This window comes from Bradyrhizobium sp. UFLA05-125 (genome assembly GCF_059803515.1).
This window is the reverse complement of record NZ_JBANBJ010000077.1, coordinates 1-42,231: the sequence shown is the minus strand read 5'-3', so window position 1 is coordinate 42,231 and position 42,231 is coordinate 1. Positions and strand designations below refer to the sequence as shown.

The window sequence follows — 42,231 nt, the reverse complement described above, 5'->3', positions numbered from 1 at the left end:
AATCCCGTTCCACTGACCGGCGAGGCGTGCGGAGTCGTCGCAGAAGGGCCATCACCGGCCTTATGCGGCGCTGCAAACCGCATCTCTATTCGATCACCTCGTCGGCGCGGGCGAGTAACGAGGGCGGCACGATGAGACCGAGCGCTTTGGCAGTCTTCATGTTGATCACCAGGTCGAACTTGGTCGGCTGCTCGACCGGCAGATCGGCAGGCTTGGTGCCTTTGAGAATTTTATCTACGTAGTCGCCTGCACGGCGGAGCAGATCGGTTACATCGGCGCCGTATGAAACCAAACCGCCATTGATGGTGAACAGTCGGAAGACGTAGAGCGCGGGCAGACGATGCTCCGCGGCCAGCGCGGTAACTCGTGTGACGTTGTTAACGGTCAATTGACTGGCAAGAGGAAGAATTGCATCGGCGTGCTGGGCCGCGGCGGAGGCAAAGGCAATGTCGAGTTCCTCCACCGTGGTCGCCTCCAGTACCGGGAAAGTCACGCCCAGCTTCCGAGCAGTTTCCGGCAACTCCTCGGCTACGAACAACCTATGACTTGCATTGCCCGGGTTGACCAGGACCGCAATTTTTGAGGCGGCAGGAACCATCTCCCGCAGGATTTGTATTCCTTTGCTCACGAAATTTCCGGATACGAAGGTTGCCAGGCCCGTTATGTTGCCACCGGGATGCGACAGGCTTTGGACGAGGCCAAGCCGCACGGGGTCGGCCACAGCCGCGAAAACAATCGGAATGCTGGCAGTTGCCGATTTCAGAGGTAGGGCTTCCTGCGGGCCCGGGCCAACGAGCACATCGGGCTTGAGCGCGACAAGCTCGTTCGCTAGAGGCACTAGGCGCTCGGCGTGCCCCTCGGCCGACCGGTAATCAACGATCAGGTTCTTCCCTTCGATCCAGCCATGATCGCGCATGCTGTCCTGCCACACCTTGTAGTTTGGCAAGTACAGGGGCGCGGTATCAAGATAGCCAACCCGGCGAGGCGGCCCCTGTGCCCACGAACGCCGTGGCGAAACGAGCAGTGCCGCAGTACCCGCTATGAAATCCCGCCGGTTCATTCGATCCTCATCAAGGTTTGAGGACGATGGAACAAACCTTATCACGTTTTTCGATGGGGCCTCGCAGTAGTGGGCATCGAATGGATCGTGCCCACGATCTCCGGGATCGCCTCTACGGCAGCCATGAAGCGCCGTCGCCGATCCACAGGACCCGCAACACGCCGGCGGCTGGCCGCGCACGCCTGCCGGGTGAGGCGGTGACGACGAGGTCCGCCGGCTCCCGCTGGTGGGCCTTAACTTAGCTGAATTACCTTTCAAAGCTTTCCGCCGATCATCGAGCCATGGCAGCAGACGATGACAAGCGGGAAGCACCGCGCCCCAATCCTTCGCGCACAGCAGAGGCCCTGGAGATCATTGAGGAGTACGCTGACGACCTGCGGGAGATCATCAGGAAGCTTCGTCGGAAGCTGAATTGAGGCCGCGCGTTCACCTCACGAGTCGATAGGCCTTCACCCGCTTGCTGTGCGGCGCGACCTCCGGGCTTGGCTTCCATCTGTTCTGCGCGCGCATGACACCGATCCTGGCGAACATGGTCGGCCCGCCTTTCTCGGCCACCAGGATCAACGCTTCCATCGCCGCTTGCCATTCCGGGCGATCGTGCACGGCCTTCGGCAGCTCAGCAATGTATTCGCCGGCATCGCGCAGCGTGGCCAGCTCTGTGTTCACAAGTGCACCGACCAGCGGGTTCGATTGCCCTAAAGGCCAATTTTACTTAACTCGCGGTGGTTCAATAATCATTGAATTGCAGACCATGGATTTCCATCGCGCTGAGCAAGCTCATTTTGGGCTGGCGAGCGCGAAATCTTTTGTTGGTTTGCCCATGCTGCAAAAGGATGGCTGGCGCGGACCTGTTTCGCCAGGGGCGATGCATGCTCGGCGAGCAAAGCCTTCAATGCAGCGAGTGCAATGCATCCAATGCGGTGACTTATTGGCGCTTTGAGGGGGTTGGGTCCGCTGCGGGCGCCCCCCTGATCTCTAGGCACTGAGATCACCCCCAATGAGGTTCTTTGTCGCTAAGAGCCGGACATCGCTCGTCGGGAAAAATAGGAACCGGGGCATCTCTAAGTATTTCTTGCGTTCTTGAAGCGTCCAGGAGTCGTTCATGCTTACAGCTACAGAATGCCAAGCACTTGCCGACGAATACAGATCCCGCGCTCGGCAGCCTGAAATCTCGAAAGAGTGTGCCGCCATGCTCACGAATATCGCGCGAAGTTTTGTCGGTCTCGGGACCCAGCTTGATCGGCTCTCCGCCTACTTGAGAGATGATTCAAACCGGAGACCACGTCAGTCGACTTCTGGTTTCAGCAACCGCACATAGGTCCCGCTCTCGTGCAGCTCGAGCCAGCCGCGCTCGACCGCATGCTTGATGCCGGCACCGAACTCCGGGTCGGTGGCCTTCAGTATGTAGAGGAATGGCGCGCTGATCTTCTCGATATGGATGCGGCCCGACAGGCTCAATGCCGCAGGCGATCTCGACGAGCTTGCGGGCTGCGGCTTCCGGGTTGGCGAAGGGACGTTCGGCGGTGAGCTTCATGCGGCGGTCGGTCAGTGTACGGCGAGAATGTGGGAATCGATGGTGCGGCTGGTGACTACCTCGCCACAGAAGCACCGAGCAATCCCTTCCGGCCGTTGTGCGGGCAGAGGAAGCGCCTGATCATGCATCTGGTCCTTCCAGGCCGTCCAGTCGCGCTGCCGGCGCCAAGCCTCGTGATCGGCCTCTGTGCGCGCGCTGCGCGAAGTGATGGACCGGAATCCCGTTGCAGGTGACCGTGAGCCAGCCGGGCGGATCTATGGCCGGCGCGGCAACGACTGGCAAAGATTCGATTGCGGTAACTGAAAAACAGGAAGAGACTTTGACGGTCGGACCCAACAAGCCCCTACGGCTATCACCGAAGGAGGAGGGAATGACCGCTTATAATTACGGATGGAAGCCGCCCACTGCCGCCCAACGTGAAGCGCAAAGGGTCTTCAAGGAAACCGATGCCCAAGTAGCGATGTCCGAGTATGAACGCATCCAAGCGGCGTTTCATGCAAATCGCGAGAGGTTAAAGGCTGAACGACTTGCTCGCGAGGCCGAAGCGGCGGCCCGGAGGCACAAAAACCTGATCGCGGCCCACTCTCCGAATGTGCATGGCGGTCTGCGGCACCGCTAATACCAGCATCCAAATTATCAATCTCTTGAGAGACTGGAACGCGCGATAGCTACGGGCGCGCCCATTCCGGCCGGTCGTGCTCTTTCTTCGGCAGCGCGGCGATGTACTCGCCGGCATCGCGCAGCGCGGGGCCGATAAGGCGCGCAAAGCAACGCCGTCCGCACGGAGGAGAGTTTTCATTAACGGCGCAGGCATCGGCAGAATATCAGGGAGGCTGCCGCCGGGCTTAGAGTGGGAGTTGAGCTGATGGGAGATCCGGGCCTATTGTACTGCGTTGCTGGGGACAGTGGCCCGATGGAGGGTGGTTCAGATGAAGATGCTTTTCACGTCTCTGGTCGGCGTTTCGCTCCTCGGATTCGCGGTGACCGCTCAGGCGGACACGATTTACCCGAGGAAGCGATGTCGTGTGTACGATGACACTTCATTCATTCAAATTCCCGGCCAGTGCGGAACCATTCTGCCATACTACCCCCGCAAACTATTTGTCCGTTCCTGGTGGAGGCAGCCTCGTGTTTGAGCGCTGGTATTGAGCACGACAACCCGGAAGGCCCGTGAATACCGGCGATGATCAGCCTATGAGGAAGTTGAAGCTGCATCACCTGGTCGAGCATTCTAGGATCTCTTCGACTTCAGCCCGATCTTGGATGAGCCGCTATTGTTTTGGTGCCTCGGAAGGTGCTTCTGGCGCCGGGGGCTCGGCGGCCGGTGTGGTGCCTCTGAGTTCTGACGGAGCCGCGCAATCGCCGGCCCAAATCTTGGTGCCTTTTACCGTGCCAACTAATTTGCAACCCATCGGTGCTTGCGGCTTAACCTGGGCTGCCGGTCTTTTGGCCACTTTCGGTGGAGCAGTCTGAGCAAACGCGCTAGTCGCAAAGAGCAACAGCGCGATGAGTCCGATTAGCGGCTTCATGGTCTTCCCCAATCAGTTCCTGTTCGCCTTCAGCCCGAGCGCCCGAGCGTGACCAGCCCATCGCGCCTATCTTCACACAGATCGCATAAACAATCACAAATGTATCGCGCACGCGACATGATTGAGTTGGCCCACAGGCTTGCACCGCGGTCTGTTTCGAGGGCGGGCGGAGGCATGGGACCGCATCTCATTGCTATGGGAGTTTCATTCGACGTCGGCATGGCAACTCGCGATTGCGCAGTCGATCTTTGACAGGGGAATCGAATGATCGCGAAATATTCAGCCCGACAGTGAGGCAGAGGAGGCCTCAACGGTAACCCATCGCAGACGACACCGGCTTGTTCCAGTTGAAGTCCGGCCGGACATCAGCACCGCTCCTGCCGCAGGCAGAACAGGTGAACCTCGGCTCGATGTCGGACGTGCACCTCATCCGGCCAGCGATCGGCATTCAGGGCTACGTTGTGGCTGCAACGATAGTCCGAGCAGTAGACCAGGACAGCGCGATCGCAGCCTGCATGCAGCGTCGCTTATCGACGGCGAGGGGCCGAGCAGGCCATGCAAGGGTTCCTTCACCTTGATCCAGGGATACATCCTAATGAGCTATAGCCGGAGATCGCTTCGTGCTGAAGAGTGAGACCGCCGCGGCTGGGGGCCAAACGGAGATGTCCGATGGATGTGGCAGGCAGGCGCTTCGCGCATGTGAAGAGAACCCTCCGCGTCCGGTCGACCCTTGTCGGCCTGCTGGAAGAGTTGCCGTTTATCTGCCCGGTGGTGGTCGCAATCGGCTCGCTGATCATGATCGGCATCACGCTCTGCAAGGATTGGCCGCAGTGAGTCATTCAACTGCGGCGGAAAGCAGGCAATCCTTGGACCGCCGCTTTGGGGCCACAACCGGAAGCTCGGACCAGCTATGGCTTGGGCGGCGGCGGTAAAGCTCCGGCCTGATGAAGCATCGCAAAGCGATCCGGCACTCCCCAATGCTCAACTAGCCTTCCGTTTTCAAATCGGCATATGTCGATGACGGTCATGCTAATTGGTTTGCCTGAGCGCCGGTGTGTTCCGGTCGCTGTGCTTCGGGCCCAGACCTTGTCGCCGCTCTCGACGAGGTCTTCAACCGTAAGCGTGAGCCCTTGTATGTTGCCGCGAGCTGTTTGGATCTGATCCTTCAAAATCTCTGGACCGAGAACATCGGTCTTGGCGAGGTATTCGTGCTCAGACAGGCTTGGAGCGCACACCTCATCAGCAATGGAGAGATCTCCCTGATTGAAGCCACGTTCGATGATGGCGATGAACAATCGAACATTCGTGGATTGGACGGCCCCTTGCGCCGTCGCCATTGTCGCTCCGGTCGCCGAGCCAATTGCTGCGCCCGTGATAGCCGTCACAAAGTCACGCCTCGTCGCGTTCGCAGTCATTGCGTTGCACTCCCTGTATCGCAGCGTCCTTTGCTCCGCCGCCACGTCGCCTTCAAGCATTTCAAGCTGCCAAACGCGCGTCAGAAGCACGAGACATGAGCTAGCTGAAAGTACCCAGCAGAGTGAGGAGAGCGAAAACGAACGCGACAATTCCCAGAATGGCAAGAACGCCCTTCCATCTTTGGTAGGCTTTCGTTTGCGAGGGGTCTCTCGGTTCGTTCGGCTCGAATAAGGACATTCCCCGCTCCTAAAGCAGGATCGCGCGCAAGACGTTTGACCAGCCGCCTCCGCCAATCTTGACCTAGATCAACGGCGACCCGCCTTGGCGCGTTTTCCGGCCTCGGTGCTACGATCTTCCCAAAGGCTTCGGCGGACGGGGACACTACGGTGGCGGCAAGGCCGTAGCGCGGCCCGCCCAAGCGTTTTCCCGGCCCGAGAATTCGGGCGCACAGCGGCCTCCCCAGAGGCTTCGGCGGATCGGGACACAACGGCGGACACTTTGGATCATGACCGTTGTATTTATTGGACTATTTCCGTCTCTCCGGTTCCCGCAAGGGGAGAAGGCGGCCTTAGTGTCAGGACTTCAGATCTGGGCGCCGGATGAGAAGAAACGGCGGAAACCGCCGGTGTGTGCGGCCGGCCGCCTAGGCAAGCGGAGGCTTGCATGAGCGGCCCCGCCACCAAGGCGGCGTGACGTCGCGCGCCGATTTGACTTCCGACGAGAGAAGATTCGTTTTTGGATCCAATGAAGCGGTTTAGGCCGTTTTGTCGGAAGTTCACCTGTAAAATTTAGAAAAGCGCCTGACTTCACGGCTGCCGTCGGCGCTGGATCTCACTTAGGGACAGGCTTTCCGATGCTACACCACGATGCAGGCTAAACACGACCTCGGCTGCAAAATCCCAAGTTCCTTCGCGTGATTTGGTTCCCTCTCCCCAGCTTCCGCTTGATCTAAAATGAGCGACGATGGGAGCACGTTAGACAGGAGAACAATATGACAATCTACATTTCGCAAGGGCGGTACACACCGGCGGCGATCCGCGCAATGACCGCGAAGCCGGAGAACCGTTCTGAGGCGATTGCTGAGATGCTCGCCGCCGCCGGCGGTCGTCTAATCAGTTGGTACCTCACCTTGGGTCGGTACGACTGGCTGATAGTAGCCGAAGCTCCCGACGAACGTACGCTGGTGTCGGCTGTGCTTGCGGCGGCTGCTGGCGGAAGCTTGTCCGACATAACCACGACTGTGGCACTCTCCGCCGACGATACAGTAAAGGCTTTCGGTCAGGCGGGTGAGCTTGCGAAGAAGTTCAGATCGGCCGGAGCCGACTACTATGGGGTGCCGGTCGAGTCGGCTCGCGAAATTGCAGCGGGCACAAAGTAGCCGAACCTCCACACGCCACGTCGATGGCCGAGACTATGCCCACGGGAGTTCGTAAAAGCGAGTGGCCAATCGCTTCCGGTCTTACCCGACGGGCGGACATTCCTGGTGTCCGTCGGCAGAAGGGCCAGAAGCGGCCATTCGATCGCCTCGGTCCTTACTGCGCGGTGACTATTCGGGCAGCCCCGCTTTCCGAAGACCCTCAATAAGCAGCCTTGAGTGTTTGAAGGCAATTAAGGCCGATAGCCAACCATCAAACAATCCGGACGAAGGTTTGCGCCGTCGCGATCTGCACACGACCGGTAACGCAGCAGTGCCTGCGGCCAGATGCAGGAATTGCCTGCCGGGAAGTTTTATGGCTGGCGTTTCTTCAAATTGTTTGCGCGATGGTTTTACCTTGGATCACCCGGGGTTCATGCCCCGCGAACGGATGATTGCAGCGGCCGTCGGCCCTTTCACAAATTCAATGAGTGCGTTGGCGGCGGCAGTATCTTTTGCATTCAACGCGACCGCCGCGGTGAAGACGACATTTTCTTGTACGGCGTCAGGGAACGGTCCGACAACATCCAAGCCCGGCGCACTGAGGACATTGATGAGGAATAGGCCGAGTTCCGCTTCTCCCTTGGCCACGACTGCGACAACCGCCGCAGGATTGGGCTGTGCTTTCATCTTTGCCTTCATCTGCTCCGCAATACCAAGTCGATCAAACACCCTTGCAATGGAATAGCCGGTTGCGCTTTCCGGAATTGAGGCAATTGATTGCGCCTTGAGCAGCGTCGTTTTGAGGGCATCGGCCGTTCCAATTTCTGGCTTCGAGGCGCCGGCGCGGATGGCTACGCCAAGACCAACCCGGGCAATATCAGTCGTCGGGCCAGCGACGAATTTGGCTCGAGCCGCCGCATCTTGCATGACTTCGGCAGGAACAACTCCAACGTCGAATGGCTTGCCCGAGGTGGCTTCCTTGATGAGGTCGGGTGTGGTGCCGAAGAAGATCTCGAGCTTATGTCCCGAGGCTTGCTCAAACTGCGGCTTAATCTCCGCCCAAACATTGCTCATCGCTCCTCCTGCCAGAAGCCTGAGTTCGGACGCATACAGGTTTCCAACTGGTGCAATCGACATTGCACAGCAGCACGCAAGCACTGCCGTGTTGAAGCGCGATCCATTCATGGTTTGCCCCACCATACCGACAAAGGAACCGACAAACGTACTTTGGCCCTTCGTCGCGGCAAACTGGGCACAACGACGCGGCAACTCCTCAAGCCGGCCCCGTATGTCTCAGAAGGGCCAGAAGCCGAGTTAGAAGCGACGACTTGAATTGTCTCCGTGTCCTCAGTCGCGGATCAGGGACGGAGGACTGAGCTACTGGACCTCGGTGAACTTCGGTCCAGATGACAGAATCTGCGCGTTAGTTGCCGAGGGCCGGTTCGACGGCGATGCCGGGTCCGGCGATCGTAAAGCGGCGTCGGGCGGAGCTCCCGGGGATGGTCGACGGGTAGCGGTTGCCGGAAGCACGATCACTTTCGATCCGACTTTCACCCGCTCATAAAGGTCCACGACGTCCTCATTGGTCAGCCGGATACAGCCGGAAGAAACCCGCTTCCCGATCGTATCGGGCTTGTTGGTGCCGTGAATTCTATATTCGGTCTCGCCTAGATACATCGCCCGAGCGCCGAGCGGGTTGCCGGGGCCGCCTGCCATAAACCGCGGCAGATAAGGCTGACGCACAAGCATCTCTGCAGGCGGACGCCAATCCGGCCATTCCGTCTTACGGGCCACAGTCTGTTCACCGGACCATGTGAAGCCTTCGCGGCCAACACCGATCCCGTAGCGCATAGCTTGCGTGTCGTTCAAAACGAAATAAAGGAATGTGTTTTTGATATCGATGATCACAGTGCCCGGCGTCTGGTGGCTCGCGTAGTCAACCACCTGCCGAATAAATGCTCCGGGAACGTCAGCGACTTTTGGTGTTTCAACCTGAGGTGCCGGGACCGAAATCGGAGCCGGAGCTGACGCTGATGCATGAACTGGAGTTGACACATAAACCGGAGTTGACGACGCCAGGGCTTGGTGGGCGGACGACTTTCGTATTGATTGCACGCTCGCCGGGTGAGACAGCAAACTGTACCCCAATGCGGCGACGGCCACAGCGCCAATCGCAATTCTCCCGACCATTGGTAGTGCGAGCGTCTCTGCCTTTCCACGTTTGGCCCGCTTACTCATATCTTTCCCCAGGTCACCATGCCTGGAAGAGGTAGCCAGCAAAATTTAAGAAACTTCGAAGCGATTTCGCTCAAACTGGAATCGTTAGCGGTGGTTAACGCCGAACTCTCGTTCGACATAAATTGGAAGTACCGCTTGATATTTAGCTTGCGACGTGGACACCGCGCTTTCATCGCGGAGCCAATCGACGTTTGAATAGCGCGGCGGAGCGGGCACGCTCCGCTCTTTCATTAACGGCGGCTTTGGGTCACGAACCGAACTGACGGAGAGGGTGGCTTTGGAATGCGGAGGGGACCTGTATGGCTGGTACACAGCAGTGGGAGTGAGCGGCGCCCGGGGCCAACGGTGGAGTGGGAATAGGGCAGGCGGCTGCGATCGCGCAGTTTTGCGTAGTCTGGTGAAGTTGTTCTCGCTTCCGATCGCATTGAGGACGCTGACCGAAGCGGTGAGCTTGGCTTGTCCCGGTCGAGGTCGGTAATCCACCGTGATTTCGCTAACGGAGTATTCCAGCACTTGATCGTAAAGAAGGGCGGGGCGCCCAAAGCTCAGCTCCGAGCGTCGGCGCAGGTTGGTCATGGCGACGTCGAGCCCAACAGACGATCACCAGCACTTCTGGTGCCGTTGTCGCGACACGTACATTCGTCATACGGGCAGTCTGTTCACTTCTGAACAGATCGTGGGCTGACCATCGGCGTACGGTAGGTCGGTGCGCCGTCATGGACAAAGATCGTTTGTTCATCGTGCTGCTGATACTGCTGGGCATGTTGCCTCCGGCATTACTCATTCTCGCGCTGTTCTTTCGCTGAGCCGTCCAGTTCACGGGGCAGACCGTAGGGAGGAGCCCTCGGCGGTAGACGCGTCCACCAAGCGAACGCCGCTTTAGATGTACGTTTTATGACGCGTTTGGCGTATGCGTGGTGTGCGCGTCGCGCTGATGATCATGTATCCATATTCCCACACTGCGACCGAAAAGCGCCTGTTTGTTGCTTATCGGGCAGACAGGCAAATCTGTTTTGTTTCAACGTTTGCTTGCCGGATACAGTCATTGGCTGGAGAGACAAAAGTGAATCGTTCCCTGATAACTGACATGCCGCGCGACAAATATGTCGGGCGCTGCAAGCAGCGAGCCTTCGATTATATCGACCGAGACGATCTTAAAAGCGCAGTCGGCTCGTTTGTCAGCGATATGAGCGCACGTCCCGATTGCGAATTGCCACGCCACCTGGTTGCTCTCGGCGTTTTGCTGCTGATGGGGAACGATGTGCTTGGGTGGAGGACGCTGATCGAAGGAGTAAGGTGATGTCACTCGCAGGAACAGTGGCTCGACATGGAAGCTTGCCAGGCTACGACTTGTGGGAAGCAGCGCGGGCGACAGGAACAACAACATACTGCCTTGCAATGGAAAAATTCACGCTAATAGTCGATAGCCTTGCGCTCGCCGCTTTCGTGTCGGCCCTCATCTTTGCAAAGCAAACACGCGGACGAAGGCACTAGCACCCGTGACGTTCCCTGCCGGCGAATGCGACTCCGGCAGCAGCCGCGGCGCCCTCGTGATGCCGCTAGTCAAATCGCACATGTGCAGCAAGCGCGGCGGTCTCAGATGCGAAACCTGTTGACAGGGATCGGCTTCATTTGTCCTTCCACTTGATCGAGCAGCCGATAGACGCCTTTTGGTCAGCCGGCGCCAGACCTGTGGTCGCAATTGCGCACATGGCCTCGACAAGCTCTCGGGGCGCCCCTGCGCGAGGCGGAGTTGTGCGCCCTTCGTCGAGTCGGCCGCGATACTTGAGCTTGCGGTCAGCATTGTAGCCGAAGAAGTCCGGCGTACAGACCGCCCCATACGCCCGAGCGACTCTCTGGGTCTCGTCGTGGAGATATGGAAACGGGAAATCATGAGCCTTCGCGAAACGCTTCATATTCTCAAATGAGTCTTCGGGATAGCTCGCCGCATCGTTCGAGCAAATCGCCGCAAAACCAATGCTCTCCGACATCAGCGCGCGGGCGTCCGAAACCATGCGGTCGATCACCGCTTTAACGTAGGGACAATGGTTGCAGATGAAGACGACGACAGTGCCTTTTGCGCCCGCAACGTCGTCCAGTGCGTAAGTCTTGCCGTCGGTGGCCGGAAGCTGGAACACCGCCGCCGGCGTATCAAAAACGACCTGGGTAGCTGCTGTTGCCATATCGCACCTCCTTGTGCCCAATATATGCTGACGACGGCCTGCTGGGGCACAGTTTCCAAAACCTTCGCTAGTCGCATCGTTTTGGCCATACGTCAGCCATTTCCGGTCGACTCTTAACACTGCCATTTGGACGAGCGCGGGATCGTCGGTGTGGGCCACGAACGGACGTTGGCACCTCCAATGCTCCGGCGCGTGGGGCGGCGACCAAGCCTATGTCGCAGAAGGGCCATCACCGGACTCATGCGCCGCAGCAAACCGCATCTTCATTCGATCACTTCGTCTGCAAGGGCGAGGAACGAGGGCGGTACGGTGAGGCCAAGCGCCTTTGCAGTCTTGAGGTTGATCACCAGTTCGAATTTGGTCGGCTGCTCAACCGGCAGATCGGCAGGCTTGGTGCCTTTGAGGATCTTATCGACGTAGTCGCCTGCACGGCGGAGGCTATAGGCTATATCGGGGCCGTATGAAACCAAACCGCCATTGGTGGCGAATAGTCGGAATAGGTAAATCGCGGGCAGACGATGCTTCGCCGCCAGCGCGGTAACGGGTGTGACGTTGTTAACCATCAAGGCATCGCCCATGACAACGATGGCATCGGGTTGCTGGGCTGCGGCCGAGGCAAAGGCGATGTCAAGTTCCTCGGCCGTGGTCGCCTCCACTATCGGCAGCGCGGCGCCTAGTTTCTGGACAAGTTGGGGTATGTCCTCGACTACGTGCAACCTGTGCATTGGATTGTCCGGATTGACCAAGATCGCAATTTTCGAGGCGGTGGGAACCATTTGCCGCAGCTTTTCGATCGTTTTGCCAACGATCTCTCCCGGGACGAAGGACGCAGGACCCGTTATGTTGCCGCCTGGATGCGACAGGCTTTGGACGAGGCCGAACCCCACGGGATCGGCAGCAATGAATACAATCGGAATGGAAGCCGTTGCCGCTTTCAGGGCTAAAGCATTTGGCATGCCCGGGCCAAAGAGCACATCGGGCTTGAGGGCGACAAGCTCGTTCGCTAGCGGCGCCAGGCGCTCGGCATGATTCTCGGCGGATCGATAATCAATGATCAGGTTCTTCCCTTCGATCCAGCCATGATCGCGCATGCTGTCCCGCCACACCTTGAAATTTGGCAAGTACAGGGGCGCGCTATCAAGATAGCCGCCCCGGCGAGGCGTCAACTGTGCCCACGAACGCCGTGGTGAAACGAGCAGTGCCGCAGAACCCGCTATGAAATCCCGCCGGTCCATTCGATGCTCATCGCAGGTCGAGGACGATGGAAAAAACCTTATCACGTTTTCGATGGTCCTCTCACTAAGTACAGGGTATCGAAAATCGCGTCTCGTTACGATGTCAGCAGTGGGTCAATCGCGTCGGTGCTCGTTAAGGCCGCACGGTCGTCAATGTCCGCTACGCCCCGATAGCGACCAACTTCCGCATCGCAACGAAATGTCGCGGTGGGCCAACAGCGATGGTCTTGACCGATGATCGTAGGTTCGGTTTACCTCTCATAGCTGACGAGCAAGCGAACTGAGTATTTCGTCGCTACGGGCCGCAATCGGACTTCAAGGGCCCCGGCTGCAGCGGCCGCTCCCGGACGGGTCGCTCCAGCTCGTCGTGCACGGCGTCAAGCTAGATCCGGGCGATCCGACGGTTTGACGCCCAAGGGAGCGCGTTCTCCTTCGGCATTCCAAGCGGATTGGCAGCCTCCCCAAGTGCCCGGAAGCCACCAATCTTTCAGGAAATCCGACTCGCCATCAGGAGCAAGGCAGCAAAGCAACCGATCGGTGCGAGATGGGAAAACTCCCGATGTCGCAGGACGGTCAAAGCTGCCGCCGCGAGAATGACGGCGCAGAGGGCCAAGCCTGCTGCACGGGTTGCCGGTATAGCGACCAGTATTGCGGCCGATATTTCCAATCCGCCAGTGACTCGGCACCACCACGCAGGATACTCCCATCGAACAAAGTTGTTCCGCGTCGTCGATGTAGCGATCGCATTGAACAGACCTGCACTGGCGAAGGCAGTGGCAAGCAGCCTAATGAATATTATGTGCATGGCTTAAGCGACCGCCAACGCATAAGCGCGCAACTCGTCGATGATCGATGCCCGCGAGGGATTCCAGCCGAGTTCGCGCTTCGCCTTCTCGCCCGAGATGATCTGATCGGAGGCGATCGCATCGGCGAAGCCCCGGAGAACCTTGCGCGCCTCGCCGAGCGGCCATGCCGCTACTCGGCCCCCGGCACCGCCTAACTCGCTCGCTGCGCGTGCGATCTCGACGAGCCGCGGCGCCGAACCGTGCGCGCCATTGAAGACGGATCCCGCCGGTGCCCGCTCGAGCGCGAGCGCATAGAGATCGGCCAGGTCGTCGGCATGCACGGTCGACCAGCGATTTTGACCGTCACCGACATGAAGCGCCGCACCATGTTCCTTGGCCGCTGCGACCATCATCATCGCGGCGCCGCCCCAGTTGCCATATACCCAGGCAGGACGGATAACGACCGGATGGACGCCCTCGGCTCCGGCCGCGAGGATCTCGCGTTCCAGCGCCTGGCGCCAGCGGACCATCTCGACCGGGTTCAGTGGAGTGTCCTCGGTCGCCGACGTGTCGCCCGTGGAGCCGTAGACCAAGCTGCCACTGGTATAGATGAAGCGCTTACCCGTTCCGCGCTGGGCTTCAAGGATTGCACGCGTCGCAATCTCGTCGAAAGACGCAGCGTTCTGGTCGTTGGGCGAAGCGGCATGGACGACGGCGTCCACGCCCCGCACCGCCGAGGCCAAGCTCACCGGGTCAGCAAGCTCACCTATCTCCGCCACGAAACCTCGGTCGAGCAGCTTGGCCGCGCTCGCTTCCGACCGGGCAAGCCCCACGATTTCATGACCTCCCTTTTTCAATCGATGCGCTACCGCACCGCCGATCAAGCCAGTCGCGCCTGTTACCAAAACTCGCATGTCGATCACCTTTCAATTTCGGTGAATCCAACAAAGCGGAACGGCAATGCGGATGGAAATCGCGAGTCCTGACGTGGCGCTATCGATTGCGCCGATGGCGTCAAGCCGAGGCGGCGATTTTGGTGACGATGCCGCGCAACCAGGCGATAGCCCCATGCGTATCCGCCCGCCGGTGCCACATCAAGTGGAGCGGCCAGGAGGGCAGTTCGAGCGGCGGATCATACATCGCTATGCCAACTCCGGTATCAGCGAACCTTCGCGCGACCCGGGAGGCCAGCGTCGCGACGAGGTCGGTTCCGGCGATCACGAAGGGTGCGGCCAGAAATTGCGGCAGGCTCAGCACGACGCGCCGTTCGAGGCCGAGATCAGCAAGCCTCAGGTCGACGATCCCGGAGTGGTCGCCTTCCGGAGAGACCAGAAGATGCGGGGCCGCTGCGAAAGCCTTGAGGCTTGGACCGCCTGCGAACGCCGGGTGTCCCTCCCGCACGACGCAAGCAAAACTCTCAAAAAACAGCGGGCTGCTGATAATGCGCGCCGACGTCTCGACGGGGAAACCGATCGCAAGGTTCGCCTCGCCACTGTCGAGTAGCGTGATAGCTTCGTCTCGACCGAACATCCCGCAGACGCGCACGTTGATGTACGGGGCATCGATGCTGAGGCGGGCCATGAGCGGCGGCAACAAGACGAACGCCGCATAGTCGGTCATCGCGAGCGTGACGGTATTGTCGGCCGTCGCGGGATCGAAGCTATCGGCCTGTAGCGCGCTCCGGAGAAGCCGGAGCGCATCCGAGACGGGACCAGCAAGGTCATGGGCGCGGGGCGTCGGCTGCATGCCTGAAGGCGTTCGCACGAAGAGCTCGTCCCCAAGAAGCTCTCGCAAGCGCGTGAGTGCTCCGCTCATCGCCGACTGGCTGAGGCCGATCCGCGATCCGGCGCGCGTCACGTGACGCTCCGCGTACAGCGCATCAAAGGCCTTCATCAAGTTGAGGTCGAAGCCAGCTATATCCATGTGGCCGATCATAAGGGGATGCGCTCAACGGGGATAGCGGCCATACGTCAAGCGCACACCCCTCGACGGCCCCGGGTGGGCTGGACCCGATCCGTCGAGGATGGCGTTCCGGCAAGTCATCCACCACCTGGCAGTCCGCACTTACCCAAACAAGCGGACGCCGCTTAAGAGGCCGCGACGTTTGCAAAGGGTCAAAATGCGATCTGGCGGGGAGGGCCGCTTCTGGCGCAAAGCGGACGCTCGCTGCGAGGCATACATCTCGGAAGCACCAAAAGTCGATCTCGGCAGGGCGGAGTATGGCTCCTTCCGTAGTGTTCCTCTGTTCAATCCTTGATGAGCTGGGCGCGGTCAATCTTCGCGCTGCGGGTCTTTTGCAGCGTGGCAATCGCGGCGTCGCGGGAATTGAAGAAGACCAGCCGCTGCGCGCGCTCGGCGTCTTGATCCTTGCCGGCGGCGATGGCAGCAGCCAGCGCTTGCCATTCACGAACGACCGACTGTTGCCGACTTGGCGTGAAGAAGTCGAGCGGGCGGTCGCGCCAGATGAAGCCCCACAGCGTGTAGTCCACCTGGTGTCGCAACAGCCTGGCGAGATACTGGTTGCCGCAGTTGGCGATCACCAGGCCGCCGATGCGGGCGGACGCCCGCGTGAAACGCTCGGCCGTACTCCGCGATTCGGCAAGTTCGCGCAGTTGGGCGATGCCTGCCTGCAAGTCCGTAAGTGGCTGCGCATCCCTGCGCCGCGCAAGGTCGCGTGCAGCGAGTCCCATCAGAACTGCACGGGTGTTGAACAGTTCGACAATAGTGTCGAGAGTGACGCCGACCACATAGGCGCCGCGTCGCGGAAAGAAGTTCACCAGGCCGCGTTGTTCCAACACGCGGATCGCTTCGCGCACCGGACCGCGGCTGACGTTATAAAGCGTTGCAAGTTCCTGCTCGCGAATGCGTTCGCCGTCCTGGTACTCGCCGTTGATGATCGCATTGCCAACGTGATCTGCGATCTGTTCGGGAATCGTACGGGTACGTTCGCCATGCCGTCGCGGCGTGGTCCTCTGCCGATCTGGCATGGCTTGCTCCATGTCTTCCCGGTCCAAGTCTGCGGAGTTCTTTCGCGCGGAGTCCTTTCGCCTTGAGTCTGTTCGCCTCAAGTCCTTTCGTTCCAAGTCTTTTCGCACCAAGTCACTCACATCAACCTCGCGTGCCACACCGCCCGGCAACCTGCGCCCGCTAATTCCAACGAACGGAACTTAGCGGGCGAATGTCGGATTGTCGACAATTGACATTCCTACGGGAAGGTGGTTTCGCTAGCCAGCCAGCGGGCTAAATCGCCGTGGCATCAAAACCGGTGCGGGCGGAATCGCGCCCGACAACAAAAAATGCATCCGGCGAGGGAGGAACAGGCGACGATGAAGCTCACGGGTATCTTGTTGGGGCTGGCAGTTGCGTTGTCTCCCGCACTTGCGTCGGCGCAGGCTTCGGGTGATCTGACCGTCGCGTTCGGTGCGGAGGGGACGACCCTCGATCCGACCAAATACTCGGCTGGCGTCGATCAATACTTCATCGGCCAGATGTTCGAGCAGCTGGTGCGTTTTGATCCCGACGAAAAGCCGGTGAATTGGCTCGCGGAGTCCTGGGAGCTACAGCAGCAGGACGGCAAGCCCGTGATCGACGTCAAGCTTCGTCCTGGCGTCAAGTTCCACAACGGCGATCCCCTGACATCAGCCGACTTCGAGTTCTCGTTCCAGCGGCTGCGCGATCCCAAGATCTCGCGCTGGTCGCACCTGCAGGCCAATGTCGAGCGGTTCGAGATCGTCGACGACCTGCATTTCCGCATCCACTTCAAGGAGCCGGACGGCAACTACATCGCCGACTCGCTGGAGTTGTGGGCGATCCCCAGGAAGTATTTCGAGCAGGTCGGCGAGGACGGTTTCGCCAAGGCGCCGGTCGGCACCGGCCCGTGGAAGTTCGTGTCGCGCTCGGTCAAGGAGGACCTCAAGCTCGAAGCCTTCGACGACTACTGGAACAAGGACGCGCGTCCGAAGGTCAAGAACCTCACCATCAAGATCATTCCCGAGGACTTGACGCGCGTCGCGGCGTTCAAGTCCGGCGCGGTCGACTGGATCGACAACGTGCCGCCGGCGATGGTCGCCGAGTTCAAGAAGATGCCGGGCGTAAAGACCTTCACCGCGATCTCCGGCAACAATCTCTACATCGATTTCCCGACCTACAAGCCGGAGTCGCCATTCAACAAGCTCAAGGTCCGCCAGGCGGTCGCGCAGGCGATCGACATGGATGCGATCATCAAGAGCGTGCTGTTCGGCCAGGGCGAGCGCTATGCCGAGGTCGGCAAGGGAAGCACCGGTTACGATCCGGATCTCAAGCCCTGGGCGTACAACCCGAAGGAAGCCAAGCGCCTGCTGACCGAGGCCGGCTATCCCAACGGCTTCGAGACGCCCTGCTACAACCTGACGACGCCGCGTGAGCCTAACATCAAGGAGATGGGCGAGGCGATCTTCGCCTATCTCGGCACCGTCGGCATCCGCTGCAAGGTGCAGGGTCTCGAATACGGCGCGTGGATCAACCTCGGCCGTCGCGGTCGCAACGGCCCGCCGGAGATGGATGGCATTCTCAGCTGGATGTGGACGCAAGGCCTGCCGGGCGATCCGGCGACGCCGTGGGGCGGGCATCTCCACAGCTTCGTGCCGGGCAAGGGCTGGGGCAGCTATTCCTACACCGACGACAAGCAGGCCGACGCCATGGTCGAGGAGCTGAAGGCCACCATGGAACCCGCCAAGCGCGAGGAGCTGATCCGCAAGATCTCAATCTACAAGCACAATGACGTGCTCGGCGGCCTCACCACCTATCGTCCGGTAATCACGTTGGCCTGGCGCGACAAGGTCAACTTCCGTCCGTGGCCCTATCCGGGCGCGTGGCGCGGCTTCCAGGAGATCGGTCTCAAACCGTAAGCGGACCCGCGGAGCCAGGCCATGCTCGCCTACGCCCTGCGCCGGCTGCTGCACGGCATCGTCAGCATCATCGGCGCCTCGATCCTGATCTTCGTGATCTCCCGCATGACGGGCGACCCCATCGTGCTGTTGCTGCCGGTCGATGCGCCGCAGGCGCTGATCGACCAGACGCGCGCGGCGATGGGGCTCGATAAGCCGGTGTGGATGCAGTACCTGATCTTCGCCGGCAAGGCGCTGACCGGCGACTTCGGCAACTCCTATCGCTGGCAGATGCCGGCGCTGGCCCTCGTGCTCGAACGCCTGCCGGCGACTATCGAGCTCGCGCTGTCGGCGCTGTTGTTCTCGGTGGCGCTCGCTGTGCCGCTCGGCGTGCTGTCGGCGGTATACCGCGGCGGCTGGATCGACAAGCTCGGCAAGGGCTTTGCCATGCTGGGGCAGGCGATGCCCGGCTTCTGGGTCGGCCTGCTGCTGATCCTGGTTTTCGCGGTCAACCTCGGCTGGCTACCGGCGTTCGGCGCCGGCGGCATCTCCCACCTCGTCCTGCCGGCGATCGCGCTCGGCTGGTATCCGGTCGCGGCGCAAACCCGCATCGTGCGCTCGGCGATGCTCGATGTGCTCGACAGCGACTACATCCGTATGGGCCGCGCGGTCGGCGCGCCGGAGCGGCTGCTGGTGTGGAAGTATGCTTTCCGCAATGCCGCGGTGCCGCTGGTCACGGTGCTCGGCGTCTACTTCGCATCGATGCTCGGCGGCGCCTTCGTCGTCGAGGTGATCTTCGCCTGGCCGGGGCTTGGCCGCACGGTGGTCGAAGCGGTGTTTGCCCGCGACTTCCCGGTGGTGCAGGCCGGCGTGCTGTTCACCTCGATCCTGTTCGTCGCCTCCAACCTGCTGGTCGACCTCAGCTACGGCATGATAGATCCGAGGATCCGGCAAGATGGCTGACGTCTCTGCGACCTCCGCGCCTGTTTCCGGTGTCATGAGCGCGCGCTGGCTGCGCCGCATCGCCCGCGGCGGTGTGCCCTACCTGTCGCTGCTGATCTTCGCGCTGGTGCTGATCGCGGCGATCGGCGGCGAGGCGGTGGCCCCGCACGATCCCAACGGTCTCGATCTCGGCGCCGCCTTCCACCCGCCGGCGTGGCAGGACGGCGGCTCCCTCGATCATCTGCTCGGCACCGACAATCTTGGCCGCGACGTTTTCAGCCGCATCATCGCCGGAGCGCGCATCTCGCTGACCGTCGCAATTTACGCCATCGTCATCTCCGGCGGCATCGGGGCGCTGGTCGGCATGATCGCCGGCTATTTCGGCCGCTGGGTCGACGCCGCAATCATGCGCCTCGTCGACATCCAGATGTCGATCCCTTCGCTGGCGTTGGCGCTGGTGATTGCCACCGTGCTGTCGCCGAGCCTGACGACGGTGATCGTGGTGATCTCGATCACCTACTGGACGTGGTACGCGCGCATCATCCGCGGCGAGATCCTGTCGCTGAAGGAGCGCGACTATGTCGCGCTTGCCAAGGTCGCCGGCTGTTCGACGCCGACCATCTTCGTGCGCCACCTGCTGCCCAATGTGCTGAATACGCTGCTCGTGCTGGCGACTCTGCAGGTCGGCCAGGTGATCATCTTCGAGGCGTCGCTGAGCTTCCTCGGCCTCGGCATCCAGAGCCCGGACGTGTCCTGGGGGCTGATGCTGGCCGACGCGCGCAACTACATCGAGAACGCCTGGTGGGCGATCACATTGCCTGGCGTCGCGATCATGCTGACCTGCCTGTCGGCGAACCTGATCGGCGACTGGCTCCGCGATACCTTCGATCCCAAACGCAGGCAGCTTTGAGATGACGACCCTTACCATCGATCCGGCGCCTGATCCGGTCATCAAGCCACCGCTGCTCAAGGTCCGGAATCTCAAGACCTACCTGCACCTCAGGCGTGGTGTCGTCCGTGCGGTCGACGGCGTCGACCTGGAGGTCGGGGAAGGTGAGACGCTCGGCGTGGTCGGCGAATCCGGCTCGGGCAAAACCATGACCAGCCTGTCGATGCTGCGGCTGTTGCCGAAGCCGGGCGGCCGCATCGTATCGGGCTCGATCGAGCTCGACGGCACCGATCTCGTCAAGCTCAGCGACGCCGAAATGGCGCGCAACTGGCGTGGCCGGCGCGTCTCCATGGTGTCGCAGGACCCGCTGACCTCACTCAACCCGGTGTTCACCATCGGCGATCAGGTCGGCGCGCCGTTCCGCTATCACCATGTCGTCGAGGGACGAGGCGCCATTCGCAAGGCGGTCGAGGCAGTACTTGGCCGCGTGAGGATTCCTTCGCCGGGGAAACGCCTCGACGACTATCCGCACCAATTCTCCGGCGGCATGCGCCAGCGTGTGGTGACCGCAATGGCCATCGCCTGCGCGCCTCGCCTTCTGATCGCCGACGAGCCGACCAGCGCCCTCGATGTTACCATCCAGGTGCAGATGATGGAGCTGTTCCGCGAGCTGCAGCGCGAGAGCGGGGTCGGCATCATCCTCATCACCCATGATCTCGGCGTCGCCGCCGGCATCTGCCACCGCATCGCAGTGATGTACGCCGGGCGAGTGGTGGAGAGCGGCGATGTCCGCGAGATCTTCCGCAACCCGGCGCATCCCTACACGCAGGGCCTCCTCAACTCGATCCCGCGCCTCGGTCAGCGGCGCCGACGGCTCGAGGCGATCCCCGGCCAGCCGCCGAGCCTGATCGATCCGCCGAAAGGCTGCCGGTTCGCGGCGCGCTGTCCGCAGCGGATGAAGCGGTGCGACGACGATCCGCCCGCGTTCGATGTGTCCCGCGGCCACAGGGCCGCCTGCTGGCTGGCGGAGCCGCGGCCATGACGAGGCTCGATGACATGGGCGGGACGGACACCCCGCTGCTCGAAGTGCGCAACCTGACCAAGCGGTTTGCGGTTCGTGGCGGAGGCGTCGTGCGCGCGGTCGAGAACATCAGCTTCCGCATCGGCCGGGGCGAGACCTTTGCGCTGGTCGGCGAATCCGGCTGCGGCAAGACCACGCTGACCAAACTGGTACTCGGCCTGGAGCAGCCGACCTCAGGCGACATCCTGTTCGACGGAGTCGTCCTCGGTTCGGCGTCGTCGGCGGCGCTGCGGGGCTACCGGCGCCAGGCCCAGGCCGTGTTTCAGGATCCCTATGCCTCGCTCAACCCGCGGCTGCGCGTGCGCACAATCATCGCCGAGCCGCTGATGGCTCATGGCATCGGCGATCGTACCAGCCGCCGCCAGCGTGTCGCTGAGCTGCTCGACGTGGTCGGGCTGCCGGCGGCCGCAGCCGACCTCTATCCGCACGAATTCTCCGGCGGCCAGCGCCAGCGTATTGCGATCGCGCGGGCATTGGCGCTGAAGCCGTCGTTCATGGTGCTCGACGAGCCGATCTCGGCGCTCGACGTCTCGATCCGGGCGCAGATCCTGAACCTGCTCGCCGACATTCAGGACGAGTTCGGCCTGACCTACCTGGTGGTTGCCCACGATCTCGCGTTGGTCGAGCACTTCAGCTCGCACGTCGGTGTGATGTACCTCGGCAGCATGGCGGAGTGCGGGCCGACGTCCACGGTGTTCGGGCAGCCATCCCATCCCTATACGCGCGCGCTGCTTGCTTCAGTGCCACGACCAGACCCCGACCATCACGCCCCCGCCGGCGTCATCCGTGGAGAAATCGGCAGTGCGGTTGCGCCGCCGCCGGGATGCAAGTTCCACCCTCGCTGTCCTTACGCGACCGACATCTGCACGGCCGACGTGCCCGCGGGCCGGGTGCTTGCAGCGGGCCAACTGGTCGCCTGTCACCACGCCGACGTCATACCGCCACTCTCATTGTCTCCAGCCTGACAGGGTCAAGCATGTCCCAGCAACAACCGGTCGAAGAACAAAAATACCTGGAAGACTTGCGCGTTCTGTACCGCAAGGCCTGGCCGAAGGATCTCGCCCGCGAGATCGTTTATCCGCACGGCGAGAAGCCGCTGACGGAGTACCTGCGGACCTGGGGGCGGTTGCGCCCGGACAAGGCGGCGGTGGTTTTCTACGGCACGGCGATGACCTATGCCGAGCTCGACCGCCAGAGCGACCTCTTCGCCACGCTGCTGGCGCAGCAGGGCGTGCGCAAGGGCGATCGTGTCTCGGTGTTCCTGCCGAACTGCCCCCAGTTCCACATCGCTTTCTTCGGCATTCTCAAACTCGGGGCCGTGCATTGCCCGGTCAGCCCGCTCTCGAAGGCCTTCGAGCTCGGCTACCAGGTCAGGGACTGCGGCTCTGAGGTGATCGTGGCGCTCGACCAGCTGATGCCGGTGGTGCGCAACGTGCTGCCTGAGACGCAGCTGCGCAAGCTGATCGTCACCAGCTTCGCGGACGTGATGCCGGCCGAGCCCGCGATTCCCGCGCCGGCGATGGCACGGGCCGCGAAGATCGATTGTCCGGACGCGATCGATATGATGCCGGCGCTCGCGGCCATCGCCGCGCCATCCTTTCCGGACGGCACCTCGCTCGACGGCATCGCCGCCCTCAACTACACCGGTGGAACTACGGGCATGCCGAAGGGCTGCATCCACACCCAGCGCGACATGCTCTATACGGTCGCGGCCAACACCTCGCTGGCGCCGCCGCTGGAGAGCTCGATCGCGCTCAGCTTCTTCCCGGAATTCTGGATCGCCGGCGAGAACATGTGCCTGATCTTCCCGGTGTTCAGCGGCACCACGCTGGTGTTGCTGACGCGCTGGGATCCGCTTGCGGTGCTGGCGGCAATCGATCGCTACGAGGTGACCAGCACGGCAATGCCGGTCGACGGCGCGCTGGAGCTGATGGACCATCCGCGCTTTGGCGAGTTCGACCTGAGCTCGCTCACCAATGTGCGCGTCGTCTCCTTCGTCAAGAAACTCAACCTCGACTACCGCCGCCGCTGGCAGGAGAAGGTCGGCACCGTGCTCGCCGAATCCGCCTGGGGCATGACCGAGACCCACACCTCCGACAGTTTCACCACCGGCATGCAGGACGATGATTTTGACCTGAAGTCGCGACCGACCTTTGTCGGCCTGCCGGTGCCCGGCACCGAATTCAAGATCTGTGATTTCGAGACCGGGGCGATCCTGCCGCTCGGCGCGGAGGGCGAGATCTGCTGCCGCACGCCATCGCTGCTGAAGGGCTACTGGAACAAACCCGAAGCGACCGCCGAGACGCTGCGCAATGGCTGGCTGCACTCCGGCGACATCGGCCTCATCGATGAGGACGGCTATCTGCATTACCTCGGCCGTCGCAAGGAGATGATCAAGGTGAAGGGGATGAGCGTGTTTCCGGGCGAGCTGGAGGCACTGCTCGGCCAGCATCCAGCGGTGGCCGGCTCCGGCGTGGTGCCTCGGCCGGACGAGGAGCGCGGCCAGGTGCCGGTCGCCTTCGTTCTCCTGAAACCCGAGGAAGCTGCCGGCGTCACCGCCAAGGCGATCGAGGACTGGTGCCGGGAGCGAATGGCGGTGTTCAAAGTGCCGGAAGTGCGGATCGTCGAGTCGCTGCCGATGACGGCGACGGGCAAGGTCAAGAAGCAGGAATTGGGTTCGTTGCTCAATGCGTGAACGTGTGTTCAAGAAACTCCTCATCGCCAATCGCGGCGAAATCGCTATCCGCATCGCCCGCGCGGCGGCCGATCTCGGCATTGCCACGGTTGCGGTCTATTCCGCCGACGATGCGCTGTCGCTGCATGTGCGCAAGGCGGACGAGGCGCAGCCACTGGGGCGGGCCGGCGCAGCTGCGTATCTCGATATCAACCGTGTAATCGCGATCGCCCGGGACACCGGCTGTGATGCAGTCCATCCCGGCTATGGCTTCCTCAGCGAGAACGCGACTTTCGCGCGGCGGGCCGCAGAGGCTGGCATCACCTTCGTCGGTCCCTCGCCGGCGGCGCTGGAGCTGTTCGGCGACAAGGTCGCTGCACGCAAGCTCGCGATCAAAGCCGGCGTGCCGGTGATCGAGGGTACAGTCGGGTCGACCAGCCTCGACGAGGCGGTAGCATTCTTCGACAGCCTCGGCGGCGGAGCGATGATGATCAAGGCGGTGTCCGGCGGAGGTGGCCGTGGCATGCGTGCAGTGCGCCAGGCCGCCGGTGTGGCGGAGGCCTATGCGCGCTGCCGCTCGGAAGCGAAGGCGGCGTTCGGCGACGACGCGGTCTATGTCGAGCGGCTCGTCGAGGACGCACGCCATATCGAGGTGCAGGTGGTCGGCGACCGCAGCGGTGCGGTTTGCCATCTCTGGGAGCGCGAATGCACCATCCAGCGCCGCAACCAGAAACTGATCGAGATCGCGCCGAGCCCTTCGTTGTCGCCGGAGCAGCGCGCCCGCATCACCGATGCGGCGCTGAAGCTCGCATCCGCTGCCTCCTATGACAATCTCGGCACGTTCGAGTTTCTGGTCGATGCCGGCGATCCGGAGGAGGGCGCGTTCTTCGCCTTCATTGAGGCCAATCCGCGCCTGCAGGTCGAACACACGGTGACCGAGGAGGTGACGGGCGTCGACCTCGTTACCACCCAGCTGCGCATCGCCGCCGGTGCCACGCTGGCGGCGCTCGGCCTGAACCAGCCGGTGATTCCGGCGCCGCGCGGCTACGCCATACAGCTGCGCATCAACATGGAGACCATGGACCACAATGGAAATACCCAGCCGGCCAGCGGCACGCTGACCGCATTCGACATGACGTCCGGCCCGGGCGTGCGTGTCGACAGCTTCGGCTACACCGGCTACCGCACCGGCACCTCGTTCGACTCGCTGCTGGCGAAGTTGATCGTGCATTCGACCGCGCCGGATTTCGCCACGGCAGCGGCGCGAGCCTATCGGGCCGCGTGCGAGGTGCGGATCGAGGGCGTGGCCACCAATCTTGCTTTTCTGCAGGCGCTGCTCGCGAACAAGGCGTTTATCGCCAATCGCGTCAATACACGTTTCGTCGAGACCCACGCAGCCGAGCTGGTGGACGCCGCCGCGGCGGCGCATCCGCACCGGTTCTTCGCCGGCTCCGGCGAAGCGGCTCAAGCTGCGCAAGCATGCGCGGCCAAGGTCGCGGCGCCCGCCGGTTCGGTCGACATTGCCGCGCCACTACAGGGCACAGTCGTCGCCATTGCGGTCGCAGATGGCGAGATCGTGCGGCCCGGTCAGCAGATCGCGGTGCTCGAAGCGATGAAAATGGAGCATCTGGTCGCGGCCGAGGAGGGCGGCGTGGTTCGCCTGGTCGCTGCGAAGGTCGGTGATACGCTCGCCAAGGACGAACCGATCGTGTTCATCGAGCCGGCGGAGATCGACGGCGCGGTGGAGGCCGACGACGATCTCGCCGATCTCGATGCCATCCGTCCCGATCTCGCCGAGATGCTGGCTCGCCAGGCGTTTACGCGGGACGAGAACCGCCCCGATGCGGTGGCGCGCCGTCGCAAGACCAACCAGCGCACGACGCGGGAGAACATCGCCGCGCTGGTCGACGAGGACAGCTTCATCGAGTACGGCTCGCTGGCACTGGCGGCGCAACGCGCCCGCCGCACGCACGATGACTTGATCCGCAACACTCCGGCGGACGGTGTGGTCTCCGGGCTCGCCACCGTCAATGGCCGGCACTTTGATGCTGATCGCGCGCGCTGCATGGTTGTCGCCTACGACTACACCGTGCTCGCCGGCACCCAGGGCCAGCGCAACCACAAGAAGCAGGACCGCATGTTCAAGCTCGCCGAGGAGCTGCGCACGCCGGTGGTGCTGCTCGCGGAGGGCGGTGGCGGCCGGCCCGGAGACACCGAGCGGCTCGGCGTGACTGGTCTCGACGTGCCGACCTTCGGCCAATTCGCACGGCTGAGCGGCCTCGTGCCGCTGATCGGTGTGGTTTCCGGCCGCTGCTTCGCCGGCAATGCCGCGCTGCTCGGCTGCTGTGACATCATCATCGCCACCAAGGATACGACGCTTGGCATGGGCGGCCCGGCGATGATTGAGGGCGGCGGCCTCGGGGTGTACAAGCCGGAGGAAGTCGGCCCCGTCGGCTTCCAGGTACCGAATGGCGTGATCGACATTCTGATCGAGGACGAGCAGGAAGCGATCGAGGCCGCCAGGAAATATCTCTCCTATTTCCAGGGACCGATCAGGGGGTGGACGGCGCCGGATCAGCGGCTGTTGAGGCGGGCTATTCCGGAGAATCGGCTGCGGGTCTACGACATCCGCACCGTGATCGACACGCTGGCGGACGAAGGCTCGGTGCTGGAGCTGCGGCCGGAGTTCGGCATCGGCATCGTAACCGCGTTCGTGCGCATTGAGGGCCAGCCATTCGGCCTGCTCGCCAACAATCCAAAACATCTTGGCGGGGCGATCGATGCCGCCGCTGGCGACAAGGCGGCGCGCTTCATGCAGCTGTGCGACGCCTTCGACATCCCGATCCTGTCGCTCTGCGATACGCCGGGCTTCATGGTCGGCCCGGAGGCGGAAAAGACCGCACTGGTGCGCCATGTCTCCCGGATGTTCGTCACCGCGGCGAGTATCACGGTGCCTTATTTCACCGTGGTGCTGCGCAAGGGCTACGGCCTCGGCGCCCAGGCGATGGCCGGCGGCGGCTTCCACGCCCAGACCTTCACCATCTCCTGGCCGACCGGTGAGTTCGGCGGCATGGGATTCGAAGGCGCCGTGCGGCTCGGCTACCGCAAGGAGATGGAGGCGATCGCTGACCCGGTGGCGCGCGACAAATTCTTCCGCGACATGGTCGCGAAGTTCTACGAGACTGGCAAGGCGATCAACATTGCCTCAGTGCTCGAGATCGATCAGGTGATCGACCCGATCGAGACGCGCGACTGGATCATCAAGGGCTTGCGCTCGGCGCCACCGCCGCGGCAACGCAACGGCCGCAAACGGCCGTGTGTGGACACCTGGTGATGAACTCGGCCGACAAGTTTGAGCACGAGTGCTATGATGTCAGCTACTTCCACGAGATAGTGATGCCACCGGTAGATGCGCTCGAACTTGAAACAAGACTAAACTCCACAAGGTTACAAACTACGACTTGGCGGCCCGCGCGAATGAATTGGTTAGGTCCGTTCCCCAGTGGCAGCGCTCCGGGCCGCAGGCGCCTAATGGCCAACTACAGCCAGTCGCGACCACCAAAGCATGCTTAAATCTTCATTGCTCTTGCCGCCTGTTCTAAACTGGCCCGCACAATCACGTGATGAAACGGTGCTATCGTCGTAAGATAGGTACGCCCCAGTCGGTTGTGGCAATGCACCACGGTACCCGCGACCAGTTCGCGCCCATTTGCTGCATCGGCGCGAAGTTGGATGGTGACGCGGAAGTCGAGATGTCAGTCGTCCGCGCCCACTACCAACTCCGTCGCGCTCTTTGACAGCACCGGGAAGAAGCCGATAACCGGCCCACTCGCCGCGGCGGCAAGACCGACGGCGCGCGACGATTTGACGGCGACTGTCGCCATCACCACATCACGGATACGAGTGAGCGCACGAATCCACCACGCCTGTCGCTCGAGCGCGGTGCGTGCCAGCACCTCCAGATCATCGCAGGCCCCCGCCGGCAGTTGAATTGCACAATTGTCAGGAGGCTGTTTATCGGTGCCATTCCAGTTTGGAAAGGAACAGGCCCCGCCGGGCTCAATCGATATTACGCAACACTGTGGCTGAACACGGAATCGCACATTTGAGCCATTGTCTGGCCATCAAGTTTTCGGAGACGGCTGAGCAGAATTGCCATCAGGATCGAGGAGTAACCATCGGATATGAGAGAGCAGCCGATGATCCACCGACTGTGGTTCGTAGCGTGGGCATTGAGCCTCTTTTTCCTGCTGGTAGCCGGCGCTCAGGCTCAGACCGCACAGGCGCCGACATCGCCTAATCCAGATGTGGCTTCGCACGCCGGTTCTCCGTCGGATGCGCAAGCCACCGCGCAACCAGCAAAACCGCCTGCCGCTCCGCTCAATACGGCCGAGATCGTCGCACGTGCCAACAAAAGTGTCGGCGTTGACATCGAGAAGCAGATCACGGGCTGGCAACAGGAGCTTTCGGGCCTGGAGAGCGACCTGCAAAAGCCGGGCTTGCGCTATTCGGAACTGAACGACTTCCGTGACAAGCTCCAGCGCGTTCGCGGCGAGATTGGGAGCTTCCGCACGCATCTTGAACCTGCACTCGCGGCCGCCAGGGACCAATTGGGCCTGCTCGGACCGGCACCGGCCACCGGTCAACCAACCGAGCCGGACGACGTAGCACGAATTCGAGCTGACCGGACCTACTACCTCGGAGTGTTGACTGGAGGCCAGAAAGAGATCGACTCCGCCAACCTGCGCATCGACAAGCTCATCGATACCATCCAGGACATCCGTCGAAAGAATTTCGCGACGCGCCTGTTGCAGCCGGTCCCTGGCATCTACTCGTCTGAGACCTGGTCGAGAGTGCCGGACTATGTCCCATTAGCCACATACCGCGTTCGCGGCATCATGACCGGCTGGTGGCGCAGTCTCGGCGATCAGGACGAGGTGTTGCTCGTCGTTTTCGAAGCCGGACTGCTCCTGGTCGGACTCACCATTGCCGCCTCCTTCGGAACCTGGCGGTTGCGCCGCCGGCCGTCCGAGGACGACGATCAGCCTTTCTGGCGGCGCGCTGCGGTCGCCGGCGCCATCGCCTTGCTGTGGATATTGCCGGCCGTGGTGCCGATCGCTTTCCTCTACGGGCTCGTCGCCGACATGCATGAATTGCCTAAACGCGTCGATTGGCTGCTGTACTCGACTGCGCAATCAATCATCACCGTTCTCGCAGTCAGCGTGCTTGTCATCAGCGCGTTCGCACCGAGGGTGTCGCATTGGCGGTTGATCCCCGTCTCAGATCGCACAGCACGTCGGATTTGCGGGCTCCTTGTGGCGCTCGCAATCGTGTATGGCGTGACCACGTTGCTCTACATGGTCACCCGCGTCGTGCAGGCCCCCTTTGCGCTGACGGTCGCGGTCGCACTTCCCTCGAGCCTGCTTGTGACTGGAATCATCGTTGCCATCCTTCTTACGCCGCTGGAGGCGCAGCACCAGGACCGAACCCTCTCTCCGCGGCTGCTCGGCATGCTGCGGGTTCCTGTTTGGATTGCAGTCACTGCGATTGTCATATCTGCGCTTGCCGGGTACCTGGCGCTTGCTCGGTTTCTCGCGCAACAATTGGTCGTGACCGGCTCCATTATGGCGTTTGCCTACCTGCTGCTGCTGTGGGTCGATGGACTGATGCAGGGCTTGGGCGACGACCGCGCAGCGACAGGCCGCTGGCTCAAGGAAAGCTTTGGTGAGCAACACCGGCGGCACGAGCGGCTAGTTCTGCCGATCGGCCTGCTCCTCAAGGCTATTGTGATCATACTGTCCGTGCCCCTCATTTTGCTCCAGTGGGGTTATAGTTGGCCGGAAGTCTACGACTGGTACACGCAGCTCTTCTTCGGTTTCCGGGTTGGCAACACCCACGTATCCGTTGCGGTGCTCCTCGCGTCGGTGATCGTGTTCGGGCTCGCCTATGGCGCCGCCCGACTTTTCCAGGGCTGGCTCGATGAGCGGGTCCTCAAGGCGGCGGGCATTTCGGGCGGCCTCCGCGATTCGATTCGTGTTGGAGTGGGATACGGCGGCGTCGTCATCGCAACGCTTGCGGCCTTCTCTTACGCAGGCTTCGACCTGTCCAGTCTCGCGATCCTGGCCGGCGCATTCTCCGTCGGAATCGGCTTCGGTCTGCAAAGCATCGTCAACAATTTCGTGTCAGGGCTGATCCTTCTGGCTGAGCGCCCCATCAAGGTTGGTGACTTGGTCGTCGTCGGAGGCGAAGAAGGTTATGTTCGCAAGATCAGCGTTCGTTCGACCGAGGTCGAGACGTTTGAGCGAGCGAGTGTTGTGATTCCAAACTCGTACTTCATTACGGAGAAGGTGAAGAACTGGACATTGCGCGACAACAAGCGTCGCATCGCAATCCCGGTTAGGGTCGCGAATGGCTCTGATCCGCGGGCGGTCAAATCGATTCTGCTCAAGGTCGCGCAGAACCATCCCAGTGTCCTGACACTGCCTGCACCGTCCTTCGATTTTGAAGATTTTGGGGTAGACGGCCTCACCTTCAAACTCTACGCCTTTGTCGATCTTAGCGCGGGGGGCAACGTGGCCGCTGATCTAAGGATCGCCATCCTGGAAGCTTTCCAGGAGGCCGGGATCACGTTCCCGTCCCGGCAGGCGGAGGTCACGCTGCAGACCATCGACGTGTTGCGTGAGATGGCGCAATATCTCCCAAGTGACGCTCATAAGACAAGGGGCGAAGCCAAAGGGCCCGCTGCAGGGCAGCTTGCCAATCTGCCAAGACAGCCGACAAATCTCGTCAGACCCTAGGCTTGTTGGGAACGCAATCGAGACCTTGTACTTTTCGACGATAGACTCCGGGCTAACGCTGAAATTGTTGGAATGGCGTGGTGTCCCAATCGTGTGAGGTACGGTTTGTGCCAGACCGCGCATCAACTGCGCCGTCACAGCGGTTCCAACCGTTGCGCACCGGATCAAAAGCCGCTGCCGCAAGGGGAGGGCATGTCCGCTCCGGGTCTTGGCTGTGTGAAAAGGCCAAGACGCTTAAGCCCGATAGAACAAGTTATTCGTCCGAGACCGCTCTAGCGTTCAAGCTTGCAAGCGATTTCAACTTAGATGACGAACTGCAGAATGTAATTCTAGCCGTGTTTCGATCCTTCGCGTTTTCACACAGCCAGGGTCATTCGCGACCCGCCTGAGTGAGCAGCGAGTCAGGGTACGGTCTGCTAGGCCCCGATAGCGAACAAATCCCGCCTCACAACGAAATTACGCGGTTGGCCAATAGCGGCATACCGCTAGGTCTGCGCGGCGCTCCGAGCCAATATCTCCCTGGTTTCGCGCATGCCGCGATTGATCCCCCTCTCAGGCCACAGTCGGCAAGGATAGGGAAGGTGGCAACGAGATGCGTGCTCGTGACGGCGGGCCCGAACGGGAATAGCATCCACTCATTAGGGGGAGGCGACCATGTTCAATCCCACACAAATTGTCATCGAGGCATTTATCGAGCAGCTTCGGGAGGCATACGTTCAAAGCTATGGCGTCCTTGAGCCGGCCTATCCGGACATCATTGCATTCGTGGGGCGCCTCGCTCTAGAAAACATCGCCGACAGCGATGCAGCCTACCACGATATGAACCACACCATAATGGTAACGCTTGTGGGCCAAGAGATCTTGCAGCCGCAAGACCAACCCCACTGCGGGGCGGAGTTAGGGACCCCGGCGCGGCGCCCTATGACACCAACCCGGGCATCACCAAAGTAGATGAGCCACGTCTCGCGATGAGCGGCGGGTGAGAGCGGGCGTGCCACAATCAAAGCGCCGCGATCGGCGGCTGGCAAATTATCAATCCATCGCGGGTCGGAGCGGCGCGAGACCACCGTCCATAGTGGATGTGGAAATGAGTTTCATCGTTGGCGGGCACGCTTTCGCGGCGGATTTTGGTGCAGGCATGCTTCAGTGCCGCATTGCCCTCTCAACAAAATCCAGCAGGGAGGGAGTCACGTCGCCTAGCTCGAGCAAACGACGGCGAAGCTCGTCAGCGATTTCCGCAGTCACATCGCGCGACCATCCCTGTGTCGTGTTGAAGACAATGATGCGAACAGGATGTTCGTACTGGCCTTCTGTCAGGTGCCGGAGAAGCGTCGCACGACCGGTGTCCTCTTCGGCTGTCTCGCACCAGGCGCGGCCAAGCCCGCCGCCAAAGTCCTCAAGCACAAGATAGACATCGCCGCGGGCTAACGCATTCGTCACTATTGAGGGGGAGCGTTTCAACAGACCTCCCAAATAACCACCTTCGGTTGAATATTGGAATTTAGAGCGATTGTGATCAAAAAGACTATACGCAAAAAGGAGTTAGCCAATTATTGGCGGGTACCTGCCATCGGTGCATTGCGCTGCAGAATGCCGGCCCGCCCGTCCCTAATAGATCGGTTCCATGTGCAATCTCTATTCGGTCACGACCAACCAAGAGGCAATCCGGGCTCTTTTCCGCGTGATCAACCGCTACGTCGGCAACCTAGCGGCCGATGCCCGGCGTCTTCCCGGACTACCCGGCGCCGGTCGTCCGCAACGCTGCGGACAAGCGCGAGATGGTTCTGATGCGGTGGGGCATGCCGCAACCACCGCGCACCGGCGGGCCGCCCATTTCCAACATCCGCAACGCGTCATCGCCGCATTGGCGGGGATGGCTGAAGCCCGAGAATCGTTGCTTGGTCCCGGCCAACAGCTTTGCCGAATACGCGCCGGAGCCGAACCCTGAGACGAAGAAAAAGGACGTGGTTTGGTTCTCGCTGAATGAGGACCGTCCGTTGTTCGCGTTCGCGGGCATCTGGGCCGAGTTCAAGGGTGACCGAGGCCCCAAGTCCAAGCCGATCCCGAGGCCGCATCTGCTCTACGGCATCCTGACGACCGCGCCAAACGCCATGGTCGAGCCGATCCATCCGAAGGCCATGCCCGTGATCCTGACGACTGACGAGGAGCGAGAGGTGGATGCGGGCGCCTTGGGATGAGGCAAAGGCGTTGCAGCGACCTCTGCCAGACGATGCGCTCAAGATCGTGATGCGCGGGGCCGATAAGGAAGATCGGCAGCCGCATAGGGCCTGGCCGGTCCGTGCCTTCACCCGATAGTGCTGGTACCTAGGAACCGCACTAGCCGAATGGGGATGTTCGTCTATCGCGCCGAAACCCTTCGATCCGCTTGGTTCCGACGACTCTGCCGGGCCGCACGCTTGGCCACCCGGGCGTACTTTCCGCCTTGCCAGATTCGGCCGTCCATCGCCGCGCGCCACACGGGCCGCCGGTGTTTGGGGAAAGCCTAACCGGCCGAGCCCGTAGTCCGGAGCTTCCGGGCCAGGCAGGCCATCCCCTCGGAAATACGGAAAACGTGCCAGCACTTCCATTGCTACTTCTCGATCATCATCGAAATGGCATGGCTGCGGTTCAGATGTCCGGGCGCACCAGAGCGATGTACGGGGCAACGAAATGGCGCGGCGAACAACGCCAGGCGCGAAACCACGAAAGAGAAATCGAATGCCCTGGTGAGGGATGTGATTCAGGTCACTGCCCGTCAGCGCCCGTCCAGCGGACTTTACCGTTACGGTTCGGGAGATGGTCCCGTGCCGTAGAAGGAGTAAGTCATGCCTACGATTATTGCTGCTGCGCATGCTAAACCGCATGAGCCACCTCGTGAGCTATTAGCGGATGAACTTGATCAAGCCGCCGGGGGCTTGGCGACTAAGGACGGGTGCGCATATTCCACCGCACATCCGTACTATGAGCTCATAATCGGTCCCATAACTGTCGTACCGGCAAAATAAGCCCAGCTTCGGTAACCTGCGGCCCCTCTCGCGAGGGGTCTGTTTTGGGTATTAAGCGATCGGCAGCGGCAGCTCGCATCCGGCGTCACCGCAAGCTGTGAGGTGCGGATGCGCAAGGAAAGACCCTGCCTCACGGCAATCGATGGCCGGTTCAAGACGAGAACACGCCACCTACTGCCGCCGACGTCGAACTATCACGCGTGCTAATCCATGAAGCGCGGCCGCATCAGAAAAAATACGGAGAACGGAAAGCAACCATTAACGGTGAGCTAACGACTCCCTCCTAGATTTACGTGCGCTCGCGATGCCTACCGTGCAGCGCGTCAGTCAATACTAGTGCGACGGTTTGTTTTTATCGTTCCTTTTCTGTGACCGTATCCGGATCGCTCATCATGGTTGAGACGCGAGTCGCTCCACGCTTTCGTGTGAGAAAGCCTGCCACGGTTGAGCGCTGGGGCTCGAAATTCGCCTGCACGATTCGCGATATTTCGATTACCGGCGCGGCTATCGAGTTCTCGAACCTAATTCGTTCGCTTCACATCCCGGACAAGTTCAATTTGATCATACCGGAGGACGGCTTGGAGTTGTCCTGTCACGTCGTCTGGCGGAAGGAATATCGCATGGGTGTAGCGTTCGACCAGGATTAGCAGAGCCGCTCGACTGACCCGCCTGCCGAATTAGTCATCCCCCGTAAATGTCCCAAGTGCTTGGTCCCGATAGATCTGGTAGCACTCAACCATGCGAAGCGGCAATCAACGACCGATCTGCGAGAAGTGCAAACGCGAGATGACTCGCGTTGGCGAGCTGCCGCCGATCGGGAATCGTGAGGCTGTGCGGGTCTACCGGTGTGTTCCTTGTAAGCTGATAGCCTCGGTGCCTCCTGCCCGGTAGTTCTAGTGGACGTAGGTAGTTGTGAGCTTGGTTTTTGTTTTCATCACGATCGAGCTTTTCCAATGAGCATCAAAGCCGTTATGGCGGAAGTCCTACAGGCCGAGCTGATGGCGCGCGGAATAGAGTCGCTGGCGCTGTCCGACTACGAACAGATTGTGGAGCGGCTGGTAGAGCAAATCAGCGAATTAGAACTGAAGATGGCGGCGCGGGGAATAACCGACAAGAACAAGCCGTGAGCGGCTGGCAACGACCATTTGACGACGCGATCGTGCTGCCCAACGGCCAGGAATTGCACACCCTGCACGACGCAACAACGTTCATCACACGTTGCCGTAGCGTGAATACGACGTGGCGGAATGGTTGGCAGCGATTGAAGCGCTGATACTTGTTGTGGAGAAGCGCGGCCGACGATGTTCGCGGGTCGGATTCAGCGCGCGTTGAATCTCGAGAAGAAGCCCGAAGAGCGGAAGAGGCGGACGCGGGGTTTACCGGATCCAGACTTAGTTTGTAGCCGGGACTGCTCGTCTGGATTCCGCAGAACGCGGAAGTGGTCTTTCGACGAATCCAAATTCTGAGGGGGTGTACCTGGTCACGGCGCGTACGAGGTCCGCTGTGCCACCGATAGCGGCGCAATAGCGGACATCACCGAAGGTCTGGTCCGGGTAAGGCTCGGAAGTCTCTACCAGCGCGAACGAGTAACAACCGACTAGACCCAACACAGCGTCAGGTTAATGTCGGCTTCCGGGGATGGAATAGCTCTTCGACGGACTGTTTCGGGTCCTTGATCTGAGAGCGGTCCTTGCGATCGTTCTTTTGTGCTTCGAGCTTCTGCAGGAAACGGAAACGCGGCGATCGGGTCGCATGCCCTGATCGGCCGTGCTTGGTCATACCGAAGCCCTTTTGGCCGCTGTGCGTCATTTGGCGGTGCCTTGGCTTGGCCGCAAGCCCGGACGGGTGACGCCGGAAGACTACACCAATCCCTCAGACGAGCAAGTCGCCGAGGCTGGCTGATAAAGGCGTATGGTCCGCTACGGTGAAGGGCGGCGGTGGAAGCGACTGTGGACCGATGTCCGGCGTACCGCTGACAGCCGACGTGACGACCCATCATTGGCCTGTTCGGCTCCGGGCCAGGACCTGACTCACACACTGCACAAGGAGAATGTCTCGAGCACCTCATCGCGCAGCGGAGGGGTGAAGCTCACTGCGGGACGGTCATTAGTTCGAGCACATGGCCGTCAGGGTCGCGAAAATAGACGCCGCGGCCGCCATTCCAGTCGTTGAGCTTACCGTCGTCGAGGCTCCACGGTGCGCTGCCATAGGCGAGCTTCGCCTCGCGAATACGGCCGAAGATGGCATCGAAATCGGCATCGTTGACGTGGAAGGCGTAGTGGTGGCTCTCGAACTCCTCCTCGTCGTCGAAAAGGAGCGTGAGCGTCTCGTTGATACGTACCGGCGCGAAATGGCCGCCTTTCGGATCGGCATGGAGGTCAAAAATGCGCGCAAAAAATTGTGCCGCGGCCCTCTTGTCGCGAGCAGGGACGATGGTGTGGTTGAGGGTGATGGTCATCGGAAGACCTCTCGCTAAAGACGCCGAGACGTATCGGCATGCTCAAGACAATCCATAGATAGGTCTTGCAGGTTGTGGCGTGAAGGGGTCTCATTGCAGGATGCCATCACGACGAGAGTCTGGGATGATCCGGTCACTCGCGCTACTTTTGCCGGTTCGCCTGATGTCTGCTTATCCCCCAACGCGAAGGACGACGATGGTCACGTCTGGATAATGTCAGTGCCTGAAAAAAGAAACGGTAGTCGCATCGAGAATCCACTTCTTTGGCGGGATATTTTAAAACACCAATTCAGATCTTGATCCGCAAGATATTGATCATCAATACGATGGTATCCTTGCGGGTGGAACCAAGCGTCCGCTCAGCGCACACGCAGGCCACTTTCAGCATCAAAAACGAATGTGCGTGATGGCGTGAGCGAGACACCGATGCGCTCGCCTTGCCTGCCAGCAAACTGCTTGGGGGCTTTCACGGCGATGAAGTCATTTTCGACCTTGACCGTCACAAGCGTGTGGTCGCCGATCAGCTCGTTGGCGTAGATTTCGCCCTTCAGATCGCCCTTGTCGTGCTCAACGATCGTGCAGTCTTCAGGCCGCACACCAAGGACAGCCCTGGCGATCCTGCCCGACACCGATGACACCAGCTGGGCTCCGTGGCCCATGAAGGTCCCGCCCTCCAGAGTTCCATGGATGATATTCATAGGCGGTGAGCCGATGAACTGGGCGACGAACAGATTGGCAGGATCGTTGTATGTGTTCACCGGCGTATCGAGTTGTTGCAGAACTCCCTTTTCCAGAATTGCGACCCGGTGGGCCAGGGTCATGGCTTCAATCTGGTCGTGAGTGACATAGATGGTCGTGATGCCCAGCGACTGCTGCATGTGCTTCAGTTCGGCGCGCATGTGACCACGAAGCTTGGCATCGAGATTTGAAAGCGGCTCATCCATGAGAAACACCGACGGGCGGCGGATGATGGCCCGAGCCAGCGCCACTCGCTGACGCTGACCTCCGGATAGCTCCCGGGGGTAGCGGTCGAGCAGGGTCTGGAGTTGAACCTGAGCGGCGGCCTCCTTGATCGCGGCGGCACGCTCAGCTTCGGGAATGCGGCGAACCTTGAGGGGAAAGCCGATGTTCTCGGCCACGGTCTTGTGCGGGTAGAGCGCGTAGGACTGAAACACCATCGAGATGTCGCGGTATTTCGGCAAGATGTCGGTAACATCGCGGTCGCCGATCAATACGCGGCCGGCAGTGGCGGTCTCAAGGCCGGAGAGAATGCGCAGCGCAGTGGTCTTTCCCGAGCCGGAAGCGCCGAGCAGCACCAGGAATTCGCCCGGCGCGATGTCCAGATTGAATTCCTCGAGCACCTTCACGGAACCGAAATATTTCCGCACCTTGTCGAAACGGACCGGGACCTGGCGAGCGGCGCCCGAAATTGTCTTGTTCATCCGCTCATCCCTTGACCGCACCAAGCAAGACGCCCTTGGCGATATAGCGCTGCAACACCACAGCCATGATGATCACGGGAAGGATCATGATCATGATAATGGCACACATCTCCCACCAAAGAATGCCACGCTCGCCGGTGTTCTTGGCGGCAACCATGATCGGCATGGTCTGGGCCCGAGCGGTCGTGAGGAAGATCGCGAAGAGATACTCGTTCCAATTGAGAATAAGCGTCAGCAGGGTGGTTGCAGCGAGCCCCGGACGGGTCAAGGGCAACACGATGTCCCAGAATATCTCGAAGCGTGACGAGCCATCGAGTTGTGCCGATTCCTCCAGTTCAACGGGAAGGTTCGCGAAAAAGTCATGCATGAGCCAGACGACGATCGGCAGATTCACGACCGCATAGACGATGATCAGCGCGAGGTGCGTGTCGATCATGCGGACGGACTGAAACATCATGTAGACCGGAATAATGACGACGATCGGTGGCAAGATGCGCTGAGATACGATCCAGAACAGAATGTCGTCATTTCCGAGCGTGGACTTGAAACGCCACCGTAAGGCGCGGGCAAGAAGGAAAAACAGGGCGAGGGCAACTGAGCCTGAAATCGCCCAATGAACATCGAAATAGTTGGAAGCGACGATGGCCGACAGGGCCAGCAGCACAAACGCCACGATGTTCCCGAACTTCGGCTTGTAGCTAATGCGCGCCAGCGCGTAAGCCGCCATGGACCCGACCGCAATGCAAAGCGCGGTGGCGCCGAAGCTGATCACAAAGGAATTCGTATAGGCAAGGTAGACCTTGCAAATCTGCGGCTCCAGCTTTTCGATCTTCACGATCGGCGACACCATGAAGGCGAACAGATTGTTGACCAGCAGGAAAAGCTGGCGGCCGATCGAATAGGCATCGCAATAAGGGTCTGTTGCGAATTGTGCAGTCCAACCCTTCAGCGTCGGCTGGAAATCGACAAAAGGGATAAAGAACGGCCCGTTATTGACGGTCGCGGCATCCTTGAAGGCCGTAATGACCACCCAATAGATCGGAAAGAGCACGAACAGTGACCAGAACAACAGGATGGCCGAGGCCACAAGGTTGGCCATAAGGGACATCTTGCCCACGGCAGGCGGTTCGAACAATCGCTGTCTGAAAGACCGGTGCCTGGAAATCTTGTAAGTCGCCCCGCTCATGCCCGCGCCCTGCGTATCCGTTTGACGACCACATAGTTGAAGAACGAGGAGCACACGACGACGGTCAAAATCAGGAGAAGATATGCCACGGCCGCGGAATCACCCATGTTATTTGCGCGCCAGAGAAACAGCGAATGCAGTGTCATTGACTCGGTTGCTATTCCGGGCCCTCCGGCTGTCATGATGTTTGGCAGATCCACGATCTTGAACGCCTCGATCATGCGAATAAGCATGACGGTTGCTGCGACTGGAAGAATCTGCGGCCAGGTGATTTCGCGAAAGATCTGGAAACTGGAGGCACCGTCGACCTGTGCGGCCTCGACATGATCCTTGGGCACGTTCTCCAGAGCGGCGAGCAGAACGATGAAGATGAAGGGGATCCATTGCCAGGAGTCCCCCAGGATAACAAACCAGCGAGCGGCCCAGGCATCGGTTGACCACGCCCAATTCCCGAGACCGATCAATTGCCAGAAGGGCTGGAACGGACCTTTGGTCACGTCCAGTATCATCTTGAAGGCATAGCCCACCCCGAGCGGGGTGATCATGAGGGGGATGAAGAACAGGATGCGGAAGAAATTCTTGCCGATAACGGGCTGCGAGCACAGGAACGCCAGCATCAGGCCGATGACGAACTGGACGGAGCAACCAACGACGACATAGAACAGGGTATTGAGCAGCGTGCCCCACTGATTGCCGGAGAGCAGGGTGGCGGCGAATAGAAGCGCAATGAACATTGCCATGGCTGCGCTGATCAACCGCCCGGCCAGGCCGACCCAGGTAGTTCCCCTGACGACGGCGCGATAGAGCCACCACAGCAGGGCGCCAGCAATCACGAGGGTGAATACCCAGCCGGCGATGCTCATGCTGGTGAAGCGGCCGAGGAAGTGAACCTGCTGGTTGCCGGTAAATTGGGCCGCGAAGTTCTCGAACCAGACCGTCCGGAATTTGAGACCGGTGGCCGAGAACCTGACATGACTGATCGCAAAGACGATCGTGTAGAAGGTCGGGAAGATCGCAAAGAGTAGGAGAAGTGTCACAGCGGGAGCGATGAAGAACGTTCTCGAATGGCGGTCAAACCACTCGCCCCAGCTTTCACCCCGAGAAAGGCCAGCCGGGGAAATCCCCGGCTGGCTCGTAGCGGTCCCATCAGACATCAGGCTCGCTCACTTTGCAGGTCCGACAGCGAGTGCCATCTGCTTGATCTGCTCGTCGCGGCCGAAGTCCTTGGTGATCTTTTCCCAACCGGCCTCGATGTTCTTCAAGGCCTCGTCCACAGTGATCTCGCCAGCCATATAGCGCGCCAGCTCGGTGTCGAGAACGACCCCGGTGTACTGCTGCGCACCCGGGATCTTGAGGTCCGAAGACATGTTCGGGTTGTTAAGTGCATCGTTAATGGCGCCCATGTAGTTCTTGGCAAGGCCCTCATCCATGCCTGATTTCACCCAAAGGTCCGTGCTCTTGAGCTGGCTGAGGCGGTAAGGGTTGAAGCCTGTCCAGCCCATGGTCACGTCGACGTTGGATTGCTCTTTCTGACTCATGAAAGACAGGAAGTCATAGGCCGCCTGCTTTACCTTGGGATCCGACTTGGCGTTGATGGCGCCGCCCCAGCCGCCAAAGGCCGAGAACGGAGCATAGTTGATGCCATCGATCGCATTCGGTGCAGACTCTTTGCTGACAGGAACAAGCTTGCCGGTCTTGCGGTCCAAAACTTCCTTCGAACCGACATTGGTGGCGTAGAGCTTGTTCTTGATCCCCTTTGCGTCGTCTTCGAGCTGCAGCGGACCCGGATCGCCCCATTCGATCAGGAGGCCGCAGCGGCCCGACTTGAACAAGGCGCGGGTGTCGCCGATGTCCATATTTAATTCTTCAGGCGGTCCGTATTTGCTTGTCTCCTTGTAGAGTTCAAAGGCCTTCTTCCAGCCGGCATTGTTGACAAGGGGCTTCATTGTGGCGTTGTCGAACTGAAAGCCTTGGGCCGTCCCCTGAGTCTGAACGATCGTCGAGGCGATCGTCTGTACGGCGAAATAGCTCTGCGCGTTCCGCTTCTTGAAGATGCAGGAGCCATAGCCTGGCTTGCCGTCGCCGCTCATGTCCTGACCGTTGATCGCCTTGGCGATGGCGAGATAGTCGTCCCAGGTCTTGGGCGGCTGCAGGTTGTTCTTTTCCAGGATGTCCTTCCGGTAATAGACCATCTGGAAGTCGCCATCGACCTGGATCACCATCGTATGCCCGCCGATCTTCTGGGCAAACTCGCGGAAATAGGGGGCGATGTCCTGGAGGTCGATCTTGCTGTCCTTCGCTATGTAGGGATCGAGGTTTTCGAGCAGTCCAGCCGCCGCGAGCTCGACGCCCCAGCCGGCGGCGAAGACCGCAACATCAATGGAATTCGTTCCCGTGGACCAGTCTTGCTGAACCTTCGGGAAGATCTCAGCATACGGCACTTCATTTACGATGATCTTGGCGCCCGTCAGCTTCTCGAATTCCTTGCCGCGCTGGGACACTGCGCCGGCGATGACGGGTCCCGGGCGCGTCAGGATGTTGATCGTAATGCCGTCATACTGGCCGGCACCGGCGATGCCCGACCACCCGCACAAGGCGACAGCCGACGCGGCAGTTGCCGCAAGCTTTCGAATGTCCATAGGTCCCTCCCGTGTACATTTGATTGAAGTGCCGAGGCCTGAGCCCACGCAATCCGTAACCCTACAGCATTTCGCTATCCGGAAAAGCCTGTGCATTCCTAATATGGTGGTTGGCGTACCATCCCGGCGGCCTGGAGCTGGTGTGCAAGCGCAGCAGGACCGAGTGCGGGCATGGTCATCAGCACCGCGGCCGCCGAGAAATGATCCTCGGACCTCGCCGCCAACCTGGGCCTCCTTCATCAGCAACTGGCCAACCAACCGCCATTGAGGAAGTGCTGGCGTTTCGGACAACTGCTTGCCGATTTTCCCGAAGTCATCGAAGCCTATCTCACCGCCGGCGATTGCGATTACCTCGTCAAGGTGGCGTCGAAGGCACCGCGGGCTACGAGTGCTTCCTGCGTGAAAAGGCATCCGCTACAGCAGGTCGTCATTCATACTTCAGCGCGCGGCTGGACCGCATTCTGCACCAAGCCACACCGCGATGAGCGAGCAGCCAGAAGCGGCCATTGAACCGGATTTCAGGATCGCGTCGCATTTTCGTTGGTTACGATCCACGCAATCCACCACGCCGCTGCAGTTCTGAGTATCACCTCAACGCGCGCTGAAGGTAAGGCCGGCGCGCTCCTCCAGACGCTTGCGCAACGCCGGGCCCATCAGCGCGCCCGGCGTCCAGATGCCACCCTCGCCCTCCACATCGCGCACGAGGCAGAGAGCGCTCTCCGTGATCATCTTGCTGGTCGAGCCGTAACCCGGATCTCGGTCGCCCAAGACTACCGCCTCGACGTGTCCGCCGTCCGGTAGCTCGCCCAGGAAGAGGATGTCGTAGAAGCCCTTCTCGCGCTCTTCCCGAGTGGGGCCGGCGCCGGGTTTGAGACCGCCGGTCCGGAACAGGGAAACCATCGTGGCAAAGGTCTCC

Annotated in this window: 35 protein-coding genes and 3 pseudogenes; 17 read left to right on the top strand and 21 right to left on the bottom strand. The window is 60.9% G+C overall.

Annotation, left to right across the window (positions count from 1 at the left end; all coding sequences use genetic code 11):
* Nucleotides 1-85: 85 nt before the first annotated feature.
* The 3 genes from SO156_RS38265 to SO156_RS38255 form a co-directional block, all read right to left on the bottom strand.
* Nucleotides 86-1,060: an ABC transporter substrate-binding protein gene (locus tag SO156_RS38265; RefSeq protein ID WP_458145002.1), complete on the bottom strand. Its 975-nt coding sequence runs from the start codon at nt 1,058-1,060 to the stop codon at nt 86-88.
* A 426-nt stretch (nt 1,061-1,486) separates the two neighbouring features.
* Nucleotides 1,487-1,726 carry a hypothetical protein gene (locus tag SO156_RS38260; RefSeq protein ID WP_458145003.1) on the bottom strand — a complete coding sequence of 80 codons (240 nt, stop codon included), beginning with the start codon at nt 1,724-1,726 and terminating at the stop codon, nt 1,487-1,489.
* Between the two features lie 618 nt (nt 1,727-2,344).
* Nucleotides 2,345-2,518 carry a hypothetical protein gene (locus SO156_RS38255; protein ID WP_498538395.1) on the bottom strand — a complete coding sequence of 58 codons (174 nt, stop codon included), beginning with the start codon at nt 2,516-2,518 and terminating at the stop codon, nt 2,345-2,347.
* A gap of 299 nt (nt 2,519-2,817) precedes the next feature.
* Here SO156_RS38255 and SO156_RS38250 point away from each other — a divergent pair, with 299 nt between their 5' ends.
* Both SO156_RS38250 and SO156_RS38245 read left to right on the top strand, forming a co-directional pair.
* On the top strand, nt 2,818-3,213 hold the full coding sequence (locus SO156_RS38250) for a hypothetical protein (RefSeq protein ID WP_498538394.1): 396 nt from the start codon (nt 2,818-2,820) through the stop codon (nt 3,211-3,213).
* A 1,579-nt stretch (nt 3,214-4,792) separates the two neighbouring features.
* Nucleotides 4,793-4,957: a hypothetical protein gene (locus SO156_RS38245; protein ID WP_458145006.1), complete on the top strand. Its 165-nt coding sequence runs from the start codon at nt 4,793-4,795 to the stop codon at nt 4,955-4,957.
* 74 nt (nt 4,958-5,031) lie between these two features.
* Here the strand turns inward: SO156_RS38245 and SO156_RS38240 are convergent, their stop codons facing one another.
* Nucleotides 5,032-5,538, bottom strand: coding sequence for an ester cyclase (locus tag SO156_RS38240; RefSeq protein WP_498538393.1), 507 nt, complete (start codon nt 5,536-5,538; stop codon nt 5,032-5,034).
* A gap of 992 nt (nt 5,539-6,530) precedes the next feature.
* On the opposite strand from SO156_RS38240, the gene SO156_RS38235 reads away from it, so the two are divergent.
* The gene (locus SO156_RS38235) at nt 6,531-6,917 is read left to right on the top strand and encodes a GYD domain-containing protein (RefSeq protein WP_458145008.1); all 387 of its coding nucleotides are present in this window, start codon (nt 6,531-6,533) and stop codon (nt 6,915-6,917) included.
* A 399-nt stretch (nt 6,918-7,316) separates the two neighbouring features.
* Here the strand turns inward: SO156_RS38235 and SO156_RS38230 are convergent, their stop codons facing one another.
* Entirely contained in the window at nt 7,317-8,033 is a 717-nt protein-coding gene (locus SO156_RS38230; protein WP_498538396.1) for a molybdate ABC transporter substrate-binding protein, read from the bottom strand.
* 240 nt (nt 8,034-8,273) lie between these two features.
* Nucleotides 8,274-9,134 (bottom strand): L,D-transpeptidase, encoded by an 861-nt coding sequence (locus tag SO156_RS38225; RefSeq protein WP_498538392.1) that lies wholly within the window; start codon nt 9,132-9,134, stop codon nt 8,274-8,276.
* Nucleotides 9,135-10,044: 910 nt separating this feature from the next.
* Between SO156_RS38225 and SO156_RS38220 the strand changes: the two genes are divergently transcribed.
* A complete protein-coding gene (locus tag SO156_RS38220; protein WP_458145010.1) occupies nt 10,045-10,434 on the top strand; it encodes a hypothetical protein in 390 nt (129 codons plus the stop codon).
* A 328-nt stretch (nt 10,435-10,762) separates the two neighbouring features.
* Here SO156_RS38220 and SO156_RS38215 read toward each other — a convergent pair whose 3' ends face one another.
* From SO156_RS38215 to SO156_RS38190, 6 genes are all read right to left on the bottom strand, one after another.
* Nucleotides 10,763-11,317: a thioredoxin family protein gene (locus SO156_RS38215; protein ID WP_498538391.1), complete on the bottom strand. Its 555-nt coding sequence runs from the start codon at nt 11,315-11,317 to the stop codon at nt 10,763-10,765.
* Between the two features lie 263 nt (nt 11,318-11,580).
* Nucleotides 11,581-12,552: an ABC transporter substrate-binding protein gene (locus SO156_RS38210; RefSeq protein WP_498538390.1), complete on the bottom strand. Its 972-nt coding sequence runs from the start codon at nt 12,550-12,552 to the stop codon at nt 11,581-11,583.
* Nucleotides 12,553-13,039: 487 nt separating this feature from the next.
* Entirely contained in the window at nt 13,040-13,357 is a 318-nt protein-coding gene (locus SO156_RS38205; RefSeq protein ID WP_498538389.1) for a DoxX family protein, read from the bottom strand.
* A gap of 3 nt (nt 13,358-13,360) precedes the next feature.
* Entirely contained in the window at nt 13,361-14,251 is an 891-nt protein-coding gene (locus tag SO156_RS38200) for an NAD-dependent epimerase/dehydratase family protein (RefSeq protein WP_498538388.1), read from the bottom strand.
* Between the two features lie 100 nt (nt 14,252-14,351).
* Nucleotides 14,352-15,260, bottom strand: coding sequence for a LysR family transcriptional regulator (locus SO156_RS38195; protein ID WP_458145013.1), 909 nt, complete (start codon nt 15,258-15,260; stop codon nt 14,352-14,354).
* 323 nt (nt 15,261-15,583) lie between these two features.
* Nucleotides 15,584-16,324 (bottom strand): GntR family transcriptional regulator, encoded by a 741-nt coding sequence (locus SO156_RS38190; protein ID WP_458145014.1) that lies wholly within the window; start codon nt 16,322-16,324, stop codon nt 15,584-15,586.
* A 339-nt stretch (nt 16,325-16,663) separates the two neighbouring features.
* Between SO156_RS38190 and SO156_RS38185 the strand changes: the two genes are divergently transcribed.
* The 7 genes from SO156_RS38185 to SO156_RS38155 are packed head-to-tail and all read left to right on the top strand — an operon-like array spanning nt 16,664 to nt 27,122.
* Entirely contained in the window at nt 16,664-18,223 is a 1,560-nt protein-coding gene (locus SO156_RS38185) for an ABC transporter substrate-binding protein (RefSeq protein WP_458145015.1), read from the top strand.
* 21 nt (nt 18,224-18,244) lie between these two features.
* On the top strand, nt 18,245-19,165 hold the full coding sequence (locus tag SO156_RS38180; protein ID WP_458145016.1) for an ABC transporter permease: 921 nt from the start codon (nt 18,245-18,247) through the stop codon (nt 19,163-19,165).
* Nucleotides 19,158-20,054, top strand: coding sequence for an ABC transporter permease (locus SO156_RS38175; protein WP_458145017.1), 897 nt, complete (start codon nt 19,158-19,160; stop codon nt 20,052-20,054). Before SO156_RS38180 ends, SO156_RS38175 begins: the two co-directional genes overlap by 8 nt.
* Nucleotide 20,055: 1 nt before the next feature.
* On the top strand, nt 20,056-21,075 hold the full coding sequence (locus tag SO156_RS38170; RefSeq protein WP_498538387.1) for an ABC transporter ATP-binding protein: 1,020 nt from the start codon (nt 20,056-20,058) through the stop codon (nt 21,073-21,075).
* Nucleotides 21,072-22,079 carry an ABC transporter ATP-binding protein gene (locus SO156_RS38165; protein ID WP_498538386.1) on the top strand — a complete coding sequence of 336 codons (1,008 nt, stop codon included), beginning with the start codon at nt 21,072-21,074 and terminating at the stop codon, nt 22,077-22,079. Before SO156_RS38170 ends, SO156_RS38165 begins: the two co-directional genes overlap by 4 nt.
* Nucleotides 22,080-22,090: 11 nt before the next feature.
* Nucleotides 22,091-23,809, top strand: coding sequence for an AMP-binding protein (locus SO156_RS38160; RefSeq protein ID WP_498538385.1), 1,719 nt, complete (start codon nt 22,091-22,093; stop codon nt 23,807-23,809).
* The gene (locus tag SO156_RS38155; RefSeq protein WP_498538384.1) at nt 23,802-27,122 is read left to right on the top strand and encodes a carboxyl transferase domain-containing protein; all 3,321 of its coding nucleotides are present in this window, start codon (nt 23,802-23,804) and stop codon (nt 27,120-27,122) included. The genes SO156_RS38160 and SO156_RS38155 overlap by 8 nt, the downstream gene beginning before the upstream one ends.
* A gap of 235 nt (nt 27,123-27,357) precedes the next feature.
* Here SO156_RS38155 and SO156_RS38150 read toward each other — a convergent pair.
* Nucleotides 27,358-27,891: pseudogene (locus SO156_RS38150) on the bottom strand (DUF2867 domain-containing protein).
* 96 nt (nt 27,892-27,987) lie between these two features.
* Between SO156_RS38150 and SO156_RS38145 the strand changes: the two are divergent.
* Entirely contained in the window at nt 27,988-30,585 is a 2,598-nt protein-coding gene (locus SO156_RS38145; RefSeq protein ID WP_498538383.1) for a mechanosensitive ion channel family protein, read from the top strand.
* Between the two features lie 654 nt (nt 30,586-31,239).
* Nucleotides 31,240-31,536: a hypothetical protein gene (locus SO156_RS38140; RefSeq protein ID WP_498538382.1), complete on the top strand. Its 297-nt coding sequence runs from the start codon at nt 31,240-31,242 to the stop codon at nt 31,534-31,536.
* Between the two features lie 192 nt (nt 31,537-31,728).
* Here SO156_RS38140 and SO156_RS38135 read toward each other — a convergent pair whose 3' ends face one another.
* A complete protein-coding gene (locus SO156_RS38135) occupies nt 31,729-32,046 on the bottom strand; it encodes a hypothetical protein (RefSeq protein WP_458145029.1) in 318 nt (105 codons plus the stop codon).
* Between the two features lie 163 nt (nt 32,047-32,209).
* Here SO156_RS38135 and SO156_RS38130 point away from each other — a divergent pair.
* The 3 genes and pseudogenes from SO156_RS38130 to SO156_RS38120 all read left to right on the top strand — a co-directional run bounded on the left by SO156_RS38130 (nt 32,210) and on the right by SO156_RS38120 (nt 34,717).
* A pseudogene (locus SO156_RS38130) lies at nt 32,210-32,901 on the top strand (SOS response-associated peptidase).
* 1,081 nt (nt 32,902-33,982) lie between these two features.
* Nucleotides 33,983-34,237, top strand: a complete 255-nt coding sequence (locus SO156_RS38125; protein ID WP_498538381.1) for a PilZ domain-containing protein — start codon at nt 33,983-33,985, stop codon at nt 34,235-34,237.
* 306 nt (nt 34,238-34,543) lie between these two features.
* Nucleotides 34,544-34,717: a hypothetical protein gene (locus tag SO156_RS38120; protein ID WP_458145031.1), complete on the top strand. Its 174-nt coding sequence runs from the start codon at nt 34,544-34,546 to the stop codon at nt 34,715-34,717.
* Between the two features lie 962 nt (nt 34,718-35,679).
* Here the strand turns inward: SO156_RS38120 and SO156_RS38115 are convergent.
* From SO156_RS38115 to SO156_RS38090, 6 genes are all read right to left on the bottom strand, one after another.
* Entirely contained in the window at nt 35,680-36,048 is a 369-nt protein-coding gene (locus SO156_RS38115) for a VOC family protein (RefSeq protein ID WP_458145032.1), read from the bottom strand.
* A 359-nt stretch (nt 36,049-36,407) separates the two neighbouring features.
* Nucleotides 36,408-37,490, bottom strand: coding sequence for an ABC transporter ATP-binding protein (locus tag SO156_RS38110; RefSeq protein WP_498538380.1), 1,083 nt, complete (start codon nt 37,488-37,490; stop codon nt 36,408-36,410).
* 4 nt (nt 37,491-37,494) lie between these two features.
* Nucleotides 37,495-38,589, bottom strand: a complete 1,095-nt coding sequence (locus SO156_RS38105) for a carbohydrate ABC transporter permease (RefSeq protein WP_498538379.1) — start codon at nt 38,587-38,589, stop codon at nt 37,495-37,497.
* A gap of 83 nt (nt 38,590-38,672) precedes the next feature.
* On the bottom strand, nt 38,673-39,830 hold the full coding sequence (locus tag SO156_RS38100) for a carbohydrate ABC transporter permease (RefSeq protein WP_498538378.1): 1,158 nt from the start codon (nt 39,828-39,830) through the stop codon (nt 38,673-38,675).
* Nucleotides 39,831-39,839: 9 nt separating this feature from the next.
* Entirely contained in the window at nt 39,840-41,315 is a 1,476-nt protein-coding gene (locus SO156_RS38095) for an ABC transporter substrate-binding protein (RefSeq protein ID WP_458145036.1), read from the bottom strand.
* A gap of 98 nt (nt 41,316-41,413) precedes the next feature.
* The gene (locus SO156_RS38090; RefSeq protein ID WP_498538377.1) at nt 41,414-41,539 is read right to left on the bottom strand and encodes a hypothetical protein; all 126 of its coding nucleotides are present in this window, start codon (nt 41,537-41,539) and stop codon (nt 41,414-41,416) included.
* Between the two features lie 40 nt (nt 41,540-41,579).
* Between SO156_RS38090 and SO156_RS38085 the strand changes: the two genes are divergently transcribed.
* Nucleotides 41,580-41,825: an Lrp/AsnC ligand binding domain-containing protein gene (locus SO156_RS38085; protein ID WP_498538376.1), complete on the top strand. Its 246-nt coding sequence runs from the start codon at nt 41,580-41,582 to the stop codon at nt 41,823-41,825.
* An 81-nt stretch (nt 41,826-41,906) separates the two neighbouring features.
* Here the strand turns inward: SO156_RS38085 and SO156_RS38080 are convergent.
* Nucleotides 41,907-42,231: pseudogene (locus SO156_RS38080) on the bottom strand (saccharopine dehydrogenase); the annotation flags it as partial.

Coding starts and splice junctions, on each gene's coding strand:
- SO156_RS38265 (WP_458145002.1), bottom strand. CDS start 1,060: ATGAACCGGCGGGATTTCATAGCGGGTACTGCGGCACTGCTCGTTTCG.
- SO156_RS38245 (WP_458145006.1), top strand. CDS start 4,793: ATGGATGTGGCAGGCAGGCGCTTCGCGCATGTGAAGAGAACCCTCCGC.
- SO156_RS38240 (WP_498538393.1), bottom strand. CDS start 5,538: ATGACTGCGAACGCGACGAGGCGTGACTTTGTGACGGCTATCACGGGC.
- SO156_RS38235 (WP_458145008.1), top strand. CDS start 6,531: ATGACAATCTACATTTCGCAAGGGCGGTACACACCGGCGGCGATCCGC.
- SO156_RS38230 (WP_498538396.1), bottom strand. CDS start 8,033: ATGTCGATTGCACCAGTTGGAAACCTGTATGCGTCCGAACTCAGGCTT.
- SO156_RS38225 (WP_498538392.1), bottom strand. CDS start 9,134: ATGAGTAAGCGGGCCAAACGTGGAAAGGCAGAGACGCTCGCACTACCA.
- SO156_RS38220 (WP_458145010.1), top strand. CDS start 10,045: ATGCGTGGTGTGCGCGTCGCGCTGATGATCATGTATCCATATTCCCAC.
- SO156_RS38215 (WP_498538391.1), bottom strand. CDS start 11,317: ATGGCAACAGCAGCTACCCAGGTCGTTTTTGATACGCCGGCGGCGGTG.
- SO156_RS38210 (WP_498538390.1), bottom strand. CDS start 12,552: ATGGACCGGCGGGATTTCATAGCGGGTTCTGCGGCACTGCTCGTTTCA.
- SO156_RS38205 (WP_498538389.1), bottom strand. CDS start 13,357: ATGCACATAATATTCATTAGGCTGCTTGCCACTGCCTTCGCCAGTGCA.
- SO156_RS38200 (WP_498538388.1), bottom strand. CDS start 14,251: ATGCGAGTTTTGGTAACAGGCGCGACTGGCTTGATCGGCGGTGCGGTA.
- SO156_RS38195 (WP_458145013.1), bottom strand. CDS start 15,260: ATGGATATAGCTGGCTTCGACCTCAACTTGATGAAGGCCTTTGATGCG.
- SO156_RS38190 (WP_458145014.1), bottom strand. CDS start 16,324: ATGCCAGATCGGCAGAGGACCACGCCGCGACGGCATGGCGAACGTACC.
- SO156_RS38185 (WP_458145015.1), top strand. CDS start 16,664: ATGAAGCTCACGGGTATCTTGTTGGGGCTGGCAGTTGCGTTGTCTCCC.
- SO156_RS38180 (WP_458145016.1), top strand. CDS start 18,245: ATGCTCGCCTACGCCCTGCGCCGGCTGCTGCACGGCATCGTCAGCATC.
- SO156_RS38175 (WP_458145017.1), top strand. CDS start 19,158: ATGGCTGACGTCTCTGCGACCTCCGCGCCTGTTTCCGGTGTCATGAGC.
- SO156_RS38170 (WP_498538387.1), top strand. CDS start 20,056: ATGACGACCCTTACCATCGATCCGGCGCCTGATCCGGTCATCAAGCCA.
- SO156_RS38165 (WP_498538386.1), top strand. CDS start 21,072: ATGACGAGGCTCGATGACATGGGCGGGACGGACACCCCGCTGCTCGAA.
- SO156_RS38160 (WP_498538385.1), top strand. CDS start 22,091: ATGTCCCAGCAACAACCGGTCGAAGAACAAAAATACCTGGAAGACTTG.
- SO156_RS38155 (WP_498538384.1), top strand. CDS start 23,802: ATGCGTGAACGTGTGTTCAAGAAACTCCTCATCGCCAATCGCGGCGAA.
- SO156_RS38145 (WP_498538383.1), top strand. CDS start 27,988: ATGATCCACCGACTGTGGTTCGTAGCGTGGGCATTGAGCCTCTTTTTC.
- SO156_RS38140 (WP_498538382.1), top strand. CDS start 31,240: ATGTTCAATCCCACACAAATTGTCATCGAGGCATTTATCGAGCAGCTT.
- SO156_RS38125 (WP_498538381.1), top strand. CDS start 33,983: ATGGTTGAGACGCGAGTCGCTCCACGCTTTCGTGTGAGAAAGCCTGCC.
- SO156_RS38120 (WP_458145031.1), top strand. CDS start 34,544: ATGAGCATCAAAGCCGTTATGGCGGAAGTCCTACAGGCCGAGCTGATG.
- SO156_RS38115 (WP_458145032.1), bottom strand. CDS start 36,048: ATGACCATCACCCTCAACCACACCATCGTCCCTGCTCGCGACAAGAGG.
- SO156_RS38110 (WP_498538380.1), bottom strand. CDS start 37,490: ATGAACAAGACAATTTCGGGCGCCGCTCGCCAGGTCCCGGTCCGTTTC.
- SO156_RS38105 (WP_498538379.1), bottom strand. CDS start 38,589: ATGGCCAACCTTGTGGCCTCGGCCATCCTGTTGTTCTGGTCACTGTTC.
- SO156_RS38100 (WP_498538378.1), bottom strand. CDS start 39,830: ATGTCTGATGGGACCGCTACGAGCCAGCCGGGGATTTCCCCGGCTGGC.
- SO156_RS38095 (WP_458145036.1), bottom strand. CDS start 41,315: ATGGACATTCGAAAGCTTGCGGCAACTGCCGCGTCGGCTGTCGCCTTG.